This is a genomic window from Frankia sp. ACN1ag, from assembly GCF_001414035.1.
In the GTDB taxonomy this organism is placed as follows: domain Bacteria; phylum Actinomycetota; class Actinomycetes; order Frankiales; family Frankiaceae; genus Frankia; species Frankia torreyi.
This window is the reverse complement of record NZ_LJPA01000024.1, coordinates 1-56,515: the sequence shown is the minus strand read 5'-3', so window position 1 is coordinate 56,515 and position 56,515 is coordinate 1. Positions and strand designations below refer to the sequence as shown.

Genomic DNA, 56,515 nt, shown 5'->3' with positions numbered 1-56,515 from the left:
GCCGGACAGATCGAAGGTGAGACCGGGCATCATGCGCTCCTGAAGATTATTCGTCCCTGATGCAGTTCTGTCGTCGTGCTTGGTCCGGGCAGGGGGAGTCGGGGAGGCTGCGACGGGGTTGCCCGGCGCCGCGGAATCTCCATGATCGCCCGGCTGGGGCTGGGGCTGGGGCTGGGGCTGGGCTGGATGGCGCGGTTCCGCGGAACACCGTGATCCACAATGGATCGGGAGTCCGCGAGCTGGCTACGTCCAGCCTGCCGTGGCGCCCTGGATCATCGTGAATGGTCCGACGGGCCAGCGGAAGCAGTCGACCAGCAACTGGTCGACGTCGCGTTCGGTGCTGACCCCCTCGGCGACGATCCGGCGCGCCTCGGCCACCGCCGCCCAGTAGACCCGGTTGGCGACGTAGCCCCAGGACATCGGGGCGTCGCGCACGACGACCGGGTTCTTGCCCAGCCCGTGGGCGAGCCGGGTCACCGTCTCGACGGCGTCCGGGTCGGTGTGCTCGGTCACGACGATCTCGGCGAAGCGCATGATCTGCGCGGGTGACGACCAGTGCCAACCGAGGACCCGGGTGGGCCGGTCGGTCGCCGCGGCCAGCGCCCCGACTGGGAAGCCGCTGGAGTTGGTGGCGAGGACCGCGCCGGCGGCGGCGACCCGGTCGAGCTCGCGGAACACCCGGACCTTCAACGCGAGGTCCTCCGGCACGGCCTCGATGACCACCGCCGCGCCGGCGACGGCCGACAGCTCGGACTCCCAGGCGATCCTCGCGGCCACCCGGTCGACGTCCGCGGCGGCCAGCTTCCCGCGCTCGACCGCGGCCCGCAGCCCGAAGCGGCCCTCGACGAGCTGGCGGCGGGCGCGCTCGCGGGCCGCGCCGCTCGTGTCGACGCAGACCACCGCGCAGCCGGCCACCGCCGCCGCCTGCGCGATCCCCGCGCCCATCACCCCCGCGCCGATCACCCCCACGGTCCCCACGGCCGTCACGGCTTCTGCGGCTCCCGTGGTCCGTGCGGCTTCTGCGGTTCCCGAGGTCTCCGGCCTCGCCGAGGTCCCGGCGGCGCCGGCCGAGTTGTCGCCGGCGGTCATGCGGCGGTCGCCAGCCGGGAGGTCAGCGCCGCCACCTCGGCGCCCGCCTCCGCCAACAGCCCCTCGGGCGGTCCGGCCGCGGTGAGCGGCGGCCATGCCCGTCGGTCGGCGACGATCCACAGCTCCTTCGACCCGGCCGGGCCGGAGCGCGACGTTCCGTGCCAGGTGCCCTCCTGCTGGAGCCGGAAGCCGAGCCGGCCGAGCTCGACCTCGCCGGCGCCGTCCGTCCGGTCACCCGATCCGTCTGTCGATCTGCCCGTCGAGCCGGCGGCGGTGCCCGGCGCGCCGATCCGGCAGGATCCCTCGACGACGAGCCGGACCAGGTCGGTGCCGAGGCGGAAGCCGGGCAGCGCGGCGGCGCCCGGCGGCCGGTCCCAGCACAGCAGGAGCACGCCGGACTCGCGGTCGCCCAGCGCGACGGCGGCCAGGCGGCTGCCGTCGCTGAGCGTCGACCATCGGGTCGTGTCGGTGAAGCCGGCGTCGAAGTGGCTCGGGCGCAGGACGGCGCCGAAGCTGTTGGCGATGGCGTGCGGGACGTCGGCGTCGCGGGGGAGCATCGCCACCCCCTCCAGGCTGACGTCGTCGGCGAGGGCGGTGTCGGCGAGCCGCTGGAGCTGCGCGTCGGTCAGGTAGGGCTTGAGTCCGCGCCGGTCGGCCATCAGCAGGAGCTGGTTGGTGCCGACCTCGTCGGTCCAGTACTCCGGGCCGTAGAAGGCGTCGGCCCGCTGGAGGCGGAACTCGCCGTGGGCGTAGCTGGTGCCGCCCACCCGGATCGGCTCGCCCAGCGCCATCCGGAAGCTGTCGCTCTTGTGCAGGTGCACGGGGGCCTTGCGAGGGAAGATCCGGCCCTCGATGGACATCGCGACGACGGGGCCCGCGTCGGGGTCACCCATCCGCAGGACGGCCCCGCTCAGCAGGCCGTCCTCGGGTAACGGGCGGCGGATGTCCCGGATGGCGCCGTCAACGTGGCCGTTGTGCCAGGTCGCGGATCCGAGGAGAGTGATCACGAGGGACCCCCTGGGGACGTGTGTTTACTCGACTCGCGGGTTGACATTAATACGGCGAGGCTCCTACGGTCTGCGGGTCGTCGCCGCGAGGATCGAGGAATGACATGCCGATCAGCTCCATCGCCGACCTGATCCGTACCCATGGCGCCGAGTGCGGTGGCCAGCCCGCGCTCACCGCCGACGGCCGCACCGTCACCTTCGCCCAGCTCGACGCCCGCTCGAACCAGGTCGCCCAGGCGCTGGCCGGGGAGGGGATCGGTGCCGGCGACCGGGTCGCCTACCTCGACGCCAACGCCGCGCAGTACTACGAGCTGCTCTTCGGCGGGGCGAAGCTGGGGGCGGTGAACGTCGCGGTGAGCTGGCGGCTGGCGCCGGTCGAGATCGCCGCGATCATCGCCGACGCGCAGGCCTCGGTCCTCATCGTCGGCGCGGCGTTCGCGGCGACCGTCGAGACGGTCGAGGCGGAGCTGCCCGGCGTCAAGAAGATCATCGTGGTCGGCGGCTCGACCGGCCACGAGATCCGTCCCGAGGTCGGCCACGAGGTCCGCCATCAGGACTACGACGAGTGGGTCGCCGCCGCGCCCGCGCTCGATCCCGGGCTGCGCGCGAAGCCCGACGACGTGCGGATCCAGCTCTACACCTCGGGCACCACCGGCCTGCCGAAGGGCGTGATGCTGACCGAGCACAACCTGCTGTCACTGCTGCGGATGGCCGGGGAGACGCTCGACCTCGGATCCGGCAGCGTGAACCTGGTCGCCATGCCGCTGTTCCACATCTCCGGCAGCGGCTACTCGCTCAGCGGCTTCCACGCCGGCTGCCACACGGTGCTGCTGCGCGAGGCCCATCCCGACGCGATCCTGCGCGCGGTGGCCGAGCATGGGGTGACGAACCTGTTCGCGGTGCCCGCCGTGCTGCGCACGATGCTCGGCGTGCCGGGCATCGCCGAGCTGGACCTGTCGTCGTTGCGCACGATCGCCTACGGGGCCTCGCCGATCTCCCTGGACGTGCTGGTCCGGGCGATCGAGACGTTCCGCTGCGACTTCGTGCAGGTCTACGGGCTGAGTGAGACCGCGGGCACCGTCACCATGCTGACGCCGGAGGATCATCGCCGGGCCCTCGATGCCGCCGGGACGGGCGTGGGCGGGACGGCGGAGCCCGGGGCAGTGGGCGCGGGCGGGACGGCGGAGGCGGCTGGGACGGCGGCCCCTCCCGGGTCGGCGGGTGCAGCCGGGCGGTTACGCTCGGCGGGACGAGCGGTGCCCGGGGCCCGGGTGCGCATCGTCCCGCCGCACACCGGGGCCGAAGCCGCGCCCGGGGAGGTCGGCGAGATCTGGATCCACTCGCCGCAGAACACCCCCGGGTACTGGAACAATCCGCGCGAGACCGCGGCGCTGCTCGAGGACGGCTGGGTGCGCACCGGGGACGTCGGCTACCTCGACGAGGACGGCTACCTGTTCATCCACGACCGGGTCAAGGACATGATCATCACCGGGGCGGAGAACGTCTACCCGGCCGAGGTCGAGAACGTCCTGATGTCCCATCCCGACATCGCCGACGTCGCGGTCATCGGGGTGCCGAGCGAGCGCTGGGGCGAGACGGTGAAGGCCGTCGTCGTCGCCGAGGCGGGCCGGACCCCGACGACCGCCGACGTCGTGTCCTTCGCCCGCGCCCGCCTGGCCGCCTACAAGTGCCCGACGTCGATCGACCTCGTCGACGCGCTGCCGCGCAATGCCGCGGGGAAGGTGCTCAAGCGTGAGCTGCGTAACCCTTACTGGTCTGGACGCGCTCGGTCCGTAAGCTAGACCTCGCCGACGGGCAATCTACCTGCTGGTCGGATGGTCGATATCGTCTCGGGGCGTGCGGAGCCCTGCGGAGGAACGCTTGACATCCTCCCTCGCGTGAACGCGGGGGATTCCAACTTCTACACGTCCGCCGGGAGAGGGGGTGTGCAGCGTTGAGGTTCGCGGTTCACGGGCCGCCTGTCGGCGTCGCCTCCCCGCGCAGTCACCCACGTGGTTGCCCACTGATGTCCCAGGGCGATGTTGCGTGCCGCGTTCACGTCCGCGTNCNCCTGCTGCCCGCAGGCCCGGCACCGGAAGGCGGCTTGGCTCTCGCGCGCCTGCCGGTCTCGGGTTCCGCAGGTGTTGCAGGTCTGCGACGTGTAGGCAGGGTTGATCTTCTCGACCCTGCCGGGGGCTTTCTGTTCCAGCCGGCGGACGAGCAGTCCCCAGCCGTGGGCGAGGATGCTCCGGTTCAGCCCGGCTTTCTGCCGCACGTTCCGCCCCGGTTCGGCGAGGGTGCCCCGCGCCGAGCGGGTCATATTTCCGATCGGCAGATCCTCGATGCGGATCAGGTCGTACCGGCGGGCAAACGCGGTGCTGGTCTTCTCGACCCAGTCCTTGCGCCGGTCGACCTCTCGGGCCTTCACTCGGCCGATCTGCGCTTTCAGGCGGGTCCGCCGGTTCGATCCGGATTTCGCTCGGGCGAGCCGGCGTTGCAGGCGGAGCAGCCGAGCCTGTTCCCCGGGCCGCAACCCGGGACAGTGCGGCAACGCGCCCGTCGACAGCGCGGCCGACACGGTCACTCCCCGATCCACCCCGACAATCGGGCCAGTGCCAGTGCCAGTGCCCGGGATCGGGTCGGGCACGGCCGCGAACGCCACCTGCCAGCGGCCCGCCCGGTCCCGCGTCACGCGGTAGGAACGCGCCTCCGGAACAGCACGGGACCGGCGGAACCGCACCCACCCCACCTTCGGGATACGCACCGCCGACCAGCGACGGTTCAGAAAACGCACATCGGTGGGTTTCACCGCGACGATCCGGAAACCCGCCGGCCGGCCACGCTTGCGCCACGACGGCCGGCGATGCGAACCCCGGAAGAGGTTTGCCATGGCCGTGGCGAAATCGCGCAACGCCTGCTGCTGCACAGTCTGCGAACCTGCGGCAAGTCACGGATTCTCCCGGCGCGCCGCGGTCAACTGGCGGGACTGCTCGTGGTAGTTCGGTGCCGGGCCGCGGCGCGGATTCCACCAGGACTGCTGTTCCACGGCGAGGTTCCACGCGTACCGCGCCTGCCCGCAATGGTCTTCCATCACAGCCGCCTGTTCGGCGGTCGGACAAAGCCGGTAGCGGGACATGTCTCCATTCTACAGAAGGGATATCGACCGATGAATAAGATGAGACGGCGTTTCCTCCCTGCCGTGAACGGCGGGGTCTCCACGCCGCAATCCCGATGAACACGACTCAGTCCGACCCGCCGCGCAAGCGTGGCCGCCCGCGCAACCTCGAGCCCAGCCAGGAGTACCGCGATCGGCTGGAGAACATCGTGCGGGTGGCGGCGGACGTCTTCCAGGCTCACGGGTACGAGGCCGGCTCGCTCGACGACGTGGCCGCCGCGATGGGCCTGCGCAAGGCCAGCCTCTACTACTACGTCAAGCGCAAGAGCGACCTGCTCCGCCTGGTCTTCGAGCGCGCCATCACGGTGGCGCTCACCGAGGTCGAGACGCTCGCGCACCTCGCCAACCCGCGCGAACGGCTCGCCGCGCTCATCCGCCACCAGGCGCTGCTGGTCACCCGGGATCCCGCCCTGTTCGCCGTGTTCTTCGACCAGCGGGCCGGCCTGGAGCACGCCGACCTCGCCGACGTCGGCCACAAGGAGCACCTCTACCTGCGCCAGTTCATCCTCGCGGTCGAGGCCGCGATGGCGGACGGGTCGATCCCGCCGGGCGACCCCAGGCTCGTCGCGAACGCGATCATCGGCATGACGAGCTGGTCCTACAAGTGGTTCGACGCCCGGCGCGACTCGCCGGAGGCGTTCGCCGACACCTGCGTCGCCCTCGTCCTGCGCTGAGCCGGGCGGGGCCAGCCCCCGCCGGGGCACCCGCCCGGCCGGCCGGGAGATCCGGCCGACCCGCCACCCCGGGCCACCCGCCCGGCCGGCCGATCCGCCACCCCGGGCCACGCCCCCGCCGGCCGGTCCGCCCCGCCGGGGCCACTCGCCAGTGCATCCCCTGGCCTGCGCGCGTGCGCGCCCGAGCTCGCGCCAGTGTGACGCGGATTAATTTCTACTCATGGGTTGACATAAATCTACCGCCCGCATACCTTGCTCCTACCTCGCAGGCCGCAGCGGTCGGCGGCCCCGCCGGGAACGCGATCGGCGCCCCGGGGAGGTGGTCGGTTCAGGCGGTCACGGATGGCCGTCGACGCGCCGGCGGGCCTGGACGCGGGGCCGGCCGAGCCCGCCGGCCCGCCCGCGCGCCGCCGCACCGGCGGCCGGGGCCTGCCAGCCCGCCGGGAACAGGAGCTTGGACGACATGACGCGACCCCGAACTCCCGCCGCACGATTACGCACGGCCGTTCCCGCCCTCGTGGTGGTGGCCCTGCTCGCGGTGATCATCGCCAAGGGGGATTACCGGGCCAACTTCTTCTCCGGCGGCGGGTTCGCCCTGGGGGCGCTGATCGCGGCGATCGCTCTCGGCGTCGTCGTCACCTACCGCGGGTCCGGGGTGGTCAACCTGGCGGGGGCGGCCGTGGCGATGTACGCCGCCTACGTCTACGCCGACCTGCGGGCCCACGGCGACCTGTTCCTCCCCCCGCTGCCCAACCCGCTCGCGCCCATCGAGGGCCTCGTGCACCTGGCGGGCGACGACGGGTTCTCCGTGCCGCATTGGCCCACCTCGGTGTCCTTCGGCGCCGCGATGGGCTTCTGGCCGGCCCTCGTGCTCGCCCTGGTGTTCTGCGCCCTGTTCGGCCTGGTGCTGCACGTCGCGGTGTTCCGGCCGCTGCGGCACGCGCCCGTCCTGGCCAAGGTGGTCGCCTCGGTCGGCGTGCTGCTGTTCCTGCAGGCCGTCGTCGTCCGGCGGTTCTCCACGACGACGCAGGTCGTNGGGCCGCTGCCGTTCGTCGACAAGACGCAGGTCGACCTCGGCCTGTTCAAGATCACCCAGGAGCAGCTCTTCGTCGTCTGCCTGGTGCTCGTGCTCGCCGTGGCGCTGTGGGCGCTGTTCCAGCGCAGCCGCTTCGGCCTCGCCGTGCGGGCCGCCGCCGAGAACGAGAAGGGCGCCACGGTCCTCGGCTTCTCCGCCGACCGGCTCGCCGCGGCGACCTGGGTGCTGTCCACCGTCGTCACCGGGCTGCTCGGCATCTTCGTCGCCTCGGTGAACTCCTCCGTCGACCCGAACACCATGCCGGCGCTGATCGTCCCGGCCGTCACCGCCGCCCTGGTCGGCGGTTTCACCTCCTTCGGGTGGACGACGCTGGCCGCCTTCGGCCTCGGTATGCAGGTCTCGCTGGTGACCTTCCTCGGCGCGAACGAAAGCTGGTTTCCGAAGGCCGGCGGGTTGCCCGTGCCCGGGGTCGACCTGCTCGTGCCGCTCGTCGTCATCGTCGCGGTGCTGGCCCTGCGCGGGCAGTCGCTGCCGACCCGCGGGGTGCTGGGGCCGGGCCGGCTGCCGTTCTCGCCGACGGCGCGGCCGTGGGCGCTGCGCTACGGCGGGCCGGGGCTGGCCGTCGTCGCGCTGATCCCCGGGGTGTTCTTCCTGTCGCCAGCGATGCGCGACGGGCTGACGAACACGCTGACCGGCATCGTCATCTGCCTGTCCATCGTGGTCCTCACTGGTTTCATCGGGCAGATCTCGCTGGCCCAGACCAGCTTCGCCGGCCTGTCGGCCTACACCGTCGCGAGCCTGTCGACGCACCACGGCTGGCCGTTCCCGCTGCCGATCCTCGCCGGGGCTGCGGTCGCGGTCGTCGCCGGCGTGCTCGTGGCGCTGCCCGCACTGCGGGTGCGCGGGGTGCACCTCGCGATCGCCACCCTCGCCTTCGCCGTCGCCGTCGACAAGGTCGTGTTCGCCAACTCCTGGATCAACGGTGGTTTCGACGGCGCGACCGTGACGACGCCGGCGCTCATCCGCTCCCAGGACACCGCCACCCACCACATCCTCGGCGTCACGATCGGGGACGGCACCCAACCCAACCCGCTGACCCTGGTGTTCTGCCTGGTCGTCGTGGTCGCGCTGGGCTACCTCGTCGCCAACCTGCGCCGATCGCTGACCGGGCGCCAGATGCTGGCCATCCGCTCGAACGAGCGGGCCGCCGCCGCCGCCGGAGTCAACGTGGCCGCCGTGAAGGTGTTGGCGTTCGGGGTCTCGGCGTTCATCGCCGGGGTCGGTGGCGCGGTCATCGCCTACCGCACCGGCAACGTCACCCCCGACAAGTTCCTCTACGACAAGTCGCTGATGTTCTTCGCGTTCGCCTACCTCGGGGGGATCGCGAGCGTCAGTGGCGCGGTCACCGGCGGCCTGCTCGTCGGCGGTGGGCTCGGCTTCACGGTCCTCAACCGGGTGTTCGGGCTGCCCGACGAGTTCGTGCTGCTGCTCGGCGGCCTCGGCCTGGTCGTCACCGCCGTGCTGAACCCCGAGGGCGTCGCCGGCAAGGCCCGCACGGACCTGCTGGCCCTACAGCGAAGATTCCGACCTCCCACCCTGGCGGACCCACCCACCCTGGCGGACCCACCCACCCCGGCGGACCCACCCACCCCGGCGGACGTGGCAACACCGACCACTGGTCCCGTCGCGTCCACCGAGCCCACTGCGTCCACCGAGCCCACTGCGTCCACCGAGCCCGCCACGACCGTCCCACCTGCAGCGTCCGTCCCACCTGCAGCGTCCACTCCGGTCGCCGCGGCCACCTCGGCTGCGTCCGGGTCCCCTGCCGGCTCCCGGGTGAGCGGGTCGGCCGGGGCGGCGCCCGCGGTGGCGGGGGAGGCCCGGTGAGCGAGTTGCTGCGCACCGAGTCGATGAGCGTCGTCTACGGCGGCCTGCACGCCGTCAACGGGCTGGACCTGCGGGTCGACGAGGGCCGCCTGGTGGGGCTCATCGGTCCCAACGGCGCCGGGAAGACGAGCTTCATCGACGGCATCTCCGGCTTCACCCGCACTCAGGGTGCGATCCACTTCCGCGGGAAGCGCGTCGACCGCGAGCCGGCCCACCGCCGGGCCCGCCTGGGCCTCGGCCGCACCTGGCAGTCGCTGGAACTGTTCGAGGACCTCACCGTGCGGGAGAACCTCCAGGTCGGCGCCGAACGGCAGACGGTCGGCGGGTTTCTGCTCGACCTGGTCCGGCCCGGCCGCCGCCGCGATCAGTCCGACGTGGACTGGGCGCTGGACGTCCTCGGCATCGCCCACCTCGCCGACCGGTTGCCCACCGAGATCAGCCACGGCCAGCGCAAGCTGGTCGGCGCCGGGCGCACCCTCGCCGCCCGGCCCGCGCTGATCTGCATGGACGAGCCGGCCGCGGGCCTGGACACCACCGAGTCGGAGCAGTTCGGCCGCCGGCTGCGCCGCATCGTCGAGGCCGGCGTGTCGATCCTGCTCGTCGATCACGACATGGGGCTGGTGATGGGGGTGTGCGACGAGGTCTACGTCATCGAGTTCGGGACGAAGATCGCGCACGGCACGCCGGCGCAGGTCGTCGCCGACGAGCGCGTCCGGGCGGCCTACCTCGGCACGAAGGCGGGAATATGACCGCGCTGCTGGAGATCGACGGCCTGTACTCCGGCTACGCCGGCGTCGCGATGGTCCGCGACCTGAACCTGACCGTGCACGCCGGGGAGATCGTGGCCCTGCTGGGCCCGAACGGCGCCGGCAAGACCACGACGCTGCTGACCACCTCGGGCCTCAACCCGGTGATGAAGGGCGACATCCGGGTCTTCGGCCGCTCGGTGCGGGGCCGCCCGGCGCACCGGGCGCCCCGCGAGGGGCTCGCCCACGTGCTGGAGGACCGCTCGCTGTTCTACCAGCTCACGGTCGCCGAAAACCTCCGGCTTGCCGCCGCGCGCAGCAAGGGCGACCTCGCCCGCGCGCTGTCGTACTTCCCGGCGCTGGAGCCGCTGCTGGGCCGGCGGGCGGGGCTGCTGTCCGGCGGCGAGCAGCAGATGCTCGCGATGGCCAGGGCCCTGACCTCGAAGCCACGCCTGCTGATGGTGGACGAGATGAGCCTCGGTCTCGCCCCCGTCATCGTCGAACGCCTGCTGCCGGTGCTGCGCCGCATCGTCGACGACACCGGCGCCGGAGTGCTGCTCGTCGAGCAGCACGTCCACCTCGCCCTGGAGGTCGCCGACCGGGCCGCCGTGCTGGTCCATGGGGACCTGGTCGCCAGCGGCACCACCGCGGAGATCGCCGGGCGTGCCGCCGCCCTCGAATCGACCTACTTCGGCGCCGGCGCCGAGGTGGAGGCCGGAGCCGACGTCGGAGCCGATGCCGAGGCCGGTGCCGAGGCCGAGGCCGACGCCCGCACCGGCGACCCGGAAGCCGACCCGGAAGCCGACCCGGAAGACAACCCGGAAGGATCACGATGAGCGAGGCCTGGATTCTCGACGGCGTGCGGTCCCCCCGCGGCAAGGGCCGGTCCACCGGCTCGCTGCATCACCTGCATCCGCAGGAGCTGTTAGGCCAGCTCCTGCGTGCGCTCGCCGACCGCGTCGGCTCCGACCCGGAGCTCGTCGACGACGTGGTGATGGGCAACGGCAACGCCGTCGGCGACCACGGCGGCGACATCGCCCGGATGGCGGTGCTCGCGGCCGGCTGGCCGGAGACGGTGGCGGGCGTGACGCTGAACCGGTGGTGTGGGTCCGGTCAGCAGGCCGTCACCTTCGCGGCGATGGGCGTGGCCTCCGGGCACCAGGGGCTCGTGCTGGCCGGCGGTGTGGACATGATGTCGCGCTGGCCCGCGGAGGAGGGGCCGATGGACTTCTCGGCCGGCAATCCGGCGGTGCGGGCCAGGTTCCCGCAGGTCCCGCAGGGGGTGTCCGCCGATCTGATCGCGACGATCGAGGGGTTCACCCGCGACGACGTCGACGCGTTCGCCGCCCGCAGCCAGCAGCGCGCCGCCGCGGCGATCGAGCAGGGCCACTTCGCCCGCAGCGTGGTGCCCATCGTCAACGCCGACGGCTCCGTCGCCCTCGACCGCGACGAGCATCCCCGGGCGGGCACCACCCCGCAGACGCTGGCGAAGCTGGCGCCGTCGTTCGCGGCCCTGGGGCGCGCCGTGTTCACCGACTACGGCTACGACCGGGCCTTCGGCGAGATGGTCCGCGACGTCTACCCGGACGTGAAGGAGGTCGACTACGTCCACCATGCCGGCAACTCGTCGGGCATCGTGGACGGCGCGGCCGTGCTCGCGATCGCCTCGCCCGACTTCGCCCGCGCGCACGGCCTGCGCCCGCGGGCCCGGGTGGTGATGAGCGCGGTCGTCGGCGCGGAGCCGGTCATCATGCTGACCGCGCCCGGCCCGGCCTCGCGCCGCTGCCTGGAGCGGGCCGGGATGACGGTGGACGACGTCGACCTGTGGGAGATCAACGAGGCGTTCGCCGCGGTCCCGCTGAAGACCATGCGCGACCTCGACCTCGATCCCGAGAAGGTCAACGTCAACGGCGGGGCGATCGCGCTCGGCCATCCGATCGGCGCGACCGGCGGCATGCTGCTGCAGACCGCCCTCGACGAGCTGGAACGCCGCGACCTGTCGACCGCGCTCGTCACCATGTGCACCGGCGGCGGCATGGGCACCGCGACCATCATCGAGCGGGTCTGACCGCGCCGAGCAGGTCCTGACGCGCAGATCAGAGCCGGACGACAGCGCCGCAACGGCGATCAGTAGGTGTGGAGGCAGGCGATGGGCAGGATTCTCGAGGGCATCAAGGTCGTGGAAGTGGCGCTGTTCGGCTTCGTGCCGTCGGCCGGCGCCGCGCTCGCCGACTGGGGCGCGGACGTCATCAAGATCGAGCATCCCGAGACCGGCGACCCGGTCCGGGCGCTGTCGTCCTACGGCTTCGGCCCCGGCGACGGCGGCGTCACCACGCTGTGGGAGGTGTTCAACCGCGGCAAGCGGGGCGTCGGCATCGACATCGCCACCCCCGACGGGCTCGAACTGCTGATGTGCCTCATCGACGAGGCGGACGTGTTCATCACCAGCTTCATGCCGTCGGCCCGGGAGCGGCTCGGCATCGACGTCGACCAGGTCCGGGCGCGCAACCCGCGCATCATCTACGGCCGCGGCACCGGTCAGGGGCCCGCCGGTCCCGACGCGGACAAGGGCGGGTTCGACGGCATCTCCTACTGGAGCCGATCGGGCGCCAGCACCGCCTCGGTCCCGCCGGGCTACGACTTCCCGATCCTGCTGCCCGGCCCCGCCTTCGGCGACATCCAGAGCGGGATGTTCCTGGCCGGCGGCATCGCAGGGGCGCTGTACCAGCGGGAGCGGACCGGCCAGGGCAGCGTGGTCGACGTGTCGCTGTTCGGCGCCGGGCTGTGGGCGATGCAGGCCACCATCGCCGGCGCCGCGGCGATCGGCGCGGACAACATCGTCCAGCTCGATCGGCGCCGCCCGCCGAACCCGCTGACGAACCTGTACCGGACGGCCGACGGCCGCTTCTTCGTGCTCGGGATGTTACAGGCCGACCGCTACTGGGCCGGCCTGTGCGCGGCGCTCGGTCACCCGGAGCTGGCCGCCGACGAGCGGTTCACCACCCTGGCCCTGCGCACCGAGCACGCCGCGGCGTGCGTCGCCGCCCTCGACGCCATCTTCACGGCGATGAGCTACGACGAGCTGGTCAAGGCCCTCGACAGCCAGGAGGGCCAGTGGGCGCCGGTCGCCGTCCCCGGCGACACCCTGACCGACCCGCAGGCGCTGGCGAACGGCTACGTCCAGCAGGTCGACTACCCGAGTGGCGCACGCCTGCCGCTGGTTCCGGTGCCCGCCAGGGTCGACGGCGACCTGCCCACGCTGACCCCGGCGCCCACCCTCGGGGAGCACACCGACGAGGTCGTCCTGGCGCTCGGCCGCTCCGAGGAGGAGCTCATCAACCTCAAGATCGCCGGTGTGATCTCCTGATGACCGCCGTCACCCACGGGGTCGACCCGGGCGTGCTGCGCGCGCTGCTGGCCGCGGGACGCAACCCCGCCCTGGCCGACCCCGTCCTGGCCGAACCCGTCCTCGCCGAGGCCGACATCGTCGACCTGCGCCGGCTCAAGGGCGGCTACTCCCGCGAGATGTGGTCGTTCGACGCGGTGACCCGCGACGGCGCCACGCACCCGCTGATCCTCTGCGCCGACTCGGCCGTCGGCGTCGTCGGCGCGGGCGGCCAGACCCTCGGCCGTCCCGCGGAGGCCGCCCTGCTGCACACCCTGCACACCGCGGGCCTGCCGGTGCCCGACGCGGTGGCCAGCGGCGACGGCGCCACCGGGGGCCCCGGCGGGGAACTCGGCCGCCCGTACCTGGTGATGGAGCGGTGCAGCGGCACGGCCGCGATCGGCCCGCTGCACCGCGACCCCTGGTACGTGCAGCACCGGGCGGAGCTCGCCGACTGGTTCGCCGCGACGCTGGCGGCGATCCACGCCGCCGACGTGCCGGCCGACATCCTCGGCGCCCGCCCGGATCCGGCGCGGGTCGCCGGGGTCGAGCTGGCCCGGTGGAGCGGCGAGCTGCGCGCGACCCCTCGGGCGCACACCGGTGTGCTGGACCGGGCGCTGGGCTGGCTCGCCGCGAACCCGCCACCCCCGCCCGCCCGGGTCACCCTGCTCCACGGCGACTACCGGACCGGCAACATCCTGCATGGTCACGGCGACGGCGGCCCCGACGGGCTGCGCACGGTGCTGGACTGGGAGATGGCCCATGTCGGGGACCCGCTGGAGGACCTCGCCTGGGCGCAGCTCGTCTGCTGGCGGGTCGGCACCGACCGCGTCGGCGGCCTGGTGGACCTGGCTCGCTGGCCGGACCTCTACGGCGCCGCCGCCGGCTGGGCGCCCGACCTCGCGGCCCTGCGGTGGTGGGAGGTGCTGGGCTCGGTGAAGATGGCCTGCCTGGTGTGGCGGGCCGCCGAGGCCGTTACCGTGCCCGCCGAGCGCGCCCTGCTGGAACGCCTCTTCGCCGACCTGGGCACAGAACTCGACCGCCGCCTGCTGCCCCCCGACCGCCGTCCCACCGCACCGCGCCCGACCGGACCGGCACCGACAGACGCCGTCCAGGCACACGGAGCCCAGACGGACGCAGCCCAGACGGACGCCGTTGGGGCGAACGCAGCCCAGGCGGCGGACACGGTACGGGCGGACACGGCGCGGGCGGACATGGCCCAGACGGGCGCGGTACCGGCGGGCGGAGCACAAGGCGGACGGAGCACGGCGATGACCGACGGGGGACGGCGGGCCGACGTGGGGCCCGCGACCGAGTCGTTCGAGGTGCGAGGGGTGCGCAACGGCAGCATCGTCACGGTCGTCTGGGACCGCGGCGTGCTCGACGGCGACCCGCCCACCATCGACCTCGTCGAGGTCGAGGCCGATCTCGTCGCCGAGTCCCGGCGCGATCCCCTCCAGCGTCGCCGCGACGGGGGCGCCGGTGGCGGCGCGGCCGCGGTCGCAGTGAACGATCCCGAGTCCGCGTTCGCGCTCGTAGTCCGCACCCTGGACCGGGTCGTCCAGGTGACGACCCCGGCACGGCCCCGGCCGTCGCGCTAGCCGATCGAGTCTTCTCTACCCTCCGATCTACCCTCCGACCACGAGCATGCGCCGGTGACGGCCGGTCGAGGTGGGCGGGCGGGAGGGGTTGCGGTGCCGACGTGCTCGCGGCACCGCTCCACGCATCCGAGCGCCGGTTCATTCTGATGATCTTGGTGTTCCGCGGAACCGCGCCGTGCTGCCGGGACAGGGGATCGGCGGAAGGCCCGGGCACCGTGCGGTGCCCGGGCCTTCTCGGTGCCGGTGGCCGGTGGCCCGGGCCGCGTCCTGCGGCTTGGGCCGGGTCGTGCGGCTCAGGCGAGGTCGTAGAGCTTCATGGCGTTATCCTGCAGGATCTTGCGCAGCACGTCGTGGGGGAGGTCGCCGAGCTTGTCGTTGATGAACTGCCGGGGTGGCAGCGCCGAGCTCACCGGCCCCGGCGACATGCTCGTCGGGTGCGGGAAGTCGGTCTCGTACAGGATGTTGTCGGCGCCGACGTAGTCGATCGCCGCGCGCAGCGTGGGGCCGTGCTCGAACCAGAAGCAGGCGTAGATCTGGCGGCGGAAGTACTCGCTGGGTAGCAGGTCATACTCGGGGTGCTCCTTGGCGACGCCGCACTCGGTCCACATCCAGTCCAGCGCCTGCAGGGTGAACGGCACCCAGCCGACGCCGCTCTCGACCGAGACGAACTTCAGGTCGGGGAAGCGGTGGCACACGCCCGCGCCGATGAGGCTGCCCACGGTGCGGGCGTTGCCGAGGAAGAACGTCATCGGGAAGGTGGCGTAGTTGGCGTGGACGCCGGCCGAGGGGTGCAGCAGCTGCGGCATCGTGGTGTCCCCGCTGCCGATGTGGAAGTTCACCGACAGGCCCATTTCCTGGGCCGCTGCCCACAGCCGGTCCCAGTGCGGGTCGGTGAGCATGGGGGAGCCGAAGTCCTCGGGCGCCTGGGAGAACACCAGGCCCTTGTGGCCGAGCTCCGCGCAGCGGGTCATCTCCGCGATCGACAGGTCGATGTCCCAGAACGGCACCGCCATGACCGGGACGTAGCGGTCCGAGACCCGGCGGAAGTCCGCCAGCCAGTCGTTGTACGCCTGTAACAGCAGCAGGGCCAGCTCCATGTCGCCGAAGTCGGTGTAGCGCCCGGCGCCGAAGCCGGCGACGTTCGGGTAGAGGACCTCGGCGTGGATGCCGTACTCGTCCATGATCTCCAGACGGCCTTCGGGCTGCCAGATGCGCGGGTCGACCATGTCGAGCTGAGCGGGGAACTTCGGCGGCGGCTCCTTCCAACCGGCGATGGCGAGACCGGCGGCCGGGCTGAGCACCTTGCCACCGGCGACCCACCACTCGATGCCGCCTGCGTCGCGTTCGACGTGGGGCACACGGTCGCCGTACTTCGACGGGACCCGGGACGTCCAGAGGTCGTAGTGCTCGACGACGTGGGTGTCGCAGTCGATGACCTTGAGGTCGAGTTCGTCGATGAGATCCACGATGTACCCCTCACGCGGGACCGGGAACGCCCCCGGTCGGGACGGTGCGCACTACCTGCACGGGACGATAGGTGAGACGCAGATTACAGTCAACCGGCGGGTCGAATAAATTCGCCGGGNGATCGGAAGGNGTCGAACGGGCGGCCGATCAAGCCGTCGATCGGGTCGTAGCCCAGGGCCATCGGCCGACCTCTCGATTAATTCGATCGACTGGTGGACTAAATTATTGTGGGGTCGTACGGTGCTCCCACCCGTCGGCCACGGGGGCCGGCGCAGGTGGGAGGCGGTACCGGTGAGAGGTCGTTCTGTGGCGGGGGCGCTGGCGCTCAGTTCCCTGCTCTTAGCCGCGGCGTGTTCGTCGTCGGGTTCGTCCGGGGGCGCCGCGAACGGTGCCGGCGCTGCCGGCGCCGGGGAGGTGAGCTCCGCGCCCGTCGCCAACAGCGACAACAACGCCTGGGCGCTGCGCTACACCGGGGGCTCCGCCGGCCCGGCGAAGGGCACGCCGTACAAGATCGGATTTGTCAGTCAGGACACCTTCCTGCCGTCCGCGACCCAGGGCGCGCGGGCCGCGGTGGCCTACGTCGACGCCGAGCTCGGCGGCGTCGGCGGCCGGCCGATCGAGCTGGTCTCCTGCTCGGTCAACGTGCCCGAGGACGCCGCCCGCTGCGGCGCCCAGATGGCCAACGACGCGTCGCTGTCACTGGTGATCGTCGGCGGCCTCAGCGTCGGCAACAAGGAGTTCTACGACGCCGTGGGCGGCCGCAAGGCGATCCTCATCGGCAACGCCCTGGCCAGCGAGGACTTCGTGACGACCCGCGGCGTCGCCTACACCGCCGGCTCGCCCGGGGTGCTGATGGGCATGGCGCGCTTCGCCGTCGAGGAGCTCAAGGCCCGCACCGTGGCGGGCATCGTCCCGGACACGCCCGCCGGCCGCGCGGCCGCCCAGCAGCTCGTGAAGCCGATCCTGGACGCCGCCAAGGTGAAGTTCCGCCCGGTGTTCATCAGCCTGCAGGCCACCACCCCGGACCTGACGACGGCGTTGCAGGCCAGCGGCGCGGGCAGCGCCGACGCGCTGATCACCGCCTTCCCCCCGAGCAGCTGCATCAGCATGTACGACGCGATCCACTCGCTCGGCATCAAGCCCAAGGTGATCACGACCGACCAGTGCGCCGACGTGCCGGTGCGGGCGCACCTCAAGACCGTCGGTGCCGCCGACGCCGTCCCCGACGGCTGGTACTACGCCAACTACGGCTACAACTTCGACCTGCCCGACGTCGACTCCGGGATGAAGACCTACCAGTACGCCGCGGCGAAGTACGCCAAGCCGCTGGGCAGCGCCCCCGTCGAGCTGCGCGGCTTCAGCGGGCCGACGTTCGGCACCGTGATGACCGCCGCCAAGATCGTCAACCAGCTCGGCGTGGACAAGGCCACGTCCTTCGACGTCGTGGACCGGGCGCTGCGCGGCTTCGCCGGTCCGGCGATGCTCCAGGTCGGCCCGCTCAAGTGCGGTCAGGCACCGTTCGTCGCCGTCTGCGGCCACCAGATCGGCGTCGACCAGTACACCGGCGGCAAGTGGACGAGCGTCCGCGACGGCCTCAACGACAAGCCGGTCAACCTGCTCGCCCCGGTGAGCTGACCCCGCCTACCCCGGGCTCCCGGCCGGCCCCGCCCCCGCCGGCCGGCGCCCCGCCGACTCCGTCGGATGGCTCAGTGCGGACTGATGAAGATCCTCGGCTTGGGCCGGTTGTCCCAGTCCGCTGCACGGATCGCCTTCAGTGCCGCGCGCCGTCGCTGCGTGTCCGCCGAGCATCCGGTGCGCGCGGCGCTGCGGGACCTGCTGCGTCGGCGGGCCACGGTGACGTCGACCGACGCGGCTCGCGAACTGGGCGGCAGCACCGGCCTTTACTCCTTCCACCCGCGCCAGCTCGCGACGTGGCCTGATCGAGCCCGCGCCAACGGAGCACGGCCGGCGGCGGCCCTGGCGGCTGGCCACCACGACCGCCGAGTCGACCAACGGGGACGACCTCGGCGAGCTGGCCGGCGGACTGGAGGACGAGGCCTACCAGCGTTGGCTGTCTCGTCGCGCGCAGGCGCCCAGCCGGTGGCGCAGGGACGAGGCGTTCAGCCAGGTCGTCCACCTCACGCCGGAGGAGCTGACCGCGATGCCCGCGGCCATCAGCGATCTGATCGCCGCCTACCGCGACCGTGAGATTCAACCGGGATCACGACCAGCGGGCACCGCGCCCGTCGCGGTTATCGCGCGACTGTCCCCCTGCTCGAGGGCTTCTCACCGCATCGCTGATCAACCGGTTCCCGCCGCCGCCTCGCCGCCCGGCTGCCGCGCCGCCCGGCTGCCGCGCCGCGACCTCACCGACATCACCGTTAGCGGACTGTCCTCGCGGGGCGGAGTGGGAGCCGGTTCCGCGGAATCTGCATGACCGTGTCACGTGCTCGCGGCGGCGGCGGCGGCGGCAGCGATCGCGGAGCGTGGCGGCGACGGGTCGGTGTTCGGGGTGGATGCGTGGGAGAGCGACCACCGTGGTCCCTGTGGCCGGTTTGGCGTCCGCTATGTCCATAGCAAATATGTCCATAGCAAAGAACCACGGGACGCCGGCCCCNCGCACACCCCCGCTCTCACCCCCCTCGANCGTCACCGTCAGTAANTAGGCGGCTGGGGCTCGGCCCGGGCTCCGGCGAACAGCCGCGCGGGCGGGGGGACCGGGACGCGGTTCCGCGGAACACCACGGCCGATGCCTGCGGTCCGATGATCGATGACGGACCCTGGCACGGTGATCACGATGACGACGGTTCCGCCCGTCGACAAGGCCAGCTCATGCTGGGATACGTCCCGGTGGCGGGGCCGCGGGCCTGGGGTCGGGGTGGCGAGACCACGGCCGGCCGGGATGTGCGGGTGGGGTGCGCCGTGTCAGCGCTGGACGCCGACGGACTGCCACACCCGGAGCAGGACTTCCTCATCGGGGGCGTCGAGCGACCACTGCCACGGCTTGGCGAAGACGAAGACCTGGGCCTCGTGATGGGTCGGGTCGCTGCCGTCGAGCATCGTGATGGTCACACTCTTGTCGCCGGTGAGGACGAAGAAGACCTCGCGGTACTGCCCGAGGTGGACGTCGAGGACGACGGCGTCGGGGCCGTAGCGGTGGACGTCGACCGTCCGGGTGCGCGGCGCTGCGGGACCCGGGGCGGGATCGGCGGGGGGTGGCGCCCCGTCCTGCCTCATGCCCGCGCCTGCCTCATGCCCGCGCCATCAGAGGAAACGGCGGTTCGCCGTGTCCGCGGGAACGGTGATGCCGAGTTCCTCCAGCAGTGGACGGGTGTCGGCGATGTACTGCTGGCGGAGCTGGGCGTTGTTGAGCTTGCGCAGGCCCCAGCGGACGTAGGCGTCGCTGAACTCCGAGTCCGACCGGCCGAACATGTCCAGCGCGGCCGGCCACCAGATCTTTATCTTCTCGTTGGCCTCCGCCAGCCCGGCCGGATCGGCGCACACGCGACGCAGGTTCGACATGCCGAACGTCGCGTGGAACACCTCGTCCTTGTGCAGGCGTTCCGCCACGTTCAACAGGGGCTCGTAGGGCACGTCCTCCCACGTCTCCCCGATGTAGCAGCCCACCCGGTCGCCCAGGGCGTTGAAGTACGCCATGTCGCAGAACGTGTCGATGGGCAGGTGGAACAGGTACTGCTTGATCGGCTGCTCGATCCTGCCGACGCCCAGGCCCGCCAGGATCCGCGCCGTGATGACGCCGTGCTCGACCTCCTGCTGCATGAGCTTCGCGAAGGTCGTCTTCAGTCGCTCCTCGGGAGCGAGCGTCATGCAGCGTTCCCACAGGTGGTTCAGCAGCTCGGTGTAGTACCGGTTCGTCGAGTTCTCCAGGTGGTGCACGAGCATGCGCACCAGCAGGTCGGAGAACTCGCTCGGGATGTCGGTGTCGTTCTCCCGGTACACCCGACGCTCGCCCACCATCGCATCTGCCATGACCTCATCGTAGGAAGGTCCACCATTATTGTCAACTCATGAGTCGAATGAAATCGGCATTGCTTGTCGGAGGGATAAATCGGATACGGAGGTCTTCGGGTAGGCGGCCAAGGGGCCTGGCCGGTCGGGCAGCCGGGCCGGTCGGGCAGCCGGGTCGGGCTGGCGGGCGGGTCGGGCTGGCGGGCGGGAGCAGGCTGGTCGTTCAGGGGGCGGTGGGGTCGTCGAGTCGCAGCGCGCGGCCGACGACCTCCTTCATGATCTCGCTGCTGCCGCCGAAGATCCGGGTGATGCGCACGTCGCGGTACATCCGGGCGATCGGGTACTCCTCCATCCAGCCGTAGCCGCCGTGGAGCTGGACCCCGGCGTCGACCGCGTCGAACTCCAGCTCCGTGGCGAGCAGCTTGGCCGCGGCGGCGTCCTGCGGGGTGAGCGTGCCGGCGATCCTGGCCTGGACGCAGCCGTCCACGAGGGCCTGGACGGCGAGCGTGCGGGCATGCAGGGCCGCCAGGACGAACCGGGTGTTCTGGAAGCTGCCGATCGTGGTGCCGAACGCCGTGCGGCTGCGGACGTACTGCCTGGTCAGCTCCTGGGCCCGGCGGGCGCTGGCGACGCTGCCGACGGCGATGGACAGCCGTTCGGCCGCCAGGTTGCGCATCAGGTAGTGCAGCCCGCGGTGCTCCTCGCCGAGCAGGTTGGCTGCCGGCACCCGGGCATCGTTGAAGAACAGCTCGGCGGTGTCCTGCGCGCGCAGGCCGACCTTGTCGAGCTTGCGTCCCCGCTCGAAGCCGGGGGTGGCGCGCTCCACCGCGAGCAGGCTGAGCGAGCCCCGCCCGGCCCCCGGGTCGGTCTTGACCGCCACGACCACGAGGTCGGCGAGCAGGCCGTTGCTGATGAAGGTCTTGGCGCCGTTGACGACGAAATGGTCGCCATCGCGGATGGCGGTCGTGCGGATGCCGCGCAGGTCGCTGCCGGCGCCGGGCTCGCTCATCGCGATGGCGGTGACGGTCTCGCCGGAGCAGTAGCCGGGCAGCCAGCGCGCCTTCTGCGCGTCGGTGGTCAGGCCCACCAGGTAGGGGGCGAGCAGCTCGTTGTGCAGCGACAGTCCGAGTCCGGTGATGCCGCCGAACGCCAGCTCCTCGGTGACGATCACGTCGAAGCGGGGGTCGCTCAGCCCGGCGCCGCCGTACTGCTCGGGCACCGTGAGCCCGAGCAGGCCCATCTCACCGGCCCGACGCCAGGCGGAGCGGTCGACGACGCCGGCCCGCTCCCACTCCTCGTGATGCGGCTGGCATTCCTTGGTGACGAAGGTCCGCACGAGCTCGCGGAACTCCTCGTGTTCGGCCTCGAAAAGCGTGCGTTGCATGACGGCGACTCCTGGCTGTGCTCGGCGGGGCCTGGTTGCTTGTCGCGGGCCTGGTTGCTCGTCCCGGGAGTGGTTGCCTGTGGCGGGAGTGGTTGCCTGTGGCGGGCTGGTGGTTCCTTGCGGAGGGCTGGTCAGCCGGCGGCTGCGCCGCCCGCGGCGGCGAAGGCGGGTGCGGCGTCCGGACGGGAGCGCAGGGCACCCCAGGCGGCGGCCATAGCGGCGGCCTCGGCGGGGGAGGCGCCGTGCACCAGCACCTCGTCGGCGCCGGCCGCGCGGTAGGCCGCCGCCCGCCGCGCGCACGCGGCACTGGACCCGATCGCCGCGCCGGTGTCGAACCATTCCGCGGGGATCAGCTCGGCGGAGTCGACCAGCCGGTCGCGGGTGACGGCGGTGTCCGCGATGCCGCGTCCGGTCAGGGTGGGATGGGCGCGCAGCCGGTCGAGCACCGCCGGATCCCAACCGTTGCGTTCGACCAGCAGCTCCCCGAGGCCGCGGACCTGGAAGTAGCTGACCGCCCGCGCCCGCACCGCGAGGTCAGCCCGGTCGGGCGGCAGGTCGGGCGCGGCGACGAGGGTGGTGATGACCCGGACCGACGCGGGGTCGCGTCCGGCCCGCTCCGCGGCGCCGCGCACCGCCGCCACCGAGGCGGCCACCGCGTCGACCGTGAGGAACGGGTGCAGGATGACCCCGTCGAACGCCCGCCCGGCGAGGTCGAGCCCGCGTGGGCCGATGGTGCCGAGGACGACCGGCGGCGCGCCGTCCGGGGGCAGGTCGGAGAAGCGCATCCCGCGGAACGACCCCGCCGCGCCCTCCTCCCGGATCGCCTCGCCTGTCCACAGCCGCCGCAGCACGCCCACCAGGTGCTCCAGCCCGCGCAGCGTCGGCGGCGGGACGCCGAGCGACGGCGCCAGCGCCCCCAGCCCTCGGCCGAGCCCGAGGACGAACCGGCCGCCGCTCAGCGTGTGCGCGGTCGCCGCCAGCGCGGCGATGGTGAGGGGATGCCGGGTGCCCTGATGGATCACTGCGGTCCCGACGCGGCAGCGGTCGGTCGTCGCGGCGAGCGCCCCGCAGACCACCCCGGCCTCCTTGAGGTCGAGCCGCTCNCTGACGTAGACCGCGCCGAAGCCGGCCCGCTCGGCGTCGCGCGCCTCCCGCAGGGCCCGGGCGGGATCGCTCGCCCGCCCCGGTAACACGTAGACGCTGAGGTCGTCGTGCACGCTGAGGTCGTCGTGCACGCCGTTGTTGTGGTCTGCGGATGTCATGAGGGGATTCCCCCGCCTTCGGTCGCATCGGTCGATGGGGAGGCGGACTGAGGGGCCGACAGCTCACCGGGGGCCTGTGGCTCGTGGGGGGCCTGAAGCTCGTCGGGAAACAGGGCGTCGGTGTGACCGACGTAGCCCAGCGCGAGGAACAGGTACATCTGGGCCGTCTCCAGCGCCCGCTCGATCGCCGGCGACAGGGCTGCCTCCCGCTCCCGGGCCAGGTCGGCGTGTACCGCGAGCAGGCGGGCGCGCTGCCGCTCGACGTCGGCGCCCAGGCCCGACCCCAACCCCGACCCCAACCCCGACCCCGGCCCCGTGCCTGGTCCCGGTGGCGGGAGTGGGTCGAGATCCGTGCGAGTCCGCGTTCCCTGTGCCACGCCGCCCTGTGCCACGCCGGCCATAGTTCAGCGCCCTTCCCGGGTGGTGGCGGCTCGTGCGCCCGGCTCGCGGGCGTCGAAGATCCGTCTGGTCTTCAGCTCGTAGCGCGGCAGCGTCCCGGCGTGGACGACCTCGGTCTCCAGCCGGACCCCGAGATGGTCGCGCAGGTGGGCCGACAGCCGCGTGGCCAGGTCGGCCAGCGCGCCGACCCCCGTCGCGGCCTCGGCCCGGACCAGCATCCGGTCCATGCCGTCGCGGCGGGACAGGTGCAGCTCGTAGTGGTGCGTCAGCCCCGGGACCTCGCTGATCAGGTTCTCCACCGCGGTCGGGTACACGTTGACCCCGCGGATTGTGATCATGAAGTCGGACCGGCCGAGCACGACCCCGGGGAAGTGCTTCCACGTCCACCCGCAGCCGTGGTCGGGACGGGCGTCGATGCGGACGAGGTCGTGCGTCCGGTACTTGATGAACGGCTGCACGAGATGGGTGTAGCTGGTGATGACGTGCTCGCCGACCTCACCGGCGTCGGTGACCGGCTCGCCCGAGGCGGGGTCCACCGAGTACGAGTGGCAGACGTCCTCGATCGCGTGTACCCCGCCGGCCCACACGTCGCACGACTGGCCGATGAACAGCGCCTCCCCGATGCCGTAGGCGTCGTGGATCCGCTCGGCGCCCCAGGCCTCGGCGAGCCGTTCACGGATGCGCGGCACCGACAGCCCCGCCTCGCCGCCGCCGGCCAGGATGCGCACCCCGGCGCGGCGCAGGTCCAGCCCCGCCCGCTCGGCGATCTCGGCCAGGTGTAGCAGGTAGGTGGGGGTGCCGCAGACGATGGCGGGGCGGCGTTCGAGGATGTGGCGGACCCGCTGCTCCCCGGTGGCACCGCCGCCGGAGACGATGGTCAGGCCGAGGTTGCGCGCCCCCCAGTAGTACGTCCACAGTCCGACCCACATGCCGAAGTCGAAGCAGAAGTAGATCGAGTCGCGCGGCCGGGCGCCCTGGCTCCACAGGCCGTAGCAGAGCTGGGTGCCCGCCTTGTGCATCTCGAACTGGCTGAACGCCTCGTGCAGGAACCGGCCGGTGGTGCCCGTCGTGTGGAAGTACTGCTGCCAGTGCTCCGGGCCGAGCGCCAGACCGCCGAACCCCGACTCCGAACTCTCCTGGTCGCGGACGTAGTCGGGCTTGTCGGTGAACGGCAGCCGGTGATGGTAGTCGTCCCAGGTGCGGATGTCGGCGGGCTTCACCCCCGCCGCGTCGTAGATCCGCCGGTGCAGCGGGGAGTGGTCGTAGGCCCAGCCGACCAGGTGGCGGATCCGGGCGAGGTGCAGCGCGTCGAGCCGTTCCCGATCGGCGGTCTGCGTCGCCCGGTTCCAGAACCGCTGGTCGACGGCCTGGCCTAACGCCCCTGCCATTGCGCGGTCCGCTTCTCGATGAACGCGGCGGCGCCCTCGCGGTGGTCCTCGGTGGTCTTGAGCACGCTCTGGCCGAGACGTTCCAGCCGGCGGCCGGTCTCACCGTCGACGTCCGCACAGGTGTTGAGCACGAGCTTGGCCATGCCGAGGGCGAGCGGCGCCATCGCGGCGAGCCGGTCGGCCATGGCCCGGGCGGCGTCAAGCGCCGTGCCGGCCGGGACGACCTCGGTGACCAGGCCGAGCTGCAACGCGGCGGCGGGACGCAGGGTGCCGCCGAGCATGACCAGCTCCTTGGCCCGGCCCCGGCCCACGTAGGTGACGAGCCGCGAACAGCCCCCGGACCCGGGGATGAGGCCGACCTTCGCCTCCGGCATGACGAACCGGGCGTTGTCGCCGGCCACCCGGAAGTCGCAGGACAGTGCCAGCTCGAACCCACCGCCCGCGGCCACCCCGTCGACGGCGGCGATCACCGGGATCTCCATCGCCTCGATCGTGTCGAAGACGTCGTGGATGCGCCGGGCGTGCGCGCGGAACCCGCGGGTGCCGAGCGCCGTGAGGTCGCCCATGCCGCCGACGTCCTCGCCGGCGGAGAACGCGCGCCCACCCGCGCCGGTGATGATCAGGACGCGCACCCCCGGATCGAGCGCGGTGTCCTCGACGGCGTCGCGCAGCTCCTGGCGCATCGCCGCGTTCCAGGAGTTCATCCGGTCCGGCCGGTTCAGCGTGAGCACCCGCACGCCGCGGGGCTCGTCGTCCAGGATGATGTACTCGTGCCCCATCAGCGCGTCCCCGCGGCCTCGGGCGCCGTCGCCGGCTGCCCTGTCTCTGGGTTCACCGTCTCTGGGTTCACCGTCTCTGGGTTCACCGTCTCCGGGCGGACCGTCGCCGCCACCGTGCCGTCGGCCTTGCGCACCTCGACGCCGTCGGCGGTGGGCACCACCGTCAGCTCGTCGCCGGGGAAGACCGGCGCGGACAGCCGGGCTTTCGCGGACCGCAGGGCCTGGGGGCCGAGCTGCTCGACCACGGCGTCCAGCGCCAGCGTCACGGTGAGCGGGCCGTGCGCGATCACCGACGGCAGGCCGGAGGCGCGGGCGAACTCGTCGTCGACGTGGACGGGGTTGAAGTCGCCCACCGCGCCGGCGTAGCGGGCGATCTGCACGCGGGTCACGGGGCCGCGCGTGCGCTCGCCGAGGGTCACGTTCTCGCCGAGGGTCACGTTCTCGCCGGGGGGCACATTCTCGCCGGGGGTGAGAGTCGCGCTGTCATCCTGGGTCACTTGCTGCTCCCACGCTCGATGAAGGTGACGGTCTGGCGCTGCACGAGGTCGCCGGCCGCGTCGGTGAACTCGGCGGCGAGCAGGCCGAACTGGTTGGCGCCCTTGCGGAAGACGTCCTCCACGGTGACCCGCACGTGCACCCGCTCGCCGGGGGCGAAGGGCCGGCGCCAGTCGTAGTCGATGCCGGCGAGCAGCGCGCGGGACAGGTCGAGGTCGAGGCCGTCGACCGCGGTCGACTCGCCGCCGACCGCCGCGCCGAAGTAGGGCACGAGGGTGGCCGTCGCCGTCCCCGCGGGGCTGCCGACGGCCCGGGCCAGTGCGGCGAGCACATCGGGGGAGACCGTGAGGTCGTCCTCCACCAGGGTTCTGCCCTTGGCGCTTTCGTCCATCTCGACCTCCGTCGGGACTGTCCGCGGCCCGTGGGCGCGGCGAGGGTACGTGGCTGGTCCGCGGGCCGCGGGCCGCGGTGGTCAGGGGGAGCCGCCCGCCGGTGAGGCGGTTCGCGGGGGATTTTTGAGCCGTGGCGCGGGTCACGTCGGGACTGAGCCGACCGTCCCCCATCGCGGGGCTCGCAGTCAAGAGTTTATTTGACCGACGCGATGGTTGACTAAAATGCCGTGGTGATCCTACGGTCGGGTCGGCACCGCGCTCGGAAGCGGTTCCGGCACAGGAGGGATCGGCGATGAGCGAGGGCTCGGCGATGAGCATCGTGCGGGAGTCGGGCCGGCGGTCGTCGGGCGGTGCCGTGGCGGCGGACGCGCCCGCCGGGCGAAGCCCGTTCGACCTGACTGGCCACGTCAGCGTGGTGACCGGCGGCAACGGCGGGATCGGCCTGGGCATCGCGGGCGGGCTCGCCGCGGCCGGCGCCCACGTCTGCGTCTGGGGGACCAACGCGGCCAAGAACGCCGCCGCCGTCGAGCGCATCGGCGCGGCGGGCGGGCTGGCCACCGGCCATCGCTGCGACGTCGGCGACGAGGACCAGGTGGTCGCGACGATGGCCGAGGTCGCCGCGACCTTCGGCCGGCTCGACTCCTGCTTCGTCAACGCCGGTGTCGCGTCCCAGTTCCACCCGCTGCTGGAGACGTCGCTCGCCGAGTTCCGCGAGGTGACACGGGTCGACCTCGACGGGGCGTTCGTGACCCTGCGGGAGGCGGCCCGGGCGATGGTGCGCTTCGGCAACGGGGGGAGCCTCGTCGCCACGTCCAGCCTCGCGGTCCTGCAGGGGCAGGCCCGCGCCTACTCCTACGGCGCCAGCAAGGCCGGGCTGACCGCGATGATCCGGGCGGCCGCGGTGGAGCTGGCACGCCACGACATCCGGGCGAACGCCATCCTGCCCGGCTGGACGGACTCGCCCATGACCCACCAGGGGCTGCACGACGAACGGTTCACCGAGCGGGTGCTGCCGCGCATGCCCGTGCGCCGCTGGGGCCGCCCGGAGGACTTCGCCGGCATCGCCGTCTACCTGGCCTCGCCCGCGTCCGTCTTCCACACCGGCGACAGCATCCTGCTCGACGGCGGCTACGCCGCCTTCTGACCGCGACCCCGCGAACCGACCGCGACCCCGCGAACCGACCGCGACCCTGCAGGCCGACCGCGATTCCGCAAGCCGACCGCGGCCCGAACCGACCGCCTACCCACGAACTGACCCGACCTGCGAAGGAGATCGAGGCGTGACTCCTCTGACGCCTGAAGGGGTCAGCTTCTCAGGAAGCTGTCGCTACCTGAAGGGCAAGCCCTGCCCTGAGGATGTTGACCGCCGCGTTCTCGTCGGCGTGCGCGGAGTGGCCGCACTGCACGCACAGGAACTTGGCCTGCGTCGGCCGGTTCTCCTTCGCGACGTGCCCACACTCGGCACATCGCTGGGAGGTGTGACGGGCGTTCACCTCAACAACCGTCCGTCCGGCGCTTTCAGCCTTGGCGCGCAGCACGTCGAGGAACACCCCCCACCCAGCGTCGTGGATCGACTTGTTCAGTCCGGACTTGGCGGCCTGCCCGTTGGGCAGGAACTGGCCCGGCCGGTCAGGGTCAGGCTTGGGCTGCGCCCGGCGGACCATGCACTTGATGTTCAGCTTCTCGACGGCGATCAGGTCGTGATCGCGGACGAGTTCGAGCGCGGTCTTATGCGCGAGGTCGGCCCGCTGCCGGGCGACCGCCCGGTGCTGGCGGGCAACACGGGCCACGGCCTTGCGGCGCCGCCTCGAGCCGCGTTTCTTCCGGGACAGGTCTCGCTGCGCGGCGGCGAGTCGGTCAGCGGACCGCTGGAGGAAGCGCGGGTTGCCGAAATGCCGGCCGTCGGCCGTGGTCGCCAGCGACGCGACACCCATGTCGATGCCGACGACAGCACCGGTCGGTTCGAGCGGGACGGCGGGCACGTCGTCGCAGGACAGCGCGAGGTACCAGCGGTTACCCTCGCGTTTGACGGACAGGGTCTTGACCGTGCCGAGTACGGGCCGGTGCTGGTGGACCTTGACGTGTCCGATGCCCTGGAGGCGGATGAACGTCTGGCTCGGGTGCTCGGGCTGCGAGTCCCAGCGGCAGCCGTCGCCGTCGACGGGCCATGTGACCGTGTCGAAGTGTCCGGCGCCTTGGAAACGCGGGTAGCCGGGCGTCTCGCCCGCCTTGACTCGGCGGAAGAACGCGGCGAACGCGAGGTTCAGCCGGCGCAGCGTGGCCTGCTGCGAGGAGAACGACCATCGGGCATGGTCCGTGTCGTACGCCCGAATGTCCTTCAACTGGGCCGACTGGTCGCCGTAGCGGACTGTTGTTCGGGACGGGTGCCGGTAGGCGTCGCGCCGTTCTTGGAGCGCGGCGTTGTACAGCGCACGGTGGTCGCCGAGCATCGCGTTCAACGAGGCGACCTGCCGCCCGCTCGGGCGCAGCAGGAACTTGTACGTCCGTCTCACCGGGCCACGCCCTTGCGCCACGGCCGCTCGTCCTGCGTGTCGATGTACCGCCGCACCGTCTCGGCCGACACCGCGCCGACGGTGGCGACGAAGTACGACCGGGACCAGAGCGTCGGCAGCCGGGAGCGTAGGTGCGCAAACTCGTCGCGTAGCGCGTGGGACGTGAAGCCCTTGAGCTGGTTGGCGATGTACGACGGGGAGTGCTTCGGATGAGCTTTCACGAACAGGTGTACATGGTCGGGCTCGATCTCCAGCGCGACAACCGTCCAGTCATGCTCGGCGCACTTCTCGCGCAGCAGGATGTCAAGCCGGTCGCGGACCGGGCCGGTCAGGACGGGCCGGCGGTATTTGGGGCACCAGACGACGTGGTAGCCGAGGTCGTAGACCCCGCCCGCGCCTGTCGTCACCTGCCGCCCCATACAACTGGTTATACCAGCGCGACCGGTATAACCATCGCGGTCCGTACCGGATTCCCCTGTCGCCTGAAGGCGACAGTCCCCTCTGGAGGTAACTGATGGACATCTCAGGCAGCATCGCTCTGGTGACCGGCGGCGCGTCCGGACTCGGCCTCGCCACGGCGCGGCGCCTGCTGGCGGCCGGGGCGAGGGTCGTGCTGCTCGACCTGCCCAGCTCGGCCGGGGACGCCGTGGCCAAGGAGCTCGGTGACGACGCCCGGTTCGTCGCGGCGGACGTCACCCAGCCCGAGGAGGTCGGTGCCGCCCTCGACGCCGCCGTCGCCCTCGGCCCGCTGCGGGTCGTGGTCAACTGCGCCGGCACCGGCAACGCGATCCGGGTGCTGGGGCGGGGCGGCGTGTTCCCGCTCGAGGCCTTCGCGAAGGTGATCCACGTCAACCTCATCGGGACGTTCAACGTCATCCGGCTCGCCGCCGAGCGGATCGCCACGGTCGAGCCGGTCGACGGCGACCGCGGCGTCATCGTCAACACCGCCTCCGTCGCCGCGTTCGAGGGGCAGATCGGGCAGGCCGCCTACTCGGCGTCCAAGGGTGGCGTCGCCGCCATGACGCTGCCCATCGCTCGGGACCTCGCCGACCGGGCGATCCGGGTGGTCACCATCGCGCCGGGCCTGTTCGAGACACCGATGCTCGGCGGGCTGTCCGAGCAGGCCCGGGAGTCGCTGGGGCGGCAGGTTCCGCATCCGAGCCGGCTGGGCAACCCGGACGAGTACGCGGCCCTGGTCGAGCACATCGTGGCCAACCCGATGCTCAACGGCGAGGTGATCCGCCTCGACGGCGCGATCCGCATGGCGCCCCGCTGACCAGGCCAGGCGGCTAGGATTCGCCCTGACGGGCAGGTGAACGGGCGTTCGGTCAGCTCGCCGGCGATCCGTCTTCCACGGGGAATTCGGGCGCCGGCCGGGAGGGTGCGGCGCTCCGGTGGGCAGGGCGCCCGGCCGTCGTCGTTGTCGACGAGGTGAAGCCGCGAGCGCTCGCCCTGGGCCAGAGGAGAGTTTTCATGCGCGCTTCGGTCTTCCGGGCCGGCAGGCCGCACGTCGGCCGGCCGCTCGCCACGACGGGTGCCTGCTGATGGCGGCCGCGGTGGAGGGTCGGCTCGTGGACGGCCGGCCCGTCATCGAGCAGCGCGGGCTGTACTACGACGAGCTGGCCGAGGGGGTCGTGTACCGGCACCGCCCGGGCCGCACGGTGGGCGAGGCCGACAACACCCTCTTCACGACCCTGACGATGAACATGCAGGCCCTGCACCTCGACGAGGCCTGGAGCGCGACNCAGCCGTTCGGGCAGCGGCTGGTCAACAGCCTGTTCACGTTGTCGACCCTGGTGGGGTTGTCGGTGGCACAACTGACGCAGGGCACGACGGTGGCGAACCTCGGCTTCGGCGCGGTGCGCTTCCCCGCGCCGGTGTTCGTGGGGGACACCCTCTACGCGGAGACGGTCGTGCGCAGCCGGCGCCTGTCGAGCAGCCGGCCGGACACGGGCGTCGTCGAGTTCGAGCACACCGCGCGCAACCAGGAGGGCGTCGTGGTCGCCACGGCGACCCGCTCGGCGCTGATGCTCCTGCGCCCGGCGGCAACGGACTCGGGCGCGGCCGAGCGGGACGGGGTGCGCTCGGATGTCAGCTGAGGCCACGGACACGGCTGGGCTCGCGGACACGGCTGGGCTCGCGGGCACGACCCTGCTGTTCTGTCCCGCCGACCGCCCGGACCGCTTCGCCCGGGCGGCGGACGCCGCGGACCTCGTCATCCTCGACCTGGAGGACGGCGTGGCACCCCCGGCGCGGCCCGCGGCCCGGGAGGCGCTGGTGGCGGCCCTGCCCGGCCTCGACCCGGCCCGCACCGTCGTGCGGGTCAGCCCGGTCGGCACCCCGGACTTCGCCGCGGACCTCGCGGCGCTGGACGGAACGGGCGTGCGCCTGGTCATGCTGGCGAAGGCGGAGTCGGCGGCGCAGGTCGAGCAGCTCGCCGGCTTCACGGTCATCGCGCTGTGCGAGACGGCCCGCGGGGTGCTCGCGGCGCCAGAGCTGGCCGCGGCGGCGAACGTCGTCGGCCTGATGTGGGGCGCGGAGGACCTCGTCGCCGGGCTGGGCGGCCGGTCGAGCCGGTTCGACGACGGGCGCTACCGCGACGTCGCCCGGTACGCCCGCGCGGCCGTCCTGCTCGCCGCCGGCGCCCACGGCCGCCAGGCGATCGACGCCGTCTACCTGGACATCGCCGACCTGGACGGGATGGCCGCCGAGGCGCGGGACGCCGCGGCCAGCGGCTTTGGTCTCAAGGCCTGCATCCACCCGACGCAGGTCCCGGTGGTCCGGGCGGCGTTCGCGCCGTCGGCGGACGAGGTGGCCTGGGCGCGCCGCGTACTGGCGGCGGCGCATGAGGCGGGCGTCGGCGTGTTCGCCTTCGAGGGCCGGATGGTCGACGCGCCGGTCCTGCGCCATGCCGAGCACCTGCTGCGCGCCGCAGAGAGCGTCCCGGGGCGGTAGACGGGCAGGTCCGCTGCCGCCTGCCGCCGTCGAAAGCCGTTCACTTTTCGTCGTCCTCTGACTACAGAATCGTGCCGAGGGCTGTGCACGGTTTTCGGGCGAAAAACCGTACCGAAACCTCGGCACGATCTGGCCGCCATCTGGCCGGGAATCGGGAATCGGGAATCGGGATGCGGACGTCGGACTGGTGGGCGGGACGACAGGCGGCGGTGACGACAAGGGGTGTGCGCGGCCCGGTGGCCATCAACCTCCAGCAACTCCGCGGCCGGCAGCAGGATCTGGCTGCTGGAGAGGGACTGGGGCGATGATCAGGCGCCGCCCGCGCCTCCGCCCGGGCCGAGGAAGTCCGCGGCCAGGGCGCCCCAGCTCGCGAGCTGCGCGCCGGTCTCGGCGACCTGGAGCTGGGCTCCGTCGATGAGGGCGGCGAGCCGCTCGGCGGTGGAGACGGGATGCCCCGGGTCGCCGGCCCAGGGCAGGATCAGGACGGGAATGTCGATGGTGGCCAGGGCCTGCTCGGAGGGAAGGTCGGAGTCGGCGGCGCCGCGCAGAACCGACGGGAAGAGCTTCTCGCTGACGTCGGGTGCCGGTGGGTAGTTGGGCAGGTCGGCGAAGACCGGCGGTACGGGCGCGCCGGCGGCGAGCTCGGCGAACAGTGCCGGGCCGCGCGTCTCCACGAGGTCGGCGCCCCGCCGGTAGAGGTCGGCCTGGGCCGCCCGTGTCGCCCATGCGGTCGGCGGTGCGGTCAGCACGAGCCGGTCGAAGCGGCCCGGCGCGGCCACGGCGGCGTGCAGCAGCGTGCCGGTGCCCATCGACGAACCGATCCCGGCCACCGGCGACGGCCCGGCAAGCTGGTCGAGCAGCGCGAGCAGGTCCTCGGCGAGCTGCGGCCAGGTGTACTGCGCCGGAACCGGGTCGCCGGTGGACTGCCCGTGGCCCCGGGCGTCGTAGCGCACCAGGCGCCGGCCCGCGGCGACGACGGGTGACCAGTCGAACAGGCCCGACGCCGCCTCCGACGCGCGGCTCTGGGTGACGCCGTGGGCGTAGACGGCGAGGGGACCCGTGCCGGCGTCGGTGTAGGCGAGCTCGGCGCCCCGGACGTGCGCGCGGCTCTCCGTCGGGTCGGAGGGGGCGCTCGGCCCCGCGGTGCTGGTTCCGCTCATGTCACCATCCTGCCGCGCGTCGGGGCGAGACGCGCGTCCGGGCGGCAGCGGACCGTCACCGGCAGGTCAGGGGCGGGCGCCTCCGATGACGGCGAGCTGGCCGACGATGTGCTCGGCGATCGCCAGCGACGACGTGGCGGCCGGGGACGGGGCGTTGCGCACCACGGTGACCCGCCCGCTGGTGCGGATCACGAAGTCGTCGACGAGCTCGCCCGTGCGGCGCACGGCCTGCGCCCGCACTCCGGCCGGCGCCCGGGTGAGGTCGCCGGCCCGCACCTCCGGAAGGTAGCGGCGCACCGCGGCGGCGAAGCGGCGCCGGGACAGCGAGCCGACCATCTCCGCCAGGCCGTTGCGCCAGTGCTCGTGGGCCAGCCGGCGCATCCCCGGCCAGGTCAGCACCTGGGCGAGGTCGCGCGGGTTGACGTCGCGCCAGCGGTAACCCTCCAGGGCGAGGGCGAGGACGGCGTTCGGGCCGACGTGGACGCCGCCGGTCAGGTCGCGGGTCAGGTGCACCCCGAGGAACGGGTAACGCGGGTCCGGCACCGGGTAGACCAGGCCGCGCACCCGGTCGCGCAGCCCCGCCCGCAGGTGGTAGTACTCGCCGCGGAACGGGATGATCCGCACGTCGCCGGGGTCGTCGACCATCGCCGCCAGCGCATCGCTGGACAGCCCGCCGCAGGCGACGAGCCGGTCGACGCGCAGGGTCTGCCCGCCGGCGGTGACGGCGACCCGGTCGCCTTCGTCGCGGATGGCGGTGACCGGGCTGGACAACAGCACCCGGCCGCCCCGCGCGGCGAGGTCCGCCGCCAGTGCCTCGCACACCGCCCGGTAGTCGATGACCGCAGTGTGCGGGGAGTGCAGCGCGGCGATCCCGCTGATGTGCGGCTCGATCTCGGCCATCCCGGCGCGGTCGAGCCGCACCAGGTCGGGTACCCGGTTGCGCCGGGCGCGGTCCTCGATGACCGCGAGCTGTTCGAGCTCGGCGTCGTTCGTGGCGACGACGAGCTTGCCGAGCTCCTGGAAGTCGATGCCGTGCTGCTGGCTGAACTCCCGCAGCAGGGCGCCGCCGCGGGTGCACAGCGTCGCCTTGAGGGAGCCGGGCTGGTAGTACAGCCCGGCGTGGATGACGCCGCTGTTGTGCCCGGTCTGGTGGGCCGCGAGCCGCGGTTCCTTCTCGACGACGACGACCTCGGCGCCGGGGTGGCGCAGCGCGAGCTCGCGGGCCACGGCCAGCCCGATGATGCCGCCCCCCACGACCCCGAACGTCGTCCGCCTGACCGTCCCCGGCCCGCCCGACGCCGTGACGCCTGCCGCCGTGACGCCCGACGCCGGCCTGCCCGACGCCGGCCTGCCCGACGCCGGCCTGCCCGCGGCCGTGCTCGGCGCCGTGGCGCCGCGATCCTCCGACACGCTCATCCGGCGAGCCACCCTCCATCGACGTTGATCAGTTGCCCGGTGATGTACGCCGATGCCTCGGCGAGCAGGAACACGACGGCGCCGGCGAGGTCCGCGGGCTCACCGAGGCGGCCCATGGGGATGCGTCCGGCGACCCAGGCGGCGCGCTCGGCGTCGGCGAACAGGTCCTCGGTCAGCGCGGTGCGGATGTAGCCGGGGGCGACGCAGTTGACCCGGGCGCCGCTCGCCGCCCACTCCACCGCGAGCGCGCGCACGACGCCGAGGACGCCGGCCTTGCTGGCGGCGTAGGCGGCGACGTCGCGCAGCCCGATCGAGCTCGCCAACGACCCGATGAACACATGACTGCCGGACTCGCCCCGGGCCGCCTGCGCCCGGTGCACCGCGGTGCTCAGGAAGAACGGCGCGCTCAGGTTGACCGTCAGGATGCGCTGCCAGGCGTCGGCGGGAAAGTCCGCCGCCGGCGCCCGGTGCTGGATCCCGGCGGCGTGCACGACGCCGTGCAGCGGCCCGGCCAGCCGTTGCGCGCCGGCGACGAGGTCGTCGGCGGTGTCGGGCGCGGCGAGGTCCCAGGGCAGCACGTGGACGCGGCCCGGGTCGGCCAGCGCCGCCGTCTCGGCGAGCTCGCCCGCCGTGCGGGCCACCGCGACGACCGTGGCACCGGCCCCCGCCACGCCCAGCGCCATGGCCCGCCCCAGGCCCCGTCCGGCGCCGGTGACCAGCACCGTTCGCCCCGCCAGCGCCCCCGTCACCGGGGCGGGCGTCACCGGCGACGGCGTCACCGGCGACGGCGTCACCGGCGACGGCGATGCCGGCGACGGCGATGCCGGCGCGCCGGCCATCGCCGCGGGGACGGCCGGAGTACCGCGACCGCCCTGCGGACCGGGATCGTGGGGGACGGCGGTCATCCGCGGAACCGGATGGCGGTGGTCTTGGCCCGGCGGTAGAAGTGCAGCGCCTCGAGGCCCTGCTCCTTGAACGGCGAGCCGGACTCGCGGAAGCCGCCGAAGGGATGGTGCACGTCCCAGCCGGAGGTGGGCAGGTTCACCGCGACCTGGCCGGCGTCGGCCCGGTCGAGGAACAGGTGGGCGGCGCTCAGGTCCCGGGTGAACAGCGCCGCCGACAGCCCGTAGACCGAGTCGTTGACGGCGTCGACCGCCTCGTCGAAGCCGTCGACGGTGCGCACCGCGAGGACGGGGCCGAAGACCTCGTCGCGCCAGATCGACATCGCCGGGGTCACGTCGCCGAGGATCGTGGGTTCGACGAAGCAGCCGTGGCTCAGCCCGGTGTCCGCCGGGGTGCCGCCGCCGGCGAGCAGCGTCGCGCCCTCGGCGCGGGCCTGGCGGACGTGGTCGAGCACCGAGTCGCGCTGCGCGGTGTTCACCACCGGGCCCATGGTGGTGTCCGCCTCGAGGCCTGGTCCCAGCCGCAGCGCGGCGACGCGGCGGCCCAGCGCGGCGAGCAGATCGTCGCGGACCGCGCCGTCGACGACGAGCCGGCTCGTCGCGGTGCAGCGCTGCCCGGCCTGGGCGAAGGCGGCGGCGGCGATCGTGTCGGCGGCGAGGTCGAGGTCGGCGTCGGCCAGCACCGCGGTGGCGTTCTTCCCGCCCATCTCGGTCTGGACCCGCAGGTTGCGCCCGGCGACGGTGCGCATGATGGCCAGCCCGACCTCGTTGCTGCCGGTGAAGGTGACGGCGGCGAGGCGGCGGTCGGCGAGCAGCGGCCCGGAGATGTCGCGGCCGCGGCCGGTCACCACGGACAGCGCGTTCGCGGGCAGGCCCGCGTCGAGCAGCGCGTGGGCGAGGTGCAGGCTCACCAGCGGGGTGTCGGTGGCGGGCTTGAGTACCACCGCGTTGCCGGCGCTGAGCGCCGGGGCCAGCTTGCGGGCCGGGGTCAGCAGCGGGTCGTTCCACGGGGTGATGGCCAGCACGATCCCGACGGGTTCATACCGCACGGCGGTGCTGGTGTCCGGCCGGCCGTCGGGCAGCTCGTAGCCGTGGGGCGCACGGGCCAGGCTGCCGTAGTACTCGAAGAAGTCGGCGGCCTTGGCGACCTCGCCGGTGGCCTCGGCGAGGGTCTTGCCCATCTCCAGGACGAGGTCGTGGGCGATGTCGGCGGCCCGGTCGCGCAGCAGCCCGGCGGCGCGCAGCAGCACCGTGCCGCGCTCGAGGGCCCCGGCGGCGCGCCAGGCGCGGGCGCCGGCCTCGGCCGCGTCGTACGTCCGCGCGATGTCGGCGCCATCCAGGGCGGGCACCCGGGCGACGATGTGGCGCAGGTCCGCGGGGTCGAGCACGGGGATCCAGGCGCCGTGCGCGCCAGCGTCCCAGGCGCCGGCGACGAGGACGGGACGATCGTTGGTCGTGGTCACGCGGCCACTCCATCCGAGGTGGGGTTCGGGTCGGGGTCCGGGGTGAGGTCGAGCTCCCATGCGTCGGCGACGCTGCCGCGGTGCATCGTGGTGAGCAGGCGGTGCACCGGCGCCGTCGCCATCGGGACCGGGTTCGTGGGGCGTGGGAAGTCGCGGACGGTCTCCGCGGCCATCTGCGCCAGCAGGTCGGCCCGGATGCCGACGGCGTCGAGCGAGCGGGGTAGGCCGAGTCGCTGCGCGAGGGCGTCGACCCGTTCCGCCGCCGCCCGCAGCCGCGTGCTCCCGCCGGCGGTGACGGTCCGCGCGATGTGCGCGGCGAGGGCCTCGGGCACATCGCGGTCGTAGGCCAGGCAGTAGGGCAGGGCCAGCGCGCAGCTCGTCCCGTGCGGCATCGGGGCGTGCCGGGCGATGACGTAGGCCAGGCTGTGCCCGAGCACGACGCCCGCGTTGAGCGCCAGCCCGGCCAGGTGCGAGGCGTAGAGCACGCGACCCCGGGCGGCCCGGTCGCCGTCGAGCGCGGCGGACTCGAGGCTGGCGGTGAGGATCCGCACCGCCTCGGTGGCCACCGCCAGGGTCAGCGCGGTGCGGGTGGTCGACAGCATCGACTCCACGCCGTGGGCGATCGCGTCCATGCCGGTGGAGGCGACCACCGCCGCGGGGAGGTCGGCCACCAGGTCGGCGTCGAGAACGGCGACGAGCGGGACGAACTGGGCGCAGCTCACGATCCGTTTCGCACCGTCGATCGTGATCATCGAGATGCGGGTCGCCTCCGAGCCGGTGCCGGTGGTCGTCGGCACGAGCAGCAGCGGCGCGACCGGCACCGGCGGCTCGACGACGCCGACCCAGTCGGCGATCCCGCCCGTGTTCGTCGCGAGCAGGGCGACGGACTTGGCGAGGTCGAGCGCGCTGCCGCCGCCGACGCCGACGACGGCCGTGACCGCCTGGGCGCGGGCGATGTCGGCGGCGCGGGCGACGACGGTGTCGGTGGGCTCGCCGGCGACGTCGTCGAACACCGTCACCCCGAAGCCGGCGTCCGCCAGGCCGCCGACCACGGTGCCGAGCAGCCCTGCCTCGGACACGACCCGGTCGGCGACGACGAGCACCCGCCCCGGGGCCACCCCCCAGGAGCGCAGGGCCGCCCCCGCCGTGGCGGCGGACCCCGCCCCGGTCAGCACCTGCCGGGGGGCGAGGAAGGCCGGTGCGCCGGTGCCGGCGAGATCTAGCAGCACGTTGTCCTCCGATGATCGTCAGGTGGCGTCACAGGGCGGCCACGACCTCGGCGCCGAAGCGCCGGACGCTGTCCATGGCCGCGGCGAACCCGCCGCCGGGCAGCACGACGCCGGCCCAGGTCACCCCGACGTCGCGCAGGCGGGCCAGCTCGTCGAGGCGTTGCGCCGGCGACCACCCGTTTGCGAGCACGCCGGCCGGCGTGGGGGCGAGGATGTCGATCTCGGCCAGCGTGCGTCCGTGGGTGTGCAGGCGGCGTTCGAGCTCGCGGATGCGGGCGGCGAGTTCCGCGGTGGAGGTGATCGACGCCGTGCGCGCGCTGCGGGCGAGCTGCGGGGAGCCGACGAGCGCGGCCCAGCCCTGGCCGAACCGGGCCACCCGGTCGAGCGCGAGCCCGCTGTTGCCGCCGAGCCACAGCGGGGGGTGCGGACGCTGCACCGGCCGGGGCAGCATGGCCTGCCCGGTGGCGTGGAAGTGCCGGCCGGCGTGCTCGACGACGTCCTGCGTCCACGCCTTGCGCATGACCTCCACCGCCTCGTCGAACAGCTCGTTGCGCTCGTCGGCGTCCACGCCGAGGGCGGCGAACTCGGAGCGCAGGTAGCCGGTGCCCAGTGCGAAGATCGCCCGCCCGCCGGAGAGCACGTCGACGGTGGTCATCGACCGGGCCTGCAGCAGGGGATTGCGGTACGGGACGACCGTCAGGTGCGTCATCAGCCGGATCCGTCGGGTGACGGCCGCGCAGAAGGTGAGCGCCGCGAACGGGTCGAACGTCTCGTGCCCGCCCGCCNCCAGCCACTTCGCGCTGGGCGCCGGGTGGTCGGTGAACGCCAGCGCGCCGAAGCCGACCTCCTCCAGCGTCCGCGCGAACGTCGCCACGTTGTCCGGGTCCAGCCACCCGGCGTCCGGGTCGCTGCGGACGTTGTACTCGGCCATGAAGCGCATCAGGGCCGGCCCGCGGGCGTGGTCTCGGTGGGCTCGCTGGTCTCGGTGGGCTCGGTGGGCTCGCCCATGTCGAAGTCGTACTGGAGTGGGATGATCCGCTCGTAGGGCAGCAGCGCGAGCGTCTCGTGGGCGCCACCGTGGGCGGGGAAGCGGCCGGTGAGGCGCTGGCGGTCGCGGACCGCGGTGAGCCCGGCGAGGACCTCGGCCGCGGGCTGCGCGCACAGCAGGACGTGCAGCACCAGGTCCTGCTCGCCGGTCTCCACCGGTTCGAGCTGCAGGGTTCCCAGCAGGCCGGGCAGCTCATACAGGTCGTCGCGCTGGGTGCGCTCCCACCAGTCCAGTGCCGCCGGGCGGCCGCCAGGGCCGGCCCGGCCGATGCTGACGACGACGCCCTGGTGGGCCAGGTGCGGGACCGCGTCGGCCGCGACGTCGATCGACGGGCGGGTGTGCGCCGCGGTCAGCCGCCACCAGCTCGTGAAGACCGGGCGGCCGTGCCTCCAGAAGCGCCCCGCCCGGGTGATCGCGCGGTCGGTGTCGCGCCAGCCGGCGAACGCCTGCTCGGACATGAAGTCGAGCGGGCCGCCGAACAGGTACATGGTCGCGTAGGGCGGGTGGCCGTGGGTGAGCTCGCCCGCCAGCGCCCCGGGCGTGGCCCGGGTGGCGGGGGTCGCCACGTAACGCCGGCCGGCGACGACGTCGGCCTTGGCCACGTGCTCGGGCAGGTGATCCAGGTCGTACCAGCGGTTGTACTCCTGGGTGTACCGCGCCGGGATGTCCAGCAGCGCGAGTGCGAGACCCGTGATCTTCACATCGTCCCTCTGACCCGGCATCCGCCGGCTCGCTCAATATCCCTACATCAGCTTACGGAGCTCATTCATCTAACTTTATTGCTGGGATGCTGTCCACCGATGCCGCGGCGGGGACGCCGTAGGGGGAGGGATGCCCGGGCGCGGACCGGCGCCTCGCCGTGTGGCCCGCTGGTCCCGGCGCCGCCCGGTCTGGCTCGGTGCGGCCTGGCTTGGCCTGTCCCGGCACGGGAGGCCTGCGGGCCGGGGGACTTGGCGGGTCGGGCGCGGCTCCCGGCCGGGCCGGGTGGGACCCGGTGCCTGGGTGGGACCTGATGTCTGGTGGGACCTGATGTCTGGTGGGACCTGATGTCTGGTGGGACCTGATGTCTGGTGGGACCTGGTGTCTGGCGTGGCCAGACTCGGGCATCGATGACGGAGAGTCGGCTCGAGCGTATAATTCTGTGATTCTTCTAACCATTTGATCGCGCCGACCTTCCGGGGTGGCGCGGCCGCAGGCCCTAGAATGAGCCGGGGGGAATCGCGCGTCGACCGGCGCGGCTCGGGCGGGCGGCGCGGGAGTGTCGCGAGCCGCTCGGGTCCCCGGACCGGCCCCGGGGTGGCCGGCCCCCCGGGGCCGGGAGCCGGAGGGCGGCGACGCGGGCCGGTGCGGATGGGTTCCGCTGCGGTTGGTGCTGACGTTAAAGATGTAGAATCCACAATTCCGCTAGACGATTTTGGCCCAGGTCGGCTCCCGGACGCCGCGGCTGCGCCCCGCTCGTGGGCAGGCGCCGGGGGAGCCGCAGAGACGAGGGATGACGGCTGTGACGACCGCCGGTATACGCGTACCCAAGGCGGCTGAGCTCGTGGCTGCGACGATTCGCCGCCAGATCATCACCGGCGAGCTCCTCGAGGACCACCTCCTGCCCTCGGAGTCGGCCCTCATGGAACAGTTCCACGTCAGCCGTCCGACGCTGCGCGAGGCGTTTCGCATCCTGGAGTCGGAATCGCTGATCACCGTGCGGCGCGGCGTGCACGGCGGGGCCCGGGTGCAGATCCCCAACGGCGACGTCGCCGCCCGCTACGTCGGCTACGTGCTGGAGTACCGCGGGACCACGATGGCGGACGTCTACCGGGCCCGGGCGGAGGTGGAGGCCCCGCTGGCGCGGCTGGTCGCGGCCTCGGCGACGCCGGAGAACATCGCCCGGCTCGAGGAGTGCCTCGCCAGGGCCGAGGCGCACCTGGACGAGCCGTCGGCGTTCATCGTGCACGACGAGGAGTTCCACCGGCTGATGGCGGAGCTCGCCGACAACCAGACCCTCGCCGTGATGCTCGACATGATGTACCACATCGTCGGCACCGCCCGCCGGCGCTACGCGCTGAACGTGGACCAGGGGCAGACCCGCAAGGAGACCGTGGAGGTGCACCGCAGCCACGTGCGCCTGGTCGACCTGATCAAGAGGGGGCGGCCGGACCTCGTCCACCGGCTGTGGCAGCGGCACCTCGACGAGGCCACCCGCCACTACCTGGAAGGCCCGCTGGCCACCACCGTCGTGGAGATGATGAGCTGAGCCGCGCCCCCTCGGCGGTGGGCCCGGTCCGCGGCGGGCGGACCGGGCCGACGCCGAGGGTCAGGCGGTACCCGGGGCCGGGGAGCCGGGGTCGGGTTCCACGGTGCCGAGGTAGGCGGCCTCGAGCTGCTGCGGGTCCCGGGCGAGCGCGGCCGCGTCCCCGCTGAGCGTGACGTCACCGTGGACCAGCACGATCGCCCGGTCGGCGACCTCCAGCGCCAGGTGCACGTGCTGCTCGACGAGCACGACGACGGCGCCGGTGTCGTCGGCGATGCGCCGCACGACCGGCAGCAGCTCCTCGACGATCACCGGGGCCAGGCCCATGCTCATCTCGTCGACGAGCAGGATCCGCGGGTTCTGCACCAGGGCGCGGGCCACGGCGAGCATCTGCTGCTCCCCGCCGGACAGGGCGCCGGCGTTGACCGACAGGCGCCGCTTCAGGGCCGGGAACACCTCCAGCGCCTCGCCGACGGTCGGGCCGCCCCGGCGGCGGGCGATCGTGAGGTTCTCCCGGACCGACAGCCCGGTGAACAGCGCCCGGTCGTCGGAGACCAGCACCATCCCCGCCCGGCTGGTCGCGGCCGGGCGGGCGTTCGGCAGCGGCTGCCCGTCGACGAACACCTCCCCGCCCAGGCGCGGCAGCAGACCGGCGAGGGTCGTCATCAGCGTCGTCTTGCCGGCCCCGTTGGGACCGAGGACGGCGAGCACCGAGCCCCGGTCGAGGTCGAGGTCGAGGCCGCGGACCACCGGCACCCGGCCGTGGCCGCAGACTAGGCCGCGGGTGCGCAGCACCGCGGTTCCGCCGGCCGCGTCCGGGTCGGGCCCGGCCGGGTCGGGGCCGAGGGAATCCAGGGTCGTCGTCATGCCGGCACGTCCTCCGCGTGGGTGCTGCCCAGGTAGGCCGCCGCGACGCGGCGGTCGGAGCGGATCTCGGCAGGTGATCCCGACGCGATGACCGAACCGAAGTTGATCACCTCGATGCGGTCGCACAGGCCGAGGACCAGGCTCATGTCGTGGTCGATGAGCAGGATGGTGACGCCGCTGTCGCGGATGTCGCGCAGCCGTTCGCCGAGCCACTGGCTCTCGGTCGTGTCCAGGCCGCCGGCGGGCTCGTCGAGCAGCAGGACCCGCGGGTTGCCGGCCAGGGCCCGCGCGATGGAGATGAGCTGGCGCTGGCCCTGGGACAGCTCGCCGGCGGGCCGGTCGCGCACTCCCGCGAGCCCCAGCAGCGCCAGGGTGTCCTCGACGTCGCGGTGCGCGCCGCCGCCCCGCCCGCGTAGGGCGGTGGTGCCGACGCTGACGTTCTCCGCGACGGAGAGGTCCTCGTACAGCTCGATGGCCTGGAAGGTGCGCCCGAGGCCGGCGCGGACGCGCTCGTGGGGGGCCAGGCGCTCGACGGGCGTGCCGGCGAGCTCCACCGAGCCGGAGCAGGAGACGAAGCCGCTGATCGCGTCCATCAGTGTGGTCTTGCCGGCGCCGTTCGGGCCGATCAGCCCGACGATCGCCCCCTCGGGCGCGGCGAACGAGACATCGTCGACGGCGACCACGCCGCCGTAACGGACGGTCAGCCCGCGCACGGTCAGCACGTCGGGCCCGAGCACCGGGGCCGGACGCACCGGGGCCGGGCGCGTCTGCGCGGGCACCGGGGCGGCCTGCGCGCCCAGCGCCGGCTCGCCGAGACCGCGCCGCCGGTGGCGGTCGGCGTAGGAGTGCATCGGCCCGACGATGCCCTCCGGATTTCCGACCACGGTGAGGACGACACCGACGCCGCTGAGCACGTCGTACCACAGGCCNGTGGAGAGGATCTTGTCGATGATCAGGTAGGACAGCCCCTCGACGGCGAGGAAGCCCGCCAGCACGCCGCCGGACACCGACGTGATGCCCGCGATGTACACGGTGGTGAACAGGGCCAGCCCGGAGAACGCGCTGACCGGGTCGAAGGTGATGTTGCCCTGCTGGTAGCCCACCAGACAGCCGCCGATGCCCGCGATGAACGAGGCGATCGCGAACGCGACGATCTTGATGCGGGTGACGTTGATGCCGGCCGCGGCCGCCGAGCGCTCGTTGGCCCGCACGGCGAGCATCTGCGAGCCCAGCCGGCTGGTGCGCAGCCGGGCCACGGCGAGCGCGGTCAGCGCGAGCACGACCAGGCACAGCAGGCCGAAGCGCACCCGGGGATACGACGGTCCCGAGCCGATGCCCAGGTCCCAGCCGAACAGCGACGGGCTGGGGACGTCGACGCCGCTGCTGGGCACGATGTCGCTGTTGCGGAACCAGATCGCCTCCAGCGCGTAGGCGAGCGCGAACGTCACCACCGCGACCGTCAGCCCCCGCACCCNCAGCGCCGGCAGGCCGATGACCACGCCGAGCACCATCGCGAACAGGGCCGCGACGAGCGGTGCCACCGGGAACGGCAGGTGCCAGTCGTCGGTCAGCGGGCCGACGAGGAAGCCGGCGGCGCCGGCGAGCGGGAGCTGGGTGAGCGAGACCTGGCCGGCGTAGCCGGTGACCACGACCATCGACAGCGCGATCACCCCGAACACCAGGCTGGTGATGAGCGCGGTCAGCCACTGCCCGGAGAGCACGAACAGCCCGATGACGGCGATGGCACCGAAGACCACCAGGTTCAGGCGGATGTGCGCCGGTCGGGGGGCGCGGCCCAGCGAGCTCAGGATGACCGCTCCGCGTTCCGGCAGCGCGCGGGCGCGGGCGACCAGCACGATCAGGATCAGCACGAGCGGGATCAGCTCGGGTAGCCCGGAGGAGGGCAGCCAGTGATGCAGGCTCTCCAGGTGCTGCGTCTCGGACTGCAGCATGCCGATGGCCAGCCCGCCGACGACCGCCGGGACCAGGTACTGGAACCGGCCGAGGATGGCCGCGGCGAGCGCCGGCACGATGAACAGCGTGTAGGCCACGGGAACCAGTGGCACGATCGGGGCGATGAGGATGCCGGCGAGCCCGGCGACCAGGGCGCCGATGATCCAGTTCAGGGCGGCGATGCGGTCGGGCGAGAGGCCGCTGAGGTAGGCGCCCTTCTCGGTCTCGGCCGCGGCACGTGTCGCCAGGCCGAACCGGGTGAACCGGTACAGCGCGCCCAGCGCCAGCGCCACGGCCAGGATGGTCAGCGCGAAGTAGACGCGGTCGGACGCGACCCGGAAGGAGCCGTGCGTCCAGAGCCTGGACGGGTAGATCGGCTCGACGGACAGCGGGGTCGTGCCGAGCCGGGCGGCGGTGAGACCGGTGAAGACCACCGACACGCCGATCGACGCGACGGCCCGCGCGACCGGTGGGGCGGTCCGCAGCGGCCGGAACACGACTAGGTACAGCAGGAGCCCGAGCACGCCGGTGATCGCCAGGGAGAGGGCCATCGCCGCGGCCAGCCCGAGCTGCGAACCCAGGTCGACGGTCTTCGGCAGCCCGGGGATGAGGATCATGAACTTGCCCTGGCGCAGCAGGGCGTAGGTGTAGGCCGCGTAGAGGGCGAGCCCGCTGGTCGCGAAGTTGACGACCCCCGAGCTGCGGTAGGTCACCACCAGCGCGAGGGCGAGGGCGGCGAACACCGAGCCGTTCCCGATGCCCAGGCACAGGAAGACCAGATGCTGAACCATGTCCGTCCTTTCGACGCGCACCCCGGGTCGGCCGGGGCGCACCGGCTCCGGGCAGCGGGCTGCGGGAGTCGGCGCGGGCAGGCGGGGGCGATCGGGAAACCGCAGGAGCCGGGACTGGTCGACGCCGCCCGCGGATAGCTATGACTGAGTTAGAGGAATTTACCGCATCTTGTGGGATGAGTCACGAAGATCCTTTGCGGGGTCGACCGAGGTTCACGCGCCTGACCAGCGGGTACGCTGACGCGGCCACTCGTCCATCGAAAGAGGAATCAATTCATCTAACTGAAGCGTAGGATCATGTCATCTCATGATCGAGACCCTGGTCGGGATGACGTTCCTGCGGGTGGAGGCGAGCTTGCCCGGGAGTGGCGACTGTCCGTGCTCGCGATGCTCCGGCGGGCAAGGGTCGGTGCGCGGGGTAAGGGTCGGGGTGAGCGCTCGGCCCGCGGGGTCGGGTGGGTGCGCGCTTGTCTTCGGTCGGCGAACTAATTAGGCTAATTATCCAACGGAAACCGGGGCCACCGGGGCTGTAGCGCGGCCGGCGCAGCGGCGCGACCGCCGGCTCCCGTCCCGGCGCGGGCGACGAGCCGCGGCGAAGCGGCCTGGCCACGGCGACGGACGCCGGGGCGCGTCGCGAGCCGGGGAAGAGGAGACATGACAGGCATCATGGAAGGCATCCAGGTCGTCGAGCTGGCGGCGTGGACCTTCGTACCCGCCGCCGGCGCCGTGCTCGCGGACTGGGGTGCCGACGTGATCAAGATCGAGCATCCCGAGACGGGCGACCCGCAGCGCGGCCTGATCGCCTCCGGGATGCTCGCCGGCCTCGACGGGGTCAACCATCTCATCGAGCAGTGCAACCGCGGCAAGCGCAGCATCGGGCTCAACGTCGCGACCCCGGACGGGCTCGACCTGCTCTACAAGCTGGTGGAGGGCGCCGACGTCTTTCTCACCAACCTGCTGCCGGACTCCTGTGAGCGCCTCGGCGTCGGGGTCGAGAAGATCAGGGAGGTCAACCCGGACATCATCTACGCCCGCGGCCACGGGCAGGGCGCGCACGGCCCCGACGCCAACCTGGGCGGCTACGACGTCGCCTCCTACTGGGCCCGCGGCGGGATCGCCTACGCGCTGGCGTCGCCGGACTCCTACCCGCCGTTCATGCGCCCCGCGTTCGGCGACTACACCTCCGGGTTCAACCTGGCCGCCGGGGTGGTCGGCGCGCTGTTCCACCGCGAGCGCACCGGCACCGCCAGCACCGTCGACGTCTCCCTGCTCGCCTCGGCCATGTGGGGCATGTCCCTCGATGTCGTCGGCTCCAAGATCCTGGGCCAGCCGACGATGCAGCGCTTCGACATCTCTGAGATGCCGAACCCGCTGACGAACGTCTACCGGACCGGCGACGACCGCTTCCTGTGGTTCTCCCTGTTGCAGGCCGACCGGCACTGGCCGGAGTTCTGCACGGCGCTCGAGCGCCCGGACCTGCTCGCCGACCCCCGCTACGTCGACGCGAAGTCCCGCTTCGACAACCGCCGGGAGTGCATCGCGACGATCCGGGAGGCGTTCGCGGCCCACCCGCTGGCCCACTGGGAGGAGCGGTTCAGCAAGATCGAGGGCGTCTGGTCGGTGGTGAAGTCCCCGCTGGAGCTGCACGACGACCCGCAGGTACAGGCCAACGGCTACGTCACCGAGGTGACCAACGCCGCCGGGATCAGCTACGCCCTGGCCTCGACCCCGGTGCAGTACGACGACCGGGTGCCGGCGCTGAGCCCCGCGCCAGAACACGGCGAGCACACCGAGGAGATCCTGCTCGAACTCGGCCTCGACTGGGAGCAGATCATCACCCTGAAGGAGAAGTCGGCCATCCTCTGACCGCGGCAGTCCGGAGACTCACCGGCAGTCCGGAGACTCACCGGCAGTCCGGAGACTCACCGGCAGTCCGGAGACTCACCGGCAGTCCGGATTCCCCGGCAGTCTGGATTCCCGGAGTTAGGAGAACAGCGTGCCCACGCAGATCGGTGACCGGCTCCGGTTCGGGCCGACGATCCTGCCCCCCGTGACCGAGGTCGAACGGCAGTCGACGGTGGTGGTCTCCTTCGTCACCACGCCGGCGGCGGCCGCCCACCTCCTGCCGCCCTGCTTCGAGCCGGCCGAACGCCCGGTGCTCAGCGTCACCTACCAGCAGCTCGACAACGTCGACTACATGCGGGGGCGGGGCTACAACCTCGTCAACGTGGCGGTGACGGCGGTGCTGGAGACCGCCGGCGGCCCACTGACCCGGTCGTGCCCGGTGGTCATCTGGGAGAACAACACGATGCCGATCATCGCGGGGCGGGAGCTGCACGGCAACCCGAAGATCTATGGCGACGTCTCCGGCCTCACCCGCGACGGTGACACGGCCGCGTGGGACTGCCGCGAGTACGGCTCGCTGCTGCTGCGCGGCGAGATCGGCGAGCTGCGCCCGCTGCCGGCCGACCGGCTCGCCCGGGTCAACCGGGCGTCGGTGGACTCGGAGATCTTCGGCTGGAAGTCGATCCCCGGCCGCGATGCCCCGGACGCCGACTACCCGACGCTCATCCACGGCTCGACGTCGTTCGAGCAGGGCTGGAGCGGGGTGGGGCGGGTCGAGTTCGCCACGCCCACCGACGACCAGGCCCCCTACTCCGCGGTGGTGCTGCGGGCGCTGGCCGCGGTCCCACAGGTGGAACCGCGCCCGGCCTTCGTCGGCGTCGGCTCCGCGAAGCTGTTCCGCAACCGGACCGAGCGGCTGGCCTGACCAGAGCGGCTGGCCTGACCAGAGCGGCCGGCTGGCCGCCCTCGACGCACCGCGGCCCCCGTCTCCCACTCCGGGTCTTCCAGGAGGGGAGACGGGGGCCGTCGGCGTGCGGGCCGTCAGGAACGCGGGAAGCGGTACAGGGTGCGCGCGTTGTCCTCGACGATCTTCGCGACCTCGTCGTCGGGGATGTCCTTCATGAGGTCGGCGGCGATCTTACGGCTGTTGGGCCAGGTCGAGTCGGAGTGCGGGTAGTCGATCTCGAGCATGATCCGGTCGATGCCGATCTCGTGCCGGTTGCGCAGGCCGCTCTTGTCCTCGATGAAGCAGCCCCAGAAGTGCTTGCGGAACAGGTCGGACGGCCGGGTGTCGAAGTCGATGTCCTTCTGGTACCAGCGGTGCTTCTCCCAGGTCTGGTCGGTGCGCTCCAGGATGTAGGGCAGCCAGCCGATGCCGCCCTCGGACAGCGCGAACTGCAGCTTGGGGTGGCGCTGCAGGACACCGGAGAACAGCAGGTCGATGGTGGTCCACATCAGGTTGGTGGCGAACGAGGCGATCGCGACGGCGAACGGCGCGTCCGGCGCGGTCAACCCGCCGGGGACGGGCTTGGCCGCCGCGAAGGAGAACCCGGGCACGAAGGAACCGGACCCGAAGTGCAGCGAGACCGAGACGTCGGTCGCCTCGCAGACGTCCCACAGCGGTTCCCAGTGGTTGCTGTGGAAGGAGGGCAGGCCCAGCGGGACGGGGCTGTCCGGGAAGGACACCGTGCGCGCGCCCTTGGCCGCCGTCCGCTCGACCTCGGCGACGCAGGCCGCGACGTCCCACACCGGCAGCAGCGCGAGGGGGATGTAGCGGTCGGGCGCGGCGGCGCACCACTCGTCGACCATGAAGTCGTTCCAGGCCTGAATGCAGGCGAGCGCCAGCTCCTTGTCCTGCGCCCGGTGGAACACCCCGCCGGCGAAGCCGGGGAACGACGGGAAGCACAGGGCGGCGTGGACGCCGTCGACGTCCATGTCCTTCAGCCGCGCCACCGGGTCGTAGCAGCCGGGGATCATCTCCTCGAAGCGCATGGGGTCCACCCCCCAGTCCCGCGGCTCGCGCCCGGCGACGGCGTTGAGGCCGATCGTGGGGAACACGACGCCGTCGTAGACCCAGACGTGCTTGCCGCCCTGTTCCTCGATCCGCGGTGTGCGACCGTCGAACTTCGAGGGGAGTCGATCAAGCCAGACCCGGGGGTGTTCCACGAGGTGGTCGTCGACGGACACGATCTGGTGACTGTCCCGCAGCGGCATGGCTTCTCCTCCTATACGGCTGTAACCGACGTTACATCAGTTCGTGCACTCGGTGTCAGATTTCCGGCGTCGGGCCGCTGACCTGCGGGTTTGGTGNGGACGCCCCGCAGCCGCCGCGCTCCTCCGCCGCGCCCCGTGACTGGGTCGCCGCCCCACGATCAAGTATCGCCTTGTGACCGGATCGTTGCGGCCTGCGCCGGTGGGGGTCGAGTTCGACGGCAGGCGGGGCCGGCGCGCCCATCTCCCTCTTGCTGATTTACCTCAGTCGTATCCTTAAGCTATATTCCGCTGGCGCGCCGGACCTGTGTGCTGCCCGGTGCGCGGGACCATCCGCGCAGCACGCACAGGTGGGGAGGACGTTCGGATGCGACCGCGCACTCGATGGCGACAGCGGGGCGTTTGTGCGCTCGGGATGTCGGCGGCACTGATGGTCAGCGCGGCAGCGTGCGGCTCGAGCGGCGGTTCGAGCGGCGGGTCCAGCCCGGGCTCGACCGACTCGGCCGCCGCGCAGTCGTTGGGGCCGTCGAAGCCCGCCACCGGCGACGAGTTAAAAATCGGCTTCATCACCGACGGCTCGGGCACGACGCTGGACAACTCGACCGAGGTGGCCGCGGCGCAGGCCGCGACCTCCTACGTCAACGACTACCAGGGCGGGGTCGCCGGCCACCGGCTGTCGCTGACGGTCTGCAACACCAAGCAGACGCCCGCGGGCGCCACCGACTGCGCCAACCAGATGACCGCCGCCAAGGTCCCGGTCGTGCTGATGAACAACTCCGGCAACGTCACCCCGGTCTTCAAGGTGCTCAGCGCGGCCAAGGTCCCGCTGGTGCTCGACATCAACGGTGACGAGTCCACGCTGGGCGCCAAGTCCGGCGCCTACATCCTGGTCAGCCCGCTGACCGCGGCGCTGGCCGGGCCCGCCCAGGTCGCGAAGGACGCCGGGGCGAAGAAGGCTGCGATCTTCGTGCTCGACGTACCGGGCGCGACCGGCCCGGTGAACTCGCTGGACAAGATCTTCTACGCCAAGGCGAACGTCGGCCTGACGATCCAGCCGATCCCGCCGGGCACCGCGGACGCGACGCCGCAGGTGCAGACCGTGCTCGCCGGCAAGCCGGAGCAGGTGAACCTCGTCGGCGACCCGACGTTCTGCACCGGCGTGCTCAAGGCGCTCAAGACGCTGGGCTACTCGGGCAGCATCGTCCTGCAGTCGCAGTGCGTCAGTCCGGGGGCGGCCGCCGGCATCCCCGGCGGCTACGACGGGATGAAGGTCGTCAGCGGTCAGACGACGAACGTCGCCGACCCGGAGTACAAGCTGTACCTGGCGGCGATGAAGAAGTACCAGCCCGACACCGACCCGACCGCCAAGAGCCTCACCGCCGGCGGCTGGGTGGTCACGCTCGGCTTCAGCCGGGCGATGGCCGGGCTGACCGCGCCGGTCACCTCCGCCGGGGTCGAGAAGGCGCTCGCGACGATGCCGAAGACCAAACTGCCCCTCGGTGGCACCGCGACGTTCCAGTGCGACGGCAAGCAGGTCTCCATCACCCCCGCGGTCTGCTCCACCGGCGGGCTCGTGCAGACCCTCGACGAGAAGGGCAAGCCGACGTCGGAGCAGCCGCTCGACGTCTCCAGCGTCCTGCCGTAGCGGGCCGGCTGACCCGCGTCGAGCGCAAGACGCCGAGGCCGGTCGGGGTGTGACGATGAGCCCCGACCGGCGCGGCAGGTGGCCGAGGGAACGCGGGGCGACCGGGGAACCGAGGGTCCAGCAACAGACTGCGGGGCGGCCGGGGGACGGCGGGGCGATCGAGGGACTGGAGGGATCGAGGGACATGGATTTCGCGTTCACCGAGGACGATCGCGCGTTCGGCCGGCGGTTCGCCGAGCTGCTCGACGAGAAGCTGCCCGCGGACTGGCAGGGCTTCTTCGCCGAGGACCGCGAGGCGCTGGCCTTCACCCGGGAGTTCTGCCGCGACCTCGGCCGCGCGGGCCTGCTCACGGTGAGCTGGCCGCAGGAGTACGGCGGCCAGGAGGCCGGGCTCTGGAAGCAGACGCTGCTGCGCGAGCTGATGACCGCCAGCGGCGAGCCACGCGGACCGCAGTACATGAACCTCAACTACATCGGCCCGCTGATCATGAAGTTCGGCACCGCGGAGCAGAAGGCCCGCTTCCTGCCGCCGATGGCCCGCGGGGAGGTCATCTGGACCCAGGGGTTCTCCGAGCCGGACGCCGGCTCCGACCTCGCCGCGCTGCGCACCCGCGCCGTCGACCATGGCGACCACTTCGTCGTCACCGGGCAGAAGATCTGGTCCAGCTACGCCGACTCGCCGGCGGACTGGAACCTGCTGCTCGTGCGCACGAATCCGGACGCCGGCCGGCGCCGGGGGATGTCGGTCCTGCTCGTCGACATGACCTCGCCGGGGATCACGGTGCGCCCCATCGAGAGCATGGGCGGCTGGCACGAGATCAACGAGGTCTTCTACGACGAGGTCCGAGTGCCGCGCGACTGCCTGCTCGGCCCGCTCGACGAGGGCTGGGGGGTGATCGGCTCGGGGCTGACGCTCGAACGCATCGGCATCCCCCGCTACGCCCGCGCCCAGCGCGTCGTCGAGCGGCTGTGCGACCACGTCCGCGAGACCGGCCGCGCCGCCGAACCCGACGTCCGCCAGAAGCTCGCGGACCTGCGGGTGCGCTGCGAGGCGGCAAAGCTGCTCGCCTACCGGGCGATCTCGCTGGTCGCCGCCGGGGCCAACCCGGCCGCCGAGGCCTCGACCGCCCGCATCCACGCCACGCTGCTCGAGCAGGCCGTCGGGCACGTGGGCCTGGAGATCCTCGGCGCGAGCGGGCGGCTCGGTTCCCCCGCCGAACAGCACGCCCCGCTGCACGGGCTGGTCAAGCAGCAGTGGGTGCACAACATCCCGGCGACGATCGGCGCCGGAACCCTGGAGATCCAGAAGAACATCGTCGCCCAGACCGCCCTCGGTCTGCCGCGGTCGCGCTAGTCGCAGAAGGAGGTGGCGGTATGGATCTGACGTTGACCGCCGAGCAGCGCCTGCTCGCGGACACGGTACGGGACCTGGTCGAGCGCGAGTGCCCGCCGGAGGTCGTCCGCGAGATCGAGAAGTCGGAGCGCGGCTACGGCGACGGCCACTGGAAGACGCTGGCCGGCCTTGGCCTGACCGGTCTGCTGCTGCCCGAGGAGCACGGCGGCGCCGGGCAGGGAGTGCTGGACCTGGCGGTGGTCGCCGAGCAGCTCGGCTGGGCCGCGATGCCCACCCCGCTGCTGACCTCGGCCGTGTTCGCTGCCGGCCTCATCGACCTCGCCGGCAGCGCGGCGCAGCGGGCCCGCTGGCTGCCGGCGATCGGCGCCGGCACGGCCATCGCCACCGTGGCCGTGCTGGAGCCGGGCGCCCGCGACGAGTGGGGCGCACCGGACGCCGCCCTGACCCCGCACGGCGCCGGCCACCGGCTGACCGCCACGAAGATCCTCGTTCCGTATGCGCACGTCGCGGACGTCCTCGTCGTCGTCGTGGAGGTCGCCGGCTCCGTTCCAGGCGCCGACGCGCCCACCCCAGAGGCGGATGCGCCCACCCCAGGCGCGGATGCCGCTGCTGGCGCCGGTCCGGGCGGCGGGCGCGGCCTCGTGCTCGTCGACCCGGCCGCACCCGGGGTGACCCTGCGCCGCCAGCACGACGGCGGCGGCGAGCCGGTGTTCGAGGTCGTCCTGCGCGACGTCGAGGTGAGCGCCGCGGACCTGCTCGGCACGCCGGCGGCGGCCGGCCCCGCCCTGGCCGCGGCGCTGGACCGGATGACCGTGGCGAGCACGGCCTACGCGATCGGCGGGGCGCAGCGCGCCCTGGACCTCAGCGTCGAGCACGCCCGCAGCCGCCGTCAGTTCGGCCAGCCGATCGGCGCGTTCCAGTCGGTGGCGCACCGCTGCGTCGACATGCTCACCGACGTGGAGGCCGCCCGCTACCTGTGCTACCAGGCCGCCTGGAAGCTCGACGCCGTCCGGACGGCCGACGCCGCCGGGGAGCCCGCCGCCGGGGAGCCCGCCGCCGGGGAGGCCGAAGGCGCCGGAGAGCCCGGCACACCGGACGCGGCGGATTTCGAGGTCGCGGCGGCGAAGTCGTTCGCCAACGACGCGATCCGCCGGGTGTTCGTCCACGCCCACCAGGTGCACGGTGCCATCGGCTTCTCCATGGAACACGACCTGCAGCTGCACTCCCGGCGGGGCAAGACCTTCGAGCTGAGCTACGGCGGGTCGACGTGGCACCGGGAACGCGTCGCCCGCGCCCTGCACCTTTGACTGCCGCACCTGTGATCGTCGCGTCCGTGATCGTCCCCGGCCGCCACCGGCTCGGGGCCAGGCAGGCAGAACCATCGAGAGAGGGGTCACCGTGTCGTCGATGAAGGTGGGAGTCCTGCAGGACTTCCTGATGCCGCCGGCGTCGCAGCAGGTCATGCTCGACGCGCTGCGGCTGGCGTTCGACGAGTCCTATGNCGACGGCGAGATCGACCGCCCCGTCGAGCTGGTGTTGCGGGCCGTCGACGGCCTGCCCCGCGGGACGAGCTTCGACGTGCTCAACGCCTGGAAGGAGCTCGAGGCCGAGGGGGTCCTGGTGATCTTCGGGCCGTGGGCGTCGGACAACGTGCTGGCGATCCGGGGCTACGTCGAGGACGTCGGCCACATCCCCACCCTGTCGATGAGCGGCACCGACCGCTGGTACGGCGAGTGGTGCTTCTGCATCAACAACGGCTCGTTACCGGAGGAGCCGTACCTGCTGTCGAACTACCTCGGGGTGCGCGGCGTCGAGTCCGTCGCCGTCGTCTACGACAAGTGCGTGCCGGGGGAGGAGTACACCCGGTTCTTCCGCGACGCCTGCGCCTTCGACGGGGTGAAGATCGCCATCGAGGAACCGATCAACATGCTCGACACCGACCTGAGCCCGGCGCTGGCCCGGCTGCAGGCGTCGGGCGCCGACGCGATCGCCCACCTCGGCTGGGGGCTGACCGCGACCCACCTCAACACCGCCCTGGACGGCACCGGCTGGGATCCGGTGAAGGTGATGAGCTCGGGATTCATGGCGGCGCCGTTCCTGCCCGGCGGACTGAAGAGCATCGCCGGCTGGGTCGGCGTCGACCAGTACGACGAGGACAACGTCGTCGGCCAGGACTTCCTCGACCGGTTCGAGGCGCGGTTCGGCTACCGACCGGCGAACTTCTTCTCCGTGCTGTGCTACGACTTCGGCGTCGTCATCGCCCGCGGCCTGTCGAAGGCCACGCCGCTGTCGCCGGACGGCGTGAAGGAGGGCCTGGAGAAGGTGAAGATGGTCCCCGCGGCCACCGGCGGCCCCGGCGGCGTGTTCAGCTTTGGCCCACACGCCCGGCGCGCCTGGTTGACGCCGCACTTCATCGTCCTGCGCGAACCGGACCCCACCGCCCAGGTCGCCGACCTCACCAGCGGACCGGGCAGCATCCTGCGCCACCGCTACACCGCCCGCTCCCGCAGCGAGCGGCTCGGCACAGCGCCCACCCAGTGACGGAGCGCATCTAGTGACGGAGCACCTCAGTGAGGGAGCGCACCCAGTGACGGAGCGCACCCGGTGACCGGGCGGCGAAGCGGGGCGTCGGTCGGATGAGCGAGCACTTCCGGCGCGAGCTCGACGACGGCGTCCTGACGATCACCTTCACCCGCGACGACAAGCTCAACGCCGTTAGCGCCCCGATGCTGGCGGCGCTGCGCGGCGCCGTCGCCGACCTCGGCGACGACGACGCCGTCCGGGTGCTGGTGATCACCGCCGAGGGGCGGCACTTCACCGCCGGCATGGACATCACCACGATCGACACCGGGATGGGCTTCGAGCCCGACGGCAGCGTCAACGGCCGGTCGGTGCGGCGCACCTACCGGGCGCTGCACCTGCTCATGGACGAGATCGAGGCGATCGAGAAGCCGGTGATCCTCGCCGCGCAGGGACCCTGCCGCGGCTTCGGCCTCGAACTCGCCGTGTCGTGCGACTTCCGCTTCGCCGCGCCGCGGACCACCTTCGCCCTGCCGGAGGTGCCCAACCTGGGGGTGCTGCCCGGCTCCGGTGGCATCAGCCGGCTGACCCGGCTCGTCGGCCCGCACTGGGCGCGGTGGATGGCGATGGCCGCCCGCCCGGTCGACGCCGAGCGGGCGCTGACGATCGGCCTCGTCCACGACGTGTTCGCGGACGAGCAGTTCGCGGCGGGCGTGCGGGAGTTCGCCCGCTCGCTGGTCGCGCTGTCCCCGCAGGCCCTCGGCCTGGCCAAGCTCGCCATCGACGCGGCCGCCAGCGTCGATCGCACGACCGCCCGCGACTTCGACCGGGTCGCCAACACCCTGCTGCTGACCTCCCAGGAGCACCTGGCCAAGGTGCGTGCCTTCCAGCAGCGGGCCGCCGCCCCGCGCGAGTAGCCCGCCGCACCCGATCGCCCACCGAACCTGATCGAGGGGAACGAGGAGATGGATCTCGGTTTACGCGGGAAGGTGGCGGTCGTCACCGGCGCATCGAAGGGGATGGGCCGGTGGACGGCGGTGGAGTTCGCCCGCGAGGGCGCGGACGTGGTCGTCGTCGCCCGCGGGGCCGAGGCGCTGGCGAGCGTCGCCGGGCAGATCGAGGCGCTCGGCGTGCGCGCGCTGGCGGTGCCGGCTGATCTCGCGACCGCGGCCGGCACCGAGGAGCTGTTCGACCGGGTGCGCGGCGTCTTCGGCGGCTGCGACATCCTGGTCAACACCCTGGGCAGCGACGAGTACGACTACCTGCCCCTGGCGGAGACCTCCGACGAGCTGTTCCGGGCGCATCTGGAGATTGGGCTGATGGCCGGGGTGCGGACCTGCCGGGCGGCGATCCCGCTGATGCGGGCCCGCGGCGGCGGCGCGATCGTCAACCTGGCCGCCATGTCGATCCGCAAGCAGTACCCGACGATGGTCGCCTACACGGCGGCGAAGGCGGCGCTGGCGAGCGTGTCGAAGAACCTCGCCCGCGCCCTCGGGTCCGACGGCATCCGGGTGAACACCGTCTGCCCCGGGGCGATCCTGACCGAGGGCGTCCGGGAGAAGATCGAGCAGTTCGGGCCGGGCCGGTGGGTCGCGCCCGACGCCCTGGCCGCCTCGGTGGGGGCGCCGAGCACAACGGAGGCACCGACCACCGAGGAGGCCTTCCTCGCGATCTCCCGGGACATGGGCGGCGCCGGCCGCGGCCTGGTACCCGACCTCGGCCGCCCCGGCCGCCCCGAGGAGATCGCCGCCGCGATCGTCTTCCTGTGCAGCGCACGCGCCGGCTACATCACCGGTGCCCTGCTCAACGTCGACGGCGGCTCCGACTTCTAGTGCAACGTTCCTCAAAGGAGGTACACAAAGCGGCGGCGGAGTGTGCGGGTCGGTGNGGCGGGGCGTCCCCAGATCCAGGGCTTGGCGTGGGTGTTGAGTTGGGTGGTGGCCAGGTTGACGGCGTGGGTGATCTCGTCGGGGTCGGCGAAGGTCTGGCCGGCGAACGCGGCCCGGCGTAGGAGTCGCCACCAGCCTTCCTGCAGGTTGAGCCAGCAGGCCTTCTTCGGGATGTACACCTGCTGGATGCGCGGGTGGTGGGCCAGCCATTGGCGGACTTTCCAGCTGGTGTGGGTGGTCAGGTTGTCGGTGACGACCCGGATCGGGCCGCGGGGATTTGCTCGGGCCAGCTGGGTCAGCAGCTCGATCCAGCCGTCGCTGTTGCGCGCCGGGGCGCAGTAGGTGACCTCGGCGCCGTCGTGGATGCGTAGGCC

Annotated in this window: 47 protein-coding genes and 12 pseudogenes (1 of these 59 cut by a window edge); 26 read left to right on the top strand and 33 right to left on the bottom strand. The window is 72.7% G+C overall.

What is annotated here, in order from left to right; all coding sequences use genetic code 11:
• The 3 genes from UK82_RS20670 to UK82_RS20660 form a co-directional block, all read right to left on the bottom strand.
• Window positions 1–30 carry the 5' end (the start) of an SDR family NAD(P)-dependent oxidoreductase gene (locus tag UK82_RS20670; RefSeq protein ID WP_044885028.1) on the bottom strand. 762 nt of this gene lie to the left of the window's left edge, so only the first 30 of its 792 coding nucleotides appear in the window; the start codon lies at window positions 28–30; its stop codon lies beyond the left edge, outside the window.
• A gap of 213 nt (window positions 31–243) precedes the next feature.
• Window positions 244–987, bottom strand: a complete 744-nt coding sequence (locus UK82_RS20665) for a 3-hydroxyacyl-CoA dehydrogenase family protein (RefSeq protein WP_236706220.1) — start codon at window positions 985–987, stop codon at window positions 244–246.
• A 98-nt stretch (window positions 988–1,085) separates the two neighbouring features.
• On the bottom strand, window positions 1,086–2,096 hold the full coding sequence (locus UK82_RS20660) for a hypothetical protein (protein ID WP_055408808.1): 1,011 nt from the start codon (window positions 2,094–2,096) through the stop codon (window positions 1,086–1,088).
• A gap of 104 nt (window positions 2,097–2,200) precedes the next feature.
• Here UK82_RS20660 and UK82_RS20655 point away from each other — a divergent pair, with 104 nt between their 5' ends.
• The gene (locus UK82_RS20655) at window positions 2,201–3,898 is read left to right on the top strand and encodes a long-chain-fatty-acid--CoA ligase (RefSeq protein ID WP_055408806.1); all 1,698 of its coding nucleotides are present in this window, start codon (window positions 2,201–2,203) and stop codon (window positions 3,896–3,898) included.
• Between the two features lie 119 nt (window positions 3,899–4,017).
• On the opposite strand, the pseudogene UK82_RS39050 reads toward UK82_RS20655, so the two are convergent.
• Window positions 4,018–4,163 (bottom strand): annotated as a pseudogene (locus UK82_RS39050) (RNA-guided endonuclease TnpB family protein); the annotation flags it as partial.
• A 1-nt stretch (window position 4,164) separates the two neighbouring features.
• A pseudogene (locus tag UK82_RS20650) lies at window positions 4,165–5,232 on the bottom strand (RNA-guided endonuclease InsQ/TnpB family protein); the annotation flags it as partial.
• A gap of 95 nt (window positions 5,233–5,327) precedes the next feature.
• Between UK82_RS20650 and UK82_RS20645 the strand changes: the two are divergent.
• Window positions 5,328–5,945, top strand: a complete 618-nt coding sequence (locus UK82_RS20645; protein WP_044884964.1) for a TetR/AcrR family transcriptional regulator — start codon at window positions 5,328–5,330, stop codon at window positions 5,943–5,945.
• 336 nt (window positions 5,946–6,281) lie between these two features.
• Here UK82_RS20645 and UK82_RS41605 read toward each other — a convergent pair whose 3' ends face one another.
• Window positions 6,282–6,410 (bottom strand): hypothetical protein, encoded by a 129-nt coding sequence (locus UK82_RS41605; protein WP_255354330.1) that lies wholly within the window; start codon window positions 6,408–6,410, stop codon window positions 6,282–6,284.
• Here UK82_RS41605 and UK82_RS39045 point away from each other — a divergent pair.
• The 7 genes and pseudogenes from UK82_RS39045 to UK82_RS20615 all read left to right on the top strand — a co-directional run.
• A pseudogene (locus tag UK82_RS39045) lies at window positions 6,409–6,980 on the top strand (ABC transporter permease); the annotation flags it as partial. The gene UK82_RS41605 and the pseudogene UK82_RS39045 overlap by 2 nt on opposite strands.
• Window position 6,981: 1 nt before the next feature.
• A partial coding sequence (locus tag UK82_RS20640) for an ABC transporter permease subunit (RefSeq protein ID WP_236706219.1) occupies window positions 6,982–8,868 on the top strand: 1,887 nt, incomplete at its 5' end.
• Window positions 8,865–9,617, top strand: coding sequence for an ABC transporter ATP-binding protein (locus UK82_RS20635; protein ID WP_052681050.1), 753 nt, complete (start codon window positions 8,865–8,867; stop codon window positions 9,615–9,617). The genes UK82_RS20640 and UK82_RS20635, both read left to right, overlap by 4 nt.
• Entirely contained in the window at window positions 9,614–10,450 is an 837-nt protein-coding gene (locus tag UK82_RS20630; protein WP_055408802.1) for an ABC transporter ATP-binding protein, read from the top strand. Before UK82_RS20635 ends, UK82_RS20630 begins: the two co-directional genes overlap by 4 nt.
• Window positions 10,447–11,682 carry an acetyl-CoA C-acetyltransferase gene (locus UK82_RS20625; protein ID WP_083507287.1) on the top strand — a complete coding sequence of 412 codons (1,236 nt, stop codon included), beginning with the start codon at window positions 10,447–10,449 and terminating at the stop codon, window positions 11,680–11,682. Before UK82_RS20630 ends, UK82_RS20625 begins: the two co-directional genes overlap by 4 nt.
• A gap of 81 nt (window positions 11,683–11,763) precedes the next feature.
• Complete coding sequence (locus UK82_RS20620) at window positions 11,764–12,981, top strand: CaiB/BaiF CoA-transferase family protein (protein WP_044884962.1); 1,218 nt, start codon at window positions 11,764–11,766, stop codon at window positions 12,979–12,981.
• Window positions 12,981–14,600, top strand: coding sequence for a phosphotransferase family protein (locus UK82_RS20615; RefSeq protein ID WP_236706218.1), 1,620 nt, complete (start codon window positions 12,981–12,983; stop codon window positions 14,598–14,600). The genes UK82_RS20620 and UK82_RS20615 overlap by 1 nt, the downstream gene beginning before the upstream one ends.
• A 293-nt stretch (window positions 14,601–14,893) precedes the next feature.
• Here UK82_RS20615 and UK82_RS20605 read toward each other — a convergent pair whose 3' ends face one another.
• A complete protein-coding gene (locus UK82_RS20605) occupies window positions 14,894–16,066 on the bottom strand; it encodes an amidohydrolase family protein (RefSeq protein WP_044884961.1) in 1,173 nt (390 codons plus the stop codon).
• A gap of 415 nt (window positions 16,067–16,481) precedes the next feature.
• On the opposite strand from UK82_RS20605, the gene UK82_RS20600 reads away from it, so the two are divergent.
• Window positions 16,482–17,702: an ABC transporter substrate-binding protein gene (locus UK82_RS20600; RefSeq protein WP_236706217.1), complete on the top strand. Its 1,221-nt coding sequence runs from the start codon at window positions 16,482–16,484 to the stop codon at window positions 17,700–17,702.
• A gap of 1,290 nt (window positions 17,703–18,992) precedes the next feature.
• Here UK82_RS20600 and UK82_RS20595 read toward each other — a convergent pair.
• From UK82_RS20595 to UK82_RS20555, 10 genes and pseudogenes are all read right to left on the bottom strand, one after another.
• Window positions 18,993–19,304, bottom strand: a complete 312-nt coding sequence (locus tag UK82_RS20595; RefSeq protein WP_044884959.1) for a hypothetical protein — start codon at window positions 19,302–19,304, stop codon at window positions 18,993–18,995.
• 27 nt (window positions 19,305–19,331) lie between these two features.
• The gene (locus UK82_RS20590; protein ID WP_044884958.1) at window positions 19,332–20,057 is read right to left on the bottom strand and encodes a Phenylacetic acid catabolic protein; all 726 of its coding nucleotides are present in this window, start codon (window positions 20,055–20,057) and stop codon (window positions 19,332–19,334) included.
• Window positions 20,058–20,259: 202 nt separating this feature from the next.
• On the bottom strand, window positions 20,260–21,420 hold the full coding sequence (locus UK82_RS20585) for an acyl-CoA dehydrogenase family protein (RefSeq protein WP_044884957.1): 1,161 nt from the start codon (window positions 21,418–21,420) through the stop codon (window positions 20,260–20,262).
• Window positions 21,421–21,551: 131 nt separating this feature from the next.
• A pseudogene (locus tag UK82_RS20580) lies at window positions 21,552–22,523 on the bottom strand (TIGR03857 family LLM class F420-dependent oxidoreductase); the annotation flags it as partial.
• A 1-nt stretch (window position 22,524) separates the two neighbouring features.
• Window positions 22,525–22,682 (bottom strand): annotated as a pseudogene (locus UK82_RS39040) (TIGR03857 family LLM class F420-dependent oxidoreductase); the annotation flags it as partial.
• Window positions 22,679–22,969, bottom strand: a complete 291-nt coding sequence (locus UK82_RS32970; RefSeq protein ID WP_044884956.1) for a hypothetical protein — start codon at window positions 22,967–22,969, stop codon at window positions 22,679–22,681. The pseudogene UK82_RS39040 and the gene UK82_RS32970, both read right to left, overlap by 4 nt.
• Window positions 22,970–23,086: 117 nt before the next feature.
• A complete protein-coding gene (locus UK82_RS20570) occupies window positions 23,087–24,469 on the bottom strand; it encodes a phenylacetate--CoA ligase family protein (protein ID WP_044884955.1) in 1,383 nt (460 codons plus the stop codon).
• Window positions 24,454–25,248, bottom strand: a complete 795-nt coding sequence (locus UK82_RS20565) for an enoyl-CoA hydratase/isomerase family protein (RefSeq protein ID WP_044884954.1) — start codon at window positions 25,246–25,248, stop codon at window positions 24,454–24,456. Before UK82_RS20565 ends, UK82_RS20570 begins: the two co-directional genes overlap by 16 nt.
• Window positions 25,248–25,745, bottom strand: coding sequence for a MaoC/PaaZ C-terminal domain-containing protein (locus UK82_RS20560; protein ID WP_083507285.1), 498 nt, complete (start codon window positions 25,743–25,745; stop codon window positions 25,248–25,250). The genes UK82_RS20565 and UK82_RS20560 overlap by 1 nt, the downstream gene beginning before the upstream one ends.
• Window positions 25,742–26,134, bottom strand: coding sequence for a MaoC family dehydratase N-terminal domain-containing protein (locus UK82_RS20555; RefSeq protein ID WP_044884953.1), 393 nt, complete (start codon window positions 26,132–26,134; stop codon window positions 25,742–25,744). The genes UK82_RS20560 and UK82_RS20555 overlap by 4 nt, the downstream gene beginning before the upstream one ends.
• Window positions 26,135–26,427: 293 nt before the next feature.
• On the opposite strand from UK82_RS20555, the gene UK82_RS20550 reads away from it, so the two are divergent.
• Window positions 26,428–27,279, top strand: a complete 852-nt coding sequence (locus UK82_RS20550; protein ID WP_110431434.1) for an SDR family NAD(P)-dependent oxidoreductase — start codon at window positions 26,428–26,430, stop codon at window positions 27,277–27,279.
• Window positions 27,280–27,448: 169 nt separating this feature from the next.
• Here the strand turns inward: UK82_RS20550 and UK82_RS20545 are convergent, their stop codons facing one another.
• A complete protein-coding gene (locus tag UK82_RS20545) occupies window positions 27,449–28,648 on the bottom strand; it encodes an RNA-guided endonuclease TnpB family protein (RefSeq protein ID WP_055408798.1) in 1,200 nt (399 codons plus the stop codon).
• Window positions 28,645–29,067, bottom strand: coding sequence for an IS200/IS605 family transposase (gene tnpA, locus UK82_RS20540; RefSeq protein ID WP_044884951.1), 423 nt, complete (start codon window positions 29,065–29,067; stop codon window positions 28,645–28,647). The genes UK82_RS20545 and tnpA overlap by 4 nt, the downstream gene beginning before the upstream one ends.
• Before the next feature lie 95 nt (window positions 29,068–29,162).
• On the opposite strand from tnpA, the gene UK82_RS20535 reads away from it, so the two are divergent.
• The 4 genes and pseudogenes from UK82_RS20535 to UK82_RS20525 all read left to right on the top strand — a co-directional run bounded on the left by UK82_RS20535 (window position 29,163) and on the right by UK82_RS20525 (window position 31,603).
• Window positions 29,163–29,924, top strand: coding sequence for a 3-hydroxyacyl-CoA dehydrogenase (locus UK82_RS20535; RefSeq protein ID WP_044884950.1), 762 nt, complete (start codon window positions 29,163–29,165; stop codon window positions 29,922–29,924).
• Window positions 29,925–30,192: 268 nt separating this feature from the next.
• Window positions 30,193–30,392: pseudogene (locus UK82_RS39035) on the top strand (MaoC family dehydratase); the annotation flags it as partial.
• A 1-nt stretch (window position 30,393) separates the two neighbouring features.
• Window positions 30,394–30,747 (top strand): MaoC family dehydratase (locus tag UK82_RS39030; RefSeq protein WP_236706216.1); only part of this gene is annotated, 354 nt, incomplete at its 5' end.
• Entirely contained in the window at window positions 30,737–31,603 is an 867-nt protein-coding gene (locus tag UK82_RS20525) for a CoA ester lyase (RefSeq protein WP_236706215.1), read from the top strand. The genes UK82_RS39030 and UK82_RS20525, both read left to right, overlap by 11 nt.
• Window positions 31,604–31,911: 308 nt before the next feature.
• On the opposite strand, the gene UK82_RS20520 is transcribed toward UK82_RS20525, so the two are convergent.
• The gene (locus tag UK82_RS20520) at window positions 31,912–32,763 is read right to left on the bottom strand and encodes an alpha/beta fold hydrolase (protein WP_055408794.1); all 852 of its coding nucleotides are present in this window, start codon (window positions 32,761–32,763) and stop codon (window positions 31,912–31,914) included.
• Window positions 32,764–32,829: 66 nt separating this feature from the next.
• Window positions 32,830–34,017, bottom strand: a complete 1,188-nt coding sequence (gene lhgO, locus UK82_RS20515; RefSeq protein ID WP_044884947.1) for an L-2-hydroxyglutarate oxidase — start codon at window positions 34,015–34,017, stop codon at window positions 32,830–32,832.
• On the opposite strand from lhgO, the gene UK82_RS34115 reads away from it, so the two are divergent.
• Complete coding sequence (locus tag UK82_RS34115; RefSeq protein ID WP_173667329.1) at window positions 34,001–34,207, top strand: hypothetical protein; 207 nt, start codon at window positions 34,001–34,003, stop codon at window positions 34,205–34,207. The genes lhgO and UK82_RS34115 overlap by 17 nt on opposite strands.
• Here the strand turns inward: UK82_RS34115 and UK82_RS20505 are convergent.
• The 6 genes and pseudogenes from UK82_RS20505 to UK82_RS20485 all read right to left on the bottom strand — a co-directional run bounded on the left by UK82_RS20505 (window position 34,176) and on the right by UK82_RS20485 (window position 39,543).
• Complete coding sequence (locus UK82_RS20505; RefSeq protein WP_236706214.1) at window positions 34,176–35,084, bottom strand: SDR family NAD(P)-dependent oxidoreductase; 909 nt, start codon at window positions 35,082–35,084, stop codon at window positions 34,176–34,178. The two genes, UK82_RS34115 and UK82_RS20505, sit on opposite strands and share 32 nt — an antisense overlap.
• The gene (locus UK82_RS20500) at window positions 35,081–36,604 is read right to left on the bottom strand and encodes an aldehyde dehydrogenase family protein (protein ID WP_095212136.1); all 1,524 of its coding nucleotides are present in this window, start codon (window positions 36,602–36,604) and stop codon (window positions 35,081–35,083) included. Before UK82_RS20500 ends, UK82_RS20505 begins: the two co-directional genes overlap by 4 nt.
• Window positions 36,541–37,773, bottom strand: coding sequence for an iron-containing alcohol dehydrogenase (locus UK82_RS20495; protein WP_044884944.1), 1,233 nt, complete (start codon window positions 37,771–37,773; stop codon window positions 36,541–36,543). The genes UK82_RS20500 and UK82_RS20495 overlap by 64 nt, the downstream gene beginning before the upstream one ends.
• A 28-nt stretch (window positions 37,774–37,801) precedes the next feature.
• Window positions 37,802–38,558, bottom strand: a pseudogene (locus tag UK82_RS20490) (TIGR03619 family F420-dependent LLM class oxidoreductase); the annotation flags it as partial.
• A gap of 1 nt (window position 38,559) precedes the next feature.
• A pseudogene (locus UK82_RS39025) lies at window positions 38,560–38,704 on the bottom strand (LLM class F420-dependent oxidoreductase); the annotation flags it as partial.
• Between the two features lie 8 nt (window positions 38,705–38,712).
• A complete protein-coding gene (locus tag UK82_RS20485) occupies window positions 38,713–39,543 on the bottom strand; it encodes a hypothetical protein (protein ID WP_236706213.1) in 831 nt (276 codons plus the stop codon).
• Between the two features lie 821 nt (window positions 39,544–40,364).
• On the opposite strand from UK82_RS20485, the gene UK82_RS20480 reads away from it, so the two are divergent.
• Window positions 40,365–41,069, top strand: coding sequence for a FadR/GntR family transcriptional regulator (locus tag UK82_RS20480; RefSeq protein WP_236706212.1), 705 nt, complete (start codon window positions 40,365–40,367; stop codon window positions 41,067–41,069).
• Between the two features lie 60 nt (window positions 41,070–41,129).
• Here UK82_RS20480 and UK82_RS20475 read toward each other — a convergent pair whose 3' ends face one another.
• From UK82_RS20475 to UK82_RS39010, 4 genes and pseudogenes are all read right to left on the bottom strand, one after another.
• Window positions 41,130–41,933, bottom strand: a complete 804-nt coding sequence (locus UK82_RS20475) for an ABC transporter ATP-binding protein (RefSeq protein ID WP_044884940.1) — start codon at window positions 41,931–41,933, stop codon at window positions 41,130–41,132.
• Window positions 41,930–42,862, bottom strand: a pseudogene (locus UK82_RS39020) (ABC transporter ATP-binding protein); the annotation flags it as partial. The gene UK82_RS20475 and the pseudogene UK82_RS39020, both read right to left, overlap by 4 nt.
• Window position 42,863: 1 nt before the next feature.
• Window positions 42,864–43,407, bottom strand: a pseudogene (locus UK82_RS39015) (branched-chain amino acid ABC transporter permease); the annotation flags it as partial.
• A gap of 1 nt (window position 43,408) precedes the next feature.
• Window positions 43,409–44,677 (bottom strand): annotated as a pseudogene (locus UK82_RS39010) (ABC transporter); the annotation flags it as partial.
• 654 nt (window positions 44,678–45,331) lie between these two features.
• Here UK82_RS39010 and UK82_RS20465 point away from each other — a divergent pair.
• Together UK82_RS20465 and UK82_RS20460 are read left to right on the top strand one after the other, a co-directional pair.
• On the top strand, window positions 45,332–46,543 hold the full coding sequence (locus tag UK82_RS20465; protein ID WP_044884938.1) for a CaiB/BaiF CoA-transferase family protein: 1,212 nt from the start codon (window positions 45,332–45,334) through the stop codon (window positions 46,541–46,543).
• Window positions 46,544–46,673: 130 nt separating this feature from the next.
• On the top strand, window positions 46,674–47,447 hold the full coding sequence (locus UK82_RS20460) for an acetoacetate decarboxylase family protein (RefSeq protein WP_044884937.1): 774 nt from the start codon (window positions 46,674–46,676) through the stop codon (window positions 47,445–47,447).
• Between the two features lie 116 nt (window positions 47,448–47,563).
• On the opposite strand, the gene UK82_RS20455 is transcribed toward UK82_RS20460, so the two are convergent.
• On the bottom strand, window positions 47,564–48,736 hold the full coding sequence (locus UK82_RS20455) for an amidohydrolase family protein (RefSeq protein WP_044884936.1): 1,173 nt from the start codon (window positions 48,734–48,736) through the stop codon (window positions 47,564–47,566).
• Window positions 48,737–49,163: 427 nt separating this feature from the next.
• Here UK82_RS20455 and UK82_RS20450 point away from each other — a divergent pair, with 427 nt between their 5' ends.
• The 7 genes and pseudogenes from UK82_RS20450 (at window position 49,164) to UK82_RS20425 (ending at window position 56,084) form a co-directional block, all read left to right on the top strand.
• Window positions 49,164–50,378: an ABC transporter substrate-binding protein gene (locus tag UK82_RS20450; protein WP_236706211.1), complete on the top strand. Its 1,215-nt coding sequence runs from the start codon at window positions 49,164–49,166 to the stop codon at window positions 50,376–50,378.
• A 184-nt stretch (window positions 50,379–50,562) separates the two neighbouring features.
• Window positions 50,563–51,732 carry an acyl-CoA dehydrogenase family protein gene (locus tag UK82_RS20445; RefSeq protein WP_044884934.1) on the top strand — a complete coding sequence of 390 codons (1,170 nt, stop codon included), beginning with the start codon at window positions 50,563–50,565 and terminating at the stop codon, window positions 51,730–51,732.
• 20 nt (window positions 51,733–51,752) lie between these two features.
• Window positions 51,753–53,039 (top strand): acyl-CoA dehydrogenase family protein, encoded by a 1,287-nt coding sequence (locus UK82_RS20440; RefSeq protein WP_055408786.1) that lies wholly within the window; start codon window positions 51,753–51,755, stop codon window positions 53,037–53,039.
• Between the two features lie 100 nt (window positions 53,040–53,139).
• A pseudogene (locus UK82_RS41600) lies at window positions 53,140–53,233 on the top strand (hypothetical protein); the annotation flags it as partial.
• A 1-nt stretch (window position 53,234) separates the two neighbouring features.
• Window positions 53,235–54,273 (top strand): ABC transporter substrate-binding protein (locus UK82_RS20435; protein ID WP_236706210.1); only part of this gene is annotated, 1,039 nt, incomplete at its 5' end.
• Between the two features lie 95 nt (window positions 54,274–54,368).
• Window positions 54,369–55,169, top strand: a complete 801-nt coding sequence (locus UK82_RS20430) for an enoyl-CoA hydratase/isomerase family protein (RefSeq protein WP_044884931.1) — start codon at window positions 54,369–54,371, stop codon at window positions 55,167–55,169.
• Between the two features lie 48 nt (window positions 55,170–55,217).
• Window positions 55,218–56,084: an SDR family NAD(P)-dependent oxidoreductase gene (locus tag UK82_RS20425; protein ID WP_044884930.1), complete on the top strand. Its 867-nt coding sequence runs from the start codon at window positions 55,218–55,220 to the stop codon at window positions 56,082–56,084.
• 56 nt (window positions 56,085–56,140) lie between these two features.
• Here UK82_RS20425 and UK82_RS20420 read toward each other — a convergent pair.
• Window positions 56,141–56,515: transposase (locus tag UK82_RS20420; RefSeq protein WP_236706209.1), on the bottom strand; the 375-nt coding region annotated here is incomplete at both ends.

Excerpts from the sequence above, each read along its gene's own strand:
- UK82_RS20655 (WP_055408806.1), top strand. The coding sequence starts at position 2,201 with ATGCCGATCAGCTCCATCGCCGACCTGATCCGTACCCATGGCGCCGAG.
- UK82_RS20645 (WP_044884964.1), top strand. The coding sequence starts at position 5,328 with ATGAACACGACTCAGTCCGACCCGCCGCGCAAGCGTGGCCGCCCGCGC.
- UK82_RS41605 (WP_255354330.1), bottom strand. The coding sequence starts at position 6,410 with ATGTCGTCCAAGCTCCTGTTCCCGGCGGGCTGGCAGGCCCCGGCCGCC.
- UK82_RS20630 (WP_055408802.1), top strand. The coding sequence starts at position 9,614 with ATGACCGCGCTGCTGGAGATCGACGGCCTGTACTCCGGCTACGCCGGC.
- UK82_RS20625 (WP_083507287.1), top strand. The coding sequence starts at position 10,447 with ATGAGCGAGGCCTGGATTCTCGACGGCGTGCGGTCCCCCCGCGGCAAG.
- UK82_RS20620 (WP_044884962.1), top strand. The coding sequence starts at position 11,764 with ATGGGCAGGATTCTCGAGGGCATCAAGGTCGTGGAAGTGGCGCTGTTC.
- UK82_RS20615 (WP_236706218.1), top strand. The coding sequence starts at position 12,981 with ATGACCGCCGTCACCCACGGGGTCGACCCGGGCGTGCTGCGCGCGCTG.
- UK82_RS20595 (WP_044884959.1), bottom strand. The coding sequence starts at position 19,304 with ATGAGGCAGGACGGGGCGCCACCCCCCGCCGATCCCGCCCCGGGTCCC.
- UK82_RS20590 (WP_044884958.1), bottom strand. The coding sequence starts at position 20,057 with ATGGCAGATGCGATGGTGGGCGAGCGTCGGGTGTACCGGGAGAACGAC.
- UK82_RS20585 (WP_044884957.1), bottom strand. The coding sequence starts at position 21,420 with ATGCAACGCACGCTTTTCGAGGCCGAACACGAGGAGTTCCGCGAGCTC.
- UK82_RS20570 (WP_044884955.1), bottom strand. The coding sequence starts at position 24,469 with ATGGCAGGGGCGTTAGGCCAGGCCGTCGACCAGCGGTTCTGGAACCGG.
- UK82_RS20565 (WP_044884954.1), bottom strand. The coding sequence starts at position 25,248 with ATGGGGCACGAGTACATCATCCTGGACGACGAGCCCCGCGGCGTGCGG.
- UK82_RS20555 (WP_044884953.1), bottom strand. The coding sequence starts at position 26,134 with ATGGACGAAAGCGCCAAGGGCAGAACCCTGGTGGAGGACGACCTCACG.
- UK82_RS20550 (WP_110431434.1), top strand. The coding sequence starts at position 26,428 with ATGAGCGAGGGCTCGGCGATGAGCATCGTGCGGGAGTCGGGCCGGCGG.
- tnpA (WP_044884951.1), bottom strand. The coding sequence starts at position 29,067 with ATGGGGCGGCAGGTGACGACAGGCGCGGGCGGGGTCTACGACCTCGGC.
- UK82_RS20535 (WP_044884950.1), top strand. The coding sequence starts at position 29,163 with ATGGACATCTCAGGCAGCATCGCTCTGGTGACCGGCGGCGCGTCCGGA.
- UK82_RS20525 (WP_236706215.1), top strand. The coding sequence starts at position 30,737 with ATGTCAGCTGAGGCCACGGACACGGCTGGGCTCGCGGACACGGCTGGG.
- UK82_RS20520 (WP_055408794.1), bottom strand. The coding sequence starts at position 32,763 with ATGAGCGGAACCAGCACCGCGGGGCCGAGCGCCCCCTCCGACCCGACG.
- UK82_RS34115 (WP_173667329.1), top strand. The coding sequence starts at position 34,001 with ATGATGCCGCCCCCCACGACCCCGAACGTCGTCCGCCTGACCGTCCCC.
- UK82_RS20505 (WP_236706214.1), bottom strand. The coding sequence starts at position 35,084 with ATGACCGCCGTCCCCCACGATCCCGGTCCGCAGGGCGGTCGCGGTACT.
- UK82_RS20500 (WP_095212136.1), bottom strand. The coding sequence starts at position 36,604 with ATGGGAGCTCGACCTCACCCCGGACCCCGACCCGAACCCCACCTCGGA.
- UK82_RS20485 (WP_236706213.1), bottom strand. The coding sequence starts at position 39,543 with ATGCCGGGTCAGAGGGACGATGTGAAGATCACGGGTCTCGCACTCGCG.
- UK82_RS20475 (WP_044884940.1), bottom strand. The coding sequence starts at position 41,933 with ATGACGACGACCCTGGATTCCCTCGGCCCCGACCCGGCCGGGCCCGAC.
- UK82_RS20465 (WP_044884938.1), top strand. The coding sequence starts at position 45,332 with ATGACAGGCATCATGGAAGGCATCCAGGTCGTCGAGCTGGCGGCGTGG.
- UK82_RS20455 (WP_044884936.1), bottom strand. The coding sequence starts at position 48,736 with ATGCCGCTGCGGGACAGTCACCAGATCGTGTCCGTCGACGACCACCTC.
- UK82_RS20450 (WP_236706211.1), top strand. The coding sequence starts at position 49,164 with ATGGTCAGCGCGGCAGCGTGCGGCTCGAGCGGCGGTTCGAGCGGCGGG.
- UK82_RS20445 (WP_044884934.1), top strand. The coding sequence starts at position 50,563 with ATGGATTTCGCGTTCACCGAGGACGATCGCGCGTTCGGCCGGCGGTTC.
- UK82_RS20440 (WP_055408786.1), top strand. The coding sequence starts at position 51,753 with ATGGATCTGACGTTGACCGCCGAGCAGCGCCTGCTCGCGGACACGGTA.
- UK82_RS20430 (WP_044884931.1), top strand. The coding sequence starts at position 54,369 with ATGAGCGAGCACTTCCGGCGCGAGCTCGACGACGGCGTCCTGACGATC.
- UK82_RS20425 (WP_044884930.1), top strand. The coding sequence starts at position 55,218 with ATGGATCTCGGTTTACGCGGGAAGGTGGCGGTCGTCACCGGCGCATCG.